Source organism: Acinetobacter tianfuensis (assembly GCF_003611465.1).
GTDB classification, from domain to species: domain Bacteria; phylum Pseudomonadota; class Gammaproteobacteria; order Pseudomonadales; family Moraxellaceae; genus Acinetobacter; species Acinetobacter tianfuensis.
In genome coordinates this window covers 1-57,671 of record NZ_RAXV01000004.1, presented here as the reverse complement: position 1 = coordinate 57,671, position 57,671 = coordinate 1, and the positions used below count along the sequence as shown (strand labels likewise).

52 protein-coding genes, 6 tRNA genes, 1 pseudogene and 1 riboswitch (1 of these 60 running past the window's edge) are annotated in these 57,671 nt (G+C 44.3%); of the genes and pseudogenes, 26 read left to right on the top strand and 33 right to left on the bottom strand.

Annotated elements, in window-relative coordinates:
- From feoB to D7V32_RS03290, 5 genes are all read left to right on the top strand, one after another.
- Window positions 1-41, top strand: the end of a protein-coding gene (feoB, locus tag D7V32_RS03310) for a ferrous iron transporter B (protein ID WP_120401494.1). The gene continues 1,816 nt to the left of window position 1, outside the view; the window shows 41 of its 1,857 coding nt (coding positions 1,817-1,857); its start codon lies beyond the left edge, outside the window; its stop codon occupies window positions 39-41.
- 19 nt (window positions 42-60) lie between these two features.
- A complete protein-coding gene (locus tag D7V32_RS03305; protein ID WP_120401493.1) occupies window positions 61-312 on the top strand; it encodes a DUF6587 family protein in 252 nt (83 codons plus the stop codon).
- Window positions 313-470: 158 nt separating this feature from the next.
- Entirely contained in the window at window positions 471-1,817 is a 1,347-nt protein-coding gene (gene murD, locus D7V32_RS03300) for a UDP-N-acetylmuramoyl-L-alanine--D-glutamate ligase (protein ID WP_120401492.1), read from the top strand.
- A gap of 21 nt (window positions 1,818-1,838) precedes the next feature.
- A complete protein-coding gene (ftsW, locus tag D7V32_RS03295) occupies window positions 1,839-3,035 on the top strand; it encodes a putative lipid II flippase FtsW (RefSeq protein ID WP_120401491.1) in 1,197 nt (398 codons plus the stop codon).
- 86 nt (window positions 3,036-3,121) lie between these two features.
- The gene (locus tag D7V32_RS03290) at window positions 3,122-4,456 is read left to right on the top strand and encodes an MATE family Na+-driven efflux transporter (protein ID WP_120401490.1); all 1,335 of its coding nucleotides are present in this window, start codon (window positions 3,122-3,124) and stop codon (window positions 4,454-4,456) included.
- 7 nt (window positions 4,457-4,463) lie between these two features.
- On the opposite strand, the gene gluQRS is transcribed toward D7V32_RS03290, so the two are convergent.
- From gluQRS to D7V32_RS03260, 6 genes are all read right to left on the bottom strand, one after another.
- Window positions 4,464-5,381 (bottom strand): tRNA glutamyl-Q(34) synthetase GluQRS, encoded by a 918-nt coding sequence (gene gluQRS, locus D7V32_RS03285; protein WP_120401489.1) that lies wholly within the window; start codon window positions 5,379-5,381, stop codon window positions 4,464-4,466.
- 4 nt (window positions 5,382-5,385) lie between these two features.
- Complete coding sequence (gene dksA, locus D7V32_RS03280; RefSeq protein ID WP_120401488.1) at window positions 5,386-5,913, bottom strand: RNA polymerase-binding protein DksA; 528 nt, start codon at window positions 5,911-5,913, stop codon at window positions 5,386-5,388.
- Window positions 5,914-6,119: 206 nt separating this feature from the next.
- Complete coding sequence (cpdA, locus tag D7V32_RS03275) at window positions 6,120-6,929, bottom strand: 3',5'-cyclic-AMP phosphodiesterase (RefSeq protein ID WP_120401487.1); 810 nt, start codon at window positions 6,927-6,929, stop codon at window positions 6,120-6,122.
- A 10-nt stretch (window positions 6,930-6,939) separates the two neighbouring features.
- Complete coding sequence (locus D7V32_RS03270) at window positions 6,940-7,560, bottom strand: NUDIX domain-containing protein (protein WP_120401539.1); 621 nt, start codon at window positions 7,558-7,560, stop codon at window positions 6,940-6,942.
- A 77-nt stretch (window positions 7,561-7,637) separates the two neighbouring features.
- Entirely contained in the window at window positions 7,638-9,533 is a 1,896-nt protein-coding gene (thiC, locus tag D7V32_RS03265; RefSeq protein WP_120401486.1) for a phosphomethylpyrimidine synthase ThiC, read from the bottom strand.
- A gap of 143 nt (window positions 9,534-9,676) precedes the next feature.
- Window positions 9,677-9,786: riboswitch (TPP riboswitch) on the bottom strand.
- 102 nt (window positions 9,787-9,888) lie between these two features.
- Window positions 9,889-10,917 (bottom strand): hypothetical protein, encoded by a 1,029-nt coding sequence (locus D7V32_RS03260; protein ID WP_228200165.1) that lies wholly within the window; start codon window positions 10,915-10,917, stop codon window positions 9,889-9,891.
- 279 nt (window positions 10,918-11,196) lie between these two features.
- Between D7V32_RS03260 and abuO the strand changes: the two genes are divergently transcribed.
- The 3 genes from abuO to D7V32_RS03245 all read left to right on the top strand — a co-directional run bounded on the left by abuO (window position 11,197) and on the right by D7V32_RS03245 (window position 14,473).
- Window positions 11,197-12,549 carry a multidrug efflux outer membrane protein AbuO gene (gene abuO / locus D7V32_RS03255; protein ID WP_120401485.1) on the top strand — a complete coding sequence of 451 codons (1,353 nt, stop codon included), beginning with the start codon at window positions 11,197-11,199 and terminating at the stop codon, window positions 12,547-12,549.
- A gap of 82 nt (window positions 12,550-12,631) precedes the next feature.
- Window positions 12,632-13,348 carry a phosphate signaling complex protein PhoU gene (gene phoU, locus D7V32_RS03250; RefSeq protein ID WP_120401484.1) on the top strand — a complete coding sequence of 239 codons (717 nt, stop codon included), beginning with the start codon at window positions 12,632-12,634 and terminating at the stop codon, window positions 13,346-13,348.
- 501 nt (window positions 13,349-13,849) lie between these two features.
- The gene (locus D7V32_RS03245; protein ID WP_120401483.1) at window positions 13,850-14,473 is read left to right on the top strand and encodes an alpha-ketoglutarate-dependent dioxygenase AlkB family protein; all 624 of its coding nucleotides are present in this window, start codon (window positions 13,850-13,852) and stop codon (window positions 14,471-14,473) included.
- Between the two features lie 165 nt (window positions 14,474-14,638).
- On the opposite strand, the gene D7V32_RS03240 is transcribed toward D7V32_RS03245, so the two are convergent.
- The 3 genes from D7V32_RS03240 to D7V32_RS03230 all read right to left on the bottom strand — a co-directional run bounded on the left by D7V32_RS03240 (window position 14,639) and on the right by D7V32_RS03230 (window position 16,516).
- Window positions 14,639-15,433, bottom strand: a complete 795-nt coding sequence (locus tag D7V32_RS03240; protein ID WP_120401482.1) for an IclR family transcriptional regulator — start codon at window positions 15,431-15,433, stop codon at window positions 14,639-14,641.
- A 92-nt stretch (window positions 15,434-15,525) separates the two neighbouring features.
- Window positions 15,526-15,969, bottom strand: a complete 444-nt coding sequence (gene ruvX / locus D7V32_RS03235; RefSeq protein WP_120401481.1) for a Holliday junction resolvase RuvX — start codon at window positions 15,967-15,969, stop codon at window positions 15,526-15,528.
- Window positions 15,962-16,516: a YqgE/AlgH family protein gene (locus tag D7V32_RS03230; protein ID WP_120401480.1), complete on the bottom strand. Its 555-nt coding sequence runs from the start codon at window positions 16,514-16,516 to the stop codon at window positions 15,962-15,964. Before D7V32_RS03230 ends, ruvX begins: the two co-directional genes overlap by 8 nt.
- A gap of 288 nt (window positions 16,517-16,804) precedes the next feature.
- Between D7V32_RS03230 and D7V32_RS03220 the strand changes: the two genes are divergently transcribed.
- Complete coding sequence (locus D7V32_RS03220) at window positions 16,805-17,530, top strand: hypothetical protein (RefSeq protein WP_120401478.1); 726 nt, start codon at window positions 16,805-16,807, stop codon at window positions 17,528-17,530.
- 74 nt (window positions 17,531-17,604) lie between these two features.
- On the opposite strand, the gene recN is transcribed toward D7V32_RS03220, so the two are convergent.
- Window positions 17,605-19,266 (bottom strand): DNA repair protein RecN, encoded by a 1,662-nt coding sequence (gene recN, locus D7V32_RS03215; RefSeq protein ID WP_120401477.1) that lies wholly within the window; start codon window positions 19,264-19,266, stop codon window positions 17,605-17,607.
- A 535-nt stretch (window positions 19,267-19,801) separates the two neighbouring features.
- Here recN and ppnP point away from each other — a divergent pair.
- From ppnP to D7V32_RS03200, 3 genes are all read left to right on the top strand, one after another.
- Entirely contained in the window at window positions 19,802-20,125 is a 324-nt protein-coding gene (ppnP, locus tag D7V32_RS03210; protein ID WP_120401476.1) for a pyrimidine/purine nucleoside phosphorylase, read from the top strand.
- A gap of 144 nt (window positions 20,126-20,269) precedes the next feature.
- Window positions 20,270-21,022: a 23S rRNA (guanosine(2251)-2'-O)-methyltransferase RlmB gene (gene rlmB, locus D7V32_RS03205; protein ID WP_120401475.1), complete on the top strand. Its 753-nt coding sequence runs from the start codon at window positions 20,270-20,272 to the stop codon at window positions 21,020-21,022.
- Between the two features lie 41 nt (window positions 21,023-21,063).
- Window positions 21,064-21,987 carry a DMT family transporter gene (locus D7V32_RS03200; protein ID WP_120401474.1) on the top strand — a complete coding sequence of 308 codons (924 nt, stop codon included), beginning with the start codon at window positions 21,064-21,066 and terminating at the stop codon, window positions 21,985-21,987.
- Here the strand turns inward: D7V32_RS03200 and coaE are convergent.
- The 4 genes from coaE to pilB are packed head-to-tail and all read right to left on the bottom strand — an operon-like array spanning window position 21,984 to window position 26,436.
- Entirely contained in the window at window positions 21,984-22,592 is a 609-nt protein-coding gene (gene coaE / locus D7V32_RS03195) for a dephospho-CoA kinase (protein ID WP_120401473.1), read from the bottom strand. The genes D7V32_RS03200 and coaE overlap by 4 nt on opposite strands.
- A gap of 9 nt (window positions 22,593-22,601) precedes the next feature.
- Window positions 22,602-23,465: a prepilin peptidase gene (locus D7V32_RS03190; protein ID WP_120401472.1), complete on the bottom strand. Its 864-nt coding sequence runs from the start codon at window positions 23,463-23,465 to the stop codon at window positions 22,602-22,604.
- On the bottom strand, window positions 23,465-24,691 hold the full coding sequence (locus D7V32_RS03185; protein WP_120401471.1) for a type II secretion system F family protein: 1,227 nt from the start codon (window positions 24,689-24,691) through the stop codon (window positions 23,465-23,467). The genes D7V32_RS03190 and D7V32_RS03185 overlap by 1 nt, the downstream gene beginning before the upstream one ends.
- A gap of 32 nt (window positions 24,692-24,723) precedes the next feature.
- Window positions 24,724-26,436 (bottom strand): type IV-A pilus assembly ATPase PilB, encoded by a 1,713-nt coding sequence (pilB, locus tag D7V32_RS03180; RefSeq protein ID WP_120401470.1) that lies wholly within the window; start codon window positions 26,434-26,436, stop codon window positions 24,724-24,726.
- Window positions 26,437-26,714: 278 nt separating this feature from the next.
- Here pilB and tpiA point away from each other — a divergent pair, with 278 nt between their 5' ends.
- The 10 genes from tpiA to D7V32_RS03130 all read left to right on the top strand — a co-directional run bounded on the left by tpiA (window position 26,715) and on the right by D7V32_RS03130 (window position 33,877).
- A complete protein-coding gene (gene tpiA, locus D7V32_RS03175; RefSeq protein ID WP_120401469.1) occupies window positions 26,715-27,506 on the top strand; it encodes a triose-phosphate isomerase in 792 nt (263 codons plus the stop codon).
- Window positions 27,507-27,519: 13 nt separating this feature from the next.
- A complete protein-coding gene (secG, locus tag D7V32_RS03170; protein ID WP_120401468.1) occupies window positions 27,520-27,849 on the top strand; it encodes a preprotein translocase subunit SecG in 330 nt (109 codons plus the stop codon).
- Window positions 27,850-27,902: 53 nt separating this feature from the next.
- Window positions 27,903-27,987 (top strand) — tRNA-Leu (locus D7V32_RS03165).
- A gap of 51 nt (window positions 27,988-28,038) precedes the next feature.
- Window positions 28,039-28,115, top strand: a tRNA-Met gene (locus D7V32_RS03160).
- A 71-nt stretch (window positions 28,116-28,186) separates the two neighbouring features.
- Window positions 28,187-28,263 (top strand) — tRNA-Met (locus D7V32_RS03155).
- Window positions 28,264-28,449: 186 nt separating this feature from the next.
- Window positions 28,450-28,526 (top strand) — tRNA-Met (locus D7V32_RS03150).
- Between the two features lie 198 nt (window positions 28,527-28,724).
- Window positions 28,725-29,246: a ribosome maturation factor RimP gene (gene rimP, locus D7V32_RS03145; protein ID WP_120401467.1), complete on the top strand. Its 522-nt coding sequence runs from the start codon at window positions 28,725-28,727 to the stop codon at window positions 29,244-29,246.
- A gap of 35 nt (window positions 29,247-29,281) precedes the next feature.
- Window positions 29,282-30,766 carry a transcription termination factor NusA gene (gene nusA / locus D7V32_RS03140; RefSeq protein ID WP_120401466.1) on the top strand — a complete coding sequence of 495 codons (1,485 nt, stop codon included), beginning with the start codon at window positions 29,282-29,284 and terminating at the stop codon, window positions 30,764-30,766.
- A 10-nt stretch (window positions 30,767-30,776) separates the two neighbouring features.
- Window positions 30,777-33,470 (top strand): translation initiation factor IF-2, encoded by a 2,694-nt coding sequence (gene infB, locus D7V32_RS03135; RefSeq protein WP_120401465.1) that lies wholly within the window; start codon window positions 30,777-30,779, stop codon window positions 33,468-33,470.
- The gene (locus tag D7V32_RS03130; RefSeq protein ID WP_120401464.1) at window positions 33,470-33,877 is read left to right on the top strand and encodes a ribosome-binding factor A; all 408 of its coding nucleotides are present in this window, start codon (window positions 33,470-33,472) and stop codon (window positions 33,875-33,877) included. The genes infB and D7V32_RS03130 overlap by 1 nt, the downstream gene beginning before the upstream one ends.
- An 84-nt stretch (window positions 33,878-33,961) precedes the next feature.
- Here D7V32_RS03130 and D7V32_RS03125 read toward each other — a convergent pair whose 3' ends face one another.
- From D7V32_RS03125 to D7V32_RS03070, 12 genes are all read right to left on the bottom strand, one after another.
- Complete coding sequence (locus tag D7V32_RS03125) at window positions 33,962-34,357, bottom strand: Na+/H+ antiporter subunit G (protein WP_120401463.1); 396 nt, start codon at window positions 34,355-34,357, stop codon at window positions 33,962-33,964.
- Window positions 34,358-34,369: 12 nt separating this feature from the next.
- Window positions 34,370-34,645, bottom strand: a complete 276-nt coding sequence (locus D7V32_RS03120) for a monovalent cation/H+ antiporter subunit F (protein ID WP_120401462.1) — start codon at window positions 34,643-34,645, stop codon at window positions 34,370-34,372.
- Window positions 34,642-35,163: a Na+/H+ antiporter subunit E gene (locus tag D7V32_RS03115; RefSeq protein ID WP_120401461.1), complete on the bottom strand. Its 522-nt coding sequence runs from the start codon at window positions 35,161-35,163 to the stop codon at window positions 34,642-34,644. The genes D7V32_RS03120 and D7V32_RS03115 overlap by 4 nt, the downstream gene beginning before the upstream one ends.
- A 2-nt stretch (window positions 35,164-35,165) precedes the next feature.
- Window positions 35,166-36,974, bottom strand: a complete 1,809-nt coding sequence (locus tag D7V32_RS03110) for a monovalent cation/H+ antiporter subunit D (protein ID WP_120401460.1) — start codon at window positions 36,972-36,974, stop codon at window positions 35,166-35,168.
- Window positions 36,974-37,339, bottom strand: coding sequence for a Na+/H+ antiporter subunit C (locus tag D7V32_RS03105; protein ID WP_120401459.1), 366 nt, complete (start codon window positions 37,337-37,339; stop codon window positions 36,974-36,976). The genes D7V32_RS03110 and D7V32_RS03105 overlap by 1 nt, the downstream gene beginning before the upstream one ends.
- A 4-nt stretch (window positions 37,340-37,343) precedes the next feature.
- Window positions 37,344-40,181 carry a monovalent cation/H+ antiporter subunit A gene (locus D7V32_RS03100; protein WP_120401458.1) on the bottom strand — a complete coding sequence of 946 codons (2,838 nt, stop codon included), beginning with the start codon at window positions 40,179-40,181 and terminating at the stop codon, window positions 37,344-37,346.
- A 344-nt stretch (window positions 40,182-40,525) separates the two neighbouring features.
- A complete protein-coding gene (locus D7V32_RS03095) occupies window positions 40,526-41,923 on the bottom strand; it encodes an ATP-binding protein (protein ID WP_120401457.1) in 1,398 nt (465 codons plus the stop codon).
- A 62-nt stretch (window positions 41,924-41,985) separates the two neighbouring features.
- Window positions 41,986-43,488, bottom strand: coding sequence for a UvrD-helicase domain-containing protein (locus tag D7V32_RS03090; protein WP_120401456.1), 1,503 nt, complete (start codon window positions 43,486-43,488; stop codon window positions 41,986-41,988).
- Window positions 43,489-43,502: 14 nt separating this feature from the next.
- On the bottom strand, window positions 43,503-44,285 hold the full coding sequence (gene hisIE / locus D7V32_RS03085; protein WP_120401455.1) for a bifunctional phosphoribosyl-AMP cyclohydrolase/phosphoribosyl-ATP diphosphatase HisIE: 783 nt from the start codon (window positions 44,283-44,285) through the stop codon (window positions 43,503-43,505).
- A 97-nt stretch (window positions 44,286-44,382) separates the two neighbouring features.
- On the bottom strand, window positions 44,383-45,690 hold the full coding sequence (locus D7V32_RS03080; protein ID WP_120401454.1) for an FAD-dependent oxidoreductase: 1,308 nt from the start codon (window positions 45,688-45,690) through the stop codon (window positions 44,383-44,385).
- A gap of 101 nt (window positions 45,691-45,791) precedes the next feature.
- The gene (locus D7V32_RS03075) at window positions 45,792-46,679 is read right to left on the bottom strand and encodes an SDR family NAD(P)-dependent oxidoreductase (protein ID WP_120401453.1); all 888 of its coding nucleotides are present in this window, start codon (window positions 46,677-46,679) and stop codon (window positions 45,792-45,794) included.
- Between the two features lie 302 nt (window positions 46,680-46,981).
- Window positions 46,982-48,259, bottom strand: coding sequence for an O-acetylhomoserine aminocarboxypropyltransferase/cysteine synthase family protein (locus D7V32_RS03070; RefSeq protein ID WP_120401452.1), 1,278 nt, complete (start codon window positions 48,257-48,259; stop codon window positions 46,982-46,984).
- 321 nt (window positions 48,260-48,580) lie between these two features.
- Between D7V32_RS03070 and ettA the strand changes: the two genes are divergently transcribed.
- Window positions 48,581-50,242, top strand: a complete 1,662-nt coding sequence (ettA, locus tag D7V32_RS03065) for an energy-dependent translational throttle protein EttA (RefSeq protein WP_120401451.1) — start codon at window positions 48,581-48,583, stop codon at window positions 50,240-50,242.
- A gap of 55 nt (window positions 50,243-50,297) precedes the next feature.
- Here ettA and D7V32_RS03060 read toward each other — a convergent pair whose 3' ends face one another.
- The gene (locus tag D7V32_RS03060; protein ID WP_120401450.1) at window positions 50,298-50,711 is read right to left on the bottom strand and encodes a tetratricopeptide repeat protein; all 414 of its coding nucleotides are present in this window, start codon (window positions 50,709-50,711) and stop codon (window positions 50,298-50,300) included.
- 299 nt (window positions 50,712-51,010) lie between these two features.
- Complete coding sequence (locus D7V32_RS03055) at window positions 51,011-51,712, bottom strand: YidX family protein (RefSeq protein WP_120401449.1); 702 nt, start codon at window positions 51,710-51,712, stop codon at window positions 51,011-51,013.
- 199 nt (window positions 51,713-51,911) lie between these two features.
- Here D7V32_RS03055 and D7V32_RS03050 point away from each other — a divergent pair, with 199 nt between their 5' ends.
- Window positions 51,912-52,850, top strand: a complete 939-nt coding sequence (locus tag D7V32_RS03050) for a cation diffusion facilitator family transporter (RefSeq protein ID WP_120401448.1) — start codon at window positions 51,912-51,914, stop codon at window positions 52,848-52,850.
- A 22-nt stretch (window positions 52,851-52,872) separates the two neighbouring features.
- On the opposite strand, the gene D7V32_RS03045 is transcribed toward D7V32_RS03050, so the two are convergent.
- The 5 genes from D7V32_RS03045 to D7V32_RS03025 form a co-directional block, all read right to left on the bottom strand.
- The gene (locus tag D7V32_RS03045; protein WP_120401447.1) at window positions 52,873-53,214 is read right to left on the bottom strand and encodes a hypothetical protein; all 342 of its coding nucleotides are present in this window, start codon (window positions 53,212-53,214) and stop codon (window positions 52,873-52,875) included.
- 166 nt (window positions 53,215-53,380) lie between these two features.
- Window positions 53,381-53,456 (bottom strand) — tRNA-Glu (locus D7V32_RS03040).
- A gap of 30 nt (window positions 53,457-53,486) precedes the next feature.
- Window positions 53,487-53,562, bottom strand: a tRNA-Ala gene (locus D7V32_RS03035).
- Between the two features lie 57 nt (window positions 53,563-53,619).
- On the bottom strand, window positions 53,620-55,128 hold the full coding sequence (gene gltX, locus D7V32_RS03030; RefSeq protein ID WP_120401446.1) for a glutamate--tRNA ligase: 1,509 nt from the start codon (window positions 55,126-55,128) through the stop codon (window positions 53,620-53,622).
- Between the two features lie 150 nt (window positions 55,129-55,278).
- Window positions 55,279-55,569 carry a hypothetical protein gene (locus D7V32_RS03025; RefSeq protein WP_120401445.1) on the bottom strand — a complete coding sequence of 97 codons (291 nt, stop codon included), beginning with the start codon at window positions 55,567-55,569 and terminating at the stop codon, window positions 55,279-55,281.
- 372 nt (window positions 55,570-55,941) lie between these two features.
- Between D7V32_RS03025 and D7V32_RS03020 the strand changes: the two are divergent.
- Both D7V32_RS03020 and D7V32_RS03015 read left to right on the top strand, forming a co-directional pair.
- Window positions 55,942-56,239, top strand: a pseudogene (locus D7V32_RS03020) (sulfate ABC transporter substrate-binding protein); the annotation flags it as partial.
- 386 nt (window positions 56,240-56,625) lie between these two features.
- On the top strand, window positions 56,626-57,645 hold the full coding sequence (locus D7V32_RS03015) for a sulfate ABC transporter substrate-binding protein (protein WP_120401537.1): 1,020 nt from the start codon (window positions 56,626-56,628) through the stop codon (window positions 57,643-57,645).
- Window positions 57,646-57,671 lie beyond the last annotated feature (26 nt).

Genomic DNA, 57,671 nt, shown 5'->3' with positions numbered 1-57,671 from the left:
CATTTTTGACCTATCAAATTGCTTCACATTATTTTGCTTAAGGTGAGTTAGGAGACTGAGATGATTGAAATTCTAATTGTAGCTGCATTGGTGCTGTGGAGCGCGGTTGTGGTGTTTAAGAAGGTGTTTCCAAAAACGTCAGGCTCAGTTTTCCTCACGCTTTCAAACAGCTGTGAAGCTAAAGGCTGGCATGCGCTGGCTAAGTGGCTTAAGCCGAAAGTGGCAGCTGGCTGCGGCGGCAGCTGCGGATGTCCGGCCTCGGATGAAAGCAAGCCAAAAGCGCCTGAAGTGCAGGCTGTAAAGTGGAAATAAGCAGGGTATTGCCAATTGCGTAAAAAAGCCGTCCATCAGGACGGCTTTTTTACGCACTGACACAAAAAAAGAGAGAGAACGCAAAAACACAAAAGCATTCAAAACAGCAAAGTGCTAACATTTCGTCAGATAAATAACAGACCAAGCATGGGGCGAAAATGTTAATACAGCGTGGCGGATTAAAGGTTGTTGCAGGACTCGGAATATCTGGTGTTTCGGCCGTAAATTTTTTACATTCAAAAGGCTACCGCGTTGCCGTTACAGACTCACGAGAGACCCCGCCTGGACATGATCAGATTCCTGCAGATGTGCAGACCAGCTTTGGCCAATTTGATGCAGAGCTTCTTTTGTCTGCAGAAGAAATTATTATCAGTCCGGGATTAGACCTGAAATTGCCGGAGATTCAGGCTGCGGTTGAAAAAGGCATTCCAGTGGTCAGTGAAATTCAAATTTTACGCCGCGCGACAGATAAGCCAATTGTTGCGATTACGGGTTCGAATGCAAAAAGTACAGTCACAACATTAATTGGCCTTATGGCTGCTGATGCTGGCAAAAAAGCCGCGGTAGGCGGTAATTTAGGCCGTCCGGCGCTGGATCTGACCAAAGATGATCCTGAGCTGTATATTTTAGAGCTGTCTAGTTTCCAGCTGGAAACCACGTCAAATCTTGCCGCAGAAGCGGCCGTGGTTTTAAACATGAGTGAAGATCATTTAGACCGCCATGGCGATATGTTTGGCTATCATGCTGCAAAACACCGTATTTTTCAGGGTGTGAAAAAAGTGGTATTTAACCGTGATGATTCGCTCACGCGTCCTTTAGTGCCAGATGCAACCCCAATGCAAAGCTTTGGCTTAAATGCGCCAGATATGAATCAATTTGGTATTTTGCGTGATAATGACGGCACAATTTGGCTGGCGCGCGGCCGTGAGCGGCTGCTTAAGAGCTCAGATATGTATATTCAAGGCACGCACAATGTGGCGAATGCTTTGGCTTGTCTGGCGCTGGGTGAAGCCATTGGCTTGCCGCTTGACAGCATGCTGAATACGCTGAAAACATTTAAAGGCCTTGAGCACCGCTGTGAATTTGTCAAAGAACTGCATGATGTGCGTTATTACAACGATTCAAAAGGCACAAATATTGGCGCAACATTGGCTGCCATTGATGGCCTTGGCGCTGCCATTGAAGCCAAAGGCGGCAAAGTTGCCATTATTCTAGGCGGTCAAGGCAAAGGTCAGGATTTCACTGCTTTGCGTGATGCTTTGTCTAAGTATGCAAAAGTTGCGGTTTTAATTGGTGAAGACCGTCCGATTATTGAAAAGGCTGTAGAAGGCACAGCGCCGCTGCTGCATGCAGAAACATTGCAGCAGGCTGTAGAGCTTTGCCAGCAGCAAACGGCAGCGAATGATGTGGTGCTGCTGTCACCTGCATGCGCAAGTTTTGATATGTTTAAAGGGTATAGCGAACGCGGTCATCAGTTTGTAGACTGCGTCAATGCACTGGCTTAAAAGAATGATAAGGAAAGTTGTATGGCTGGGTTAGCTCAGACGACCATCAGTAAAATAAATGCAGTCTATGAACGGTGGGCGCCTCGGCTGCCTGCCGAAGTGACAACGCGCAATGTGCTGATTTTCAGTGTATTGGCGCTGCTGTGTATTGGTTCAATTATGGTGGCATCGGCTTCAATGCCGTATGCGGCCCGTTTGCATGAAAATGCATTTCACTATGTCAGCCGTCATGGCATTTCTATTTTTGTGGCAAGTATTTGCGCACTTGCGGTGTATAAAGTGCCGCTGAATGTTTGGTTCAATAATACCTTTCCACTTTGGATACTGACGATTTTACTGCTGGCAGTGGTGCTGGTGGCGGGAACGGAGGTAAACGGCTCGACGCGCTGGATCAGGATTGCTGGCTTTACCTTGCAGGCTTCAGAGGTTGCGAAGGTCATGATGGCGATTTTTACAGCCGACTATGTTGTGCGCCGAGCTGAGGAAGTCAGAAATAGTGTTTCCGGCCTTGTCAGGCTTGGGGTTGTGATGATTATTACCGTGGGCTTGATTTTGGCAGAGCCGGATTTGGGCGCAACTGCGGTTATTGTTTTGATGATTCTCGGCGTGTTCTTTTTAGCAGGAGCGCCAGCCGTTCAGTTTATTGCTTTCTTGCTGTTTATTGTCGCTGGCTTGGTCATCGCGATTGTTTTTGAGCCATACCGTTTGCAGCGGGCATTATCTTTTACCAACCCATGGGCAGATCCGCTCGGTACAGGCTATCAGCTGTCGAATGCCTTAATGGCTTTTGGCCGCGGGGAGTGGTTTGGGGTTGGTTTAGGGCACAGTATCCAAAAAATGTCTTATCTGCCTGAGGCGCATACAGACTTCATGCTGGCTATTTTAGGTGAGGAGTTCGGTTTCTTCGGTATCAGCACGGTATTGCTGCTGTCATTTATTGTGGTGGTTTGCTGCATTAAAATCGGTCATCGCGCGCTGCGCCATCAGTATCTGCGTGCAGGCTATTTGGCTTACGGCATCAGTATTATTTTTCTGCTGCAAGTTCTGGTAAATGCAGGCATGAACATGGGTATGCTGCCGACCAAAGGCCTAACACTGCCATTTATCAGTTATGGCGGTTCATCATTAATTATGTGCGCAGTCATGATCAGTCTTGTGCTGAAAATCGAAAGCACAACCAATCAGGTTAATCCGAGTAAAGAGGAATCAAGCTTCTAAATTGTTTGCAACACCTTGATTTTATTAAACCTGTTGGCTATAAAGTGTCAGCAGGTTTTTTATGATTTCGATTGGCAATATAAAAAATGAAAAAAAACAGCTTTTTGCTTGTTCGGGCGCTGGCAGGTATTAATTATAAATTATTATTGTTCTTGGCTTTAGGCAGTCTCATTCCATTGCTGTATTCGACTTCCCGTATTTATTGGATTGGGCAAATTGATGATGATTCCGCCTTCAATATTGCTGCTCAGGTCACTTGGCTATCACTCTTGTATGAAGTGCTGAATGAAGCATTGCTATTGCCCTTAGCATTTATTTTAGGCCAGGTTATTCAAGATAAAGTGCTGTGGCGGCAAAGGATTGCAGTAACTTTAAGCCTTTTTTTGGCTGTTTATTTGGTTGTAACCGTACTATTTTTGATCTTTGTGCCGAATACAGTCAGCTTTATGCACCAGCGTACAGATTTGTATTTGCAGACGGTTCAGTATATGCGCTTAGAAGCTGCTGCAATTCTATTCTCTAGTCTATTCAGTTATTTTCAGCTCATTTTAATCTTGCAAAATCAGCGTAAATTTCTTTATCTGCTGTTAATGCTGCAAAGTGCGCTGATTCTGATTTTAGATAGTGTGCTGGTCAGTTCGTTCAGTTTTTCTTTACAGCTTGGTCTGACTGGGGTTGCTTTATGTAATATTGCAGTGAGTTTGGTTCTGGCTGGTATTTCCTGCGCTGCCCTTTATGCTCAAGGGGTGCGTTTTCATCATATTCAGTTTAGACAGCATGTATGGCTCAATAAGTATTATCAGAAAGCCGCCATTTCCTGTATTGAGTCTGGTATTCGTAATACGGTATTTGCGCTGATTATTCTGAAAATGATCAATATGGCTGAAAGTTCTGGTGATTTCTGGCTGATGAATCAATTTATCTGGGGGTGGCTATTGCTGCCGGTTTTTGCCATCGCGCAGCTCGTCAAGCAGGATGCGGCTATTCATCAGGGGCTGAGCAGGGCAAAAATAAGCGCTTATTTAATCTTAATGACAGGTATTATTTTTGCTTGGTTATGCAGCATGCCGTGGTGGAATGGATTTATTTATCATGTTATGGGAGTCGAGCATGCGCAGAAAATCACGCAATTGGCGATGGGGATGATCGGCTGTTATATGCTGTTTGCATGGAATAGTGTGCTGGATCAGTATTTTTACGGGATAGGCCGTATCGATTTGATTTTGTATCAGACCATAATCATCAATACTTTGTTTTACGGCTCCGCCTATATTTTATATTCCATGCAGTTCTTTACCGTGACTTTAGCCAATATATTACTGATTTTTGGCCTTAGTTTGGTGCTGGACAGTATTTTGACGTTTATGCAGTATATCAGGCTGCAGTATCTGCAGGCTGATATGAGGTTAAATATGCAGTGAATGTCTGTTATACAAATATGGCGTTCAGCTCAGTGCCCTTAGGAATTTTTTGGATATCCCATTGTGCGACAGCTTGAGCAAGCATTTGATGTGGCTGATCTAAGTCTACAGGAGGCTGTCCAAGCGCTGTAATCGCTTGTAAAAGCAATTCGGGAGCATGTTGGGTATCGATGGCATGTGCAAGATTTTGCTTGGATAACTTTTGCCCTTGATCATTCATTGCAAGAGGCAGGTGCATATATTCCAATTTTGGATAGCCTAGACATTGCCCAAGCCAAATTTGACGTTCGGTATTATCCAATAAGTCTGCACCGCGTACGACATGGGTCATCCCTTGCAGATAATCATCAACCACCACAGCCAGTTGATAATTAATAATGCCATCACGACGTTTGAGAACAAAATCGCCTAAGTCATGTTGAAGGTTAGAACAATGCTGGCCTTGTAAGCGATCATTAAAACAAATATTTTGCGCTGAAACTTTGATGCGGATGGCTTGATTTTGGAAATCTAAATGCTTTTCTCGGCATGTTCCTGCATAGATGTGGTTTGAACCCAACATCTTGCGCGTACATTCACAGGCATAGACCAGATTATTTTGTTTGAGTTGTTCGAGGACAGATTCGTAGAGATCTAGGCGTTGTCGTTGATAAATGATTTCAACATCAGATTCGAATTCAAAAGCATCTAAACATTTTAAAATATGTTCTTCGCTGTTTGGGTAGATACGGGGGATGTCGGTATCTTCAATACGAACAATCCATTGCCCCTGATGCGCTTTGGCATCGCAGTAACTGGCAACAGCGGTAATTAAAGAACCGAAATGCAAAGGGCCAGTTGGCGATGGCGCAAACCGGCCCGCGTAATGCTCTGCAACTTTCCCTCCCTTTTTTAAAGGGGGGGCTAGGGAGGAATTACTCAACACAGAATTAACCGTTATTTTGCTTCTCTTTGATCTCTGCAAGTGTTTTACAGTCGATACATAAAGTTGCAGTTGGACGCGCTTCGAGGCGGCGTAAACCGATTTCGATACCGCAAGTTTCACAGAAACCGTAGTCATCATTTTTGATCGCTTCGATTGACTGTTCAATTTTACGGATCAATTTACGCTCACGGTCACGTGTACGAAGCTCAATCGCAAACTCTTCTTCTTGCGTTGCGCGGTCGTTTACGTCAGGAAGCGCAGTATTTTCATCCTGCATGGTATTTAGCGTGCGGTCTACTTCAGACATCAGCTCAGCTTTCCATGCTAAAAGAATTTGGCGGAAGTGCACAAGCTGGCCTTCAGACATGTATTCTTCATTTTTCTTCAGCTGATAAGGCTCAATACCAAACAAGCTTGCAGCAAAGCCGCCATCAGCAGCCTTAGGCTTAGTTTTACGCACGCGTTTTACAGCCTTTTCTTCTGCAATATCAGTTTGTTCGTCTAAAACTTGATTTTGGTTATCATTCGCCATATAGGGCAATCCTCATCATATACGTATATTTTATACGCAAAAAATATGGTGATATGCATGTTATATCCACCCTTCAAGGAGTTTCCCCCTCGGGGGCCGTCATCATATAGACTTTTTTTCCCTTTTAACAGCCCTGGTGTTTGGATTATTTATATCACTATTCCATTTGACGTCATAAAGTAAAGGAAAAAAAACAAATTGCAAAGTTAATAACCTGAAATTTCTGCATTAATTTGCGGTTGGGTCATTTTCACCCGAAATACTTCGGTTTCAAATGCGCCATCATTGTACAAATGCAGTACCCGATAGCCTGGCAGTTCCTGATCAAGTGCAAAAGTAGGGCTATGCGGTTTAAATTGAACACTGGTTGAAGGTGTTGACAAAAATCGTACATTTTCCCAAGTATTGCTCGAGTCTTGATGTACATGACCGCATAGCACAATACGCACATTGGCATGTTTTGCGATAACGTCCATCAAATGCTCCGCATTTTTCAATTTATGCTGATCTATCCAATGTGACTGCATGGCAAAAGGATGATGGTGGCAGGCAATAATGATATGCTGCTCAGGATGGGCGCTCAGCAGCTCATCCAGCTGCTGCAGCTGCGCTTCTGCGACCCAGCCATCAACTTTGCCTTTTACCGCGCTGTTTAACAGCACCATAGTCCACGCGCCAAAGTGAATGGCGTGAGCGCGGTTTGCCTGCTCATGAAAAGGAAAAATTTCGGCGCGGTCATGGTTGCCGGGAATTTGATAGTGCGGCGTGTTGAGTGTCTGCATAAATTGCAGATAGCGGTCATAGGTTTTTTGCACTGGAACTTGAGCCAAATCACCCGTATGAACAATAGCATCTAGTTTGGGGAACTGTGTTTGGACATGATGAATGACATCATGAAAACTTTGTTCAGGATTCATAGATACAAATTTGAGATCCTGATGATCCATCAGGTGTGTATCTGATATCTGTACGATCGTCCAATCTGATCTTTTATTGCTCTGAGTGATGAAAGGCATGTCCTTCCCCTTAGACATTCTTCATATTATCAATGTGCATCTGCAGCCATTGCAAGGCCATAATGACAGGCGCATTCTTTAGCCGACCGCTGGTCATTAGAGCGGGCAGATCTGAATAATTTAAAATATGCAGCTGAATATTTTCACCTTCTTCTGGCATGCCGAAGATACCGCCCTGATCTGGCAATACAGTTGCCGCGCTGTATAAGTGAAATAGTTCTGAACATGCGCCAGCAGACGGATAAAAACTGAATAGATGCTGTAATTGATCTATTTGACAGCCAGACTCCTCTAGACTTTCTCTGCGGATACAGCTCTCTGGTGATTCATCTCCATCCAGCACACCTGCAATAATTTCCAGCTGCCAAGCCGATTCAGTATCCTCTATTGCGCCGATACGGAACTGCTCAATCAAAGCAAATTTTTGCTGTGAATGGCTATAAAGCAGGACGCCGGCCGCTTCTTTACGGCGGATCAATTCGCGCTGCAGCGTATTGCTGTAGCTATCTTGATTGAATAGGCGGTAACGCAGGCTGACTTTTTCAACTTGAATAAAGCCTTTAAATACAGTTTCACGGCCTTCAATGGCAAAATCTTGGTTGTTATAAGAGGCTTGTTTAATAATATTCATAGGCATTATTAGGATGAAAAACAGCTGTTTTTCATCCTAACTGAGAATTGCCCGAAGACAAATTGTTTTTTTCAGAATTAAACTTTGCGGTACAACTTTTGACCATGTTCCTGATAAACGGCTTTCATGCTATTGAGGCCTTTTTCAATGTTTTCATCCATTTCCGTTTTAAATTGGCCGCTCTTTCGCGCTTCTGCATAATCCCGCACATTTTGAGTGATTTTCATCGAACAGAATTTTGGACCGCACATCGAACAGAAATGCGCTGATTTATGCGCTTCCTTCGGCATAGTTTCGTCATGCATCGAACGCGCAGTGTCAGGGTCTAAACTCAAATTGAACTGATCTTCCCAGCGGAACTCAAAACGTGCCTTAGAGAGCGCATTGTCACGCACCTGTGCACCCGGATGACCTTTGGCAAGATCAGCTGCATGCGCCGCAATTTTATAAGTGATAATGCCGTCTTTGACATCTTTCTTATTCGGTAAGCCCAAATGCTCTTTTGGTGTCACATAACACAACATCGCCGTGCCATACCAGCCAATCATGGCTGCACCAATCGCCGAAGTAATATGGTCATAACCCGGTGCAATATCCGTCGTGAGTGGACCTAGGGTATAGAACGGAGCTTCCTGACAAACTTCAAGCTGCAAGTCCATATTTTCCTTTACCATGTGCATCGGCACATGCCCTGGACCTTCAATCATCACTTGTACGTCATGTTGCCATGCACGATGTGTCAGTTCGCCCAAAGTACGCAGTTCTGAGAATTGTGCTTCGTCATTGGCATCCTGAATACATCCCGGACGTAAACCATCGCCTAAGCTGAATGACACGTCATAGGCTTTCATGATTTCGCAGATTTCATCGAAATGGGTATAGAGGAAGTTTTCTTCATGATGCGCCAAACACCACTGCGCCATGATCGAACCACCACGTGACACGATACCTGTCAGGCGGTTTGCTGTCATCGGTACATAACGTAATAACACGCCTGCATGAATGGTAAAGTAATCCACACCTTGCTCAGCTTGTTCAATCAGCGTGTCTTTAAAAATTTCCCAAGTTAAATCTTCTGCAACACCATCGACTTTTTCAAGTGCTTGATAAATCGGTACTGTTCCAATCGGTACAGGGGAGTTGCGAATAATCCATTCACGGGTTTCATGGATATTTTTACCTGTAGACAAGTCCATGATGGTGTCTGCACCCCAACGGGTTGCCCATGTCATTTTAGAGACTTCTTCATCAATCGAAGAGCCAAGCGCAGAGTTGCCGATGTTGGCATTAATTTTCACCAAGAAGTTACGGCCAATAATCATCGGTTCACATTCAGGGTGGTTAATATTGGCAGGAATGATGGCACGACCTTCAGCCACTTCTTTACGCACGAACTCAGGGGTGATTTCCATGAGGTTACGTGCGCCAAAGTTTTGTCCTGCATGTTGACGCATGTCTACGCCTTCACGTTGACGCTGATTTTCACGAATCGCAATGTATTCCATTTCAGGGGTGATGATGCCTTGTTTGGCATAATGCATTTGCGATACGTTTTGACCTGTTTTGGCACGGCGTGGTTTTTGGATATGTGCAAAGCGAATATCAGCAGTACGGATATCTTTTAAGCGTTCTTGCCCAAACTTTGAAGTCAGTGTATCTAAACGTTCGGTATCGGCACGTTCCTCAATCCAAGTTTCACGGACATTGGGTAAACCTTTATTCAGGTCAATTTCTACAGCAGGGTCGGTATACACACCTGAAGTGTCATAGACCATGATCGGTGGGTTTTTTTCACCGCCTAAACCTGTTGGGGTATCCGTCAGTTCAATTTCACGCATCGGTACTTGAATGTCAGGACGTGAGCCTTGGATATAGACTTTTTTAGATGCAGGTAAAATTCGGGTCAGATCTTTGGCTTCTTGCTCATGTTGTGCAAGTTGATCGACAGGGGATAGATTCGTTAATTGGTTCATTGCAATGATCCTTATGAATGACATCAACGAATCAAGCACGACCAAAAACGGTGGCGATTTAGTCTATTTTTTGACAGTTATTCACAATTGTATTGTCGTAAATAAAAGGTATTTCTACGGAAATAGATAAAAATAGGGCTTCGGTTTTTAGATGGCTTGATTCCTACGCAGGTTTTAACCTGATCAGGTTCAACGGTACTCATCTTCATTAGATGATCTCAGCGAGGGCATACTCGCGCTCCGTCAAGCGATGGATGGATATTAGCCGAGTTCAAGTGTATTGCAAAGGGCTAAAAGCAAGGATTTACAGGCTGGCGAATAGAGATAAATTTAAAATGCTGTTTGTGCTGAACGGTTAAATACAAATTGCATCGCTGAAACAGTCTTTGTTATTTGTAATTTTGGGAATGCCAAGATATGCAGTTAAAATTTGTTCTGGGCTCTGATTTTGCTGCGCGCCCAATGTTTTGCTGCGTTCAGCATTTGTCATGAGATAGAAGTTTAAAAATTTTTGCGCTTGTTTGGATAAAGCAGAATTGTCGGATTGAGCCAGTTTCGCGATTTCCTCCCAAGAGCTGACAGAAACGGAATATTTATCTGTATAGCTGTCGGATACAGGTGAGGCTTTAGAGCCGATAAACAGCAGGCGCTGGTAGTGTGCAGATAAATTTTTTGCATCCTGCAAATAGCTGCTGCGCGGATAACGCTGAATATAATCCTCCCAAAATAAAGCGCGGCGCGCAATTTCAAAAGGTTCGATAGTCAGAGCGCCATCAAGCAAGACACCTTCAGTATTTTGATGAGCCAGATTTTCGATAAAAACACTTTCAGCCTCAGGCATATAGGGAGCGAAAATACGGCCTAAATATTCAGGGCTGCGTCTATAGTCCAATTTCTCAGCGCCGGTATCGACCAGCTCCACATAGGCTTGCCCTTTGTGCTTGAGTAAATATTGATCACGCAGTGCCAGCTGCGCAAAGTGGCTTTGGTGAATTGTCGGGTGCTGCGCCATATCAAAGGCATATTTTTCAAAGGCCAGCTGCTGTGCAGGAGTACGCTCTACATGCAGAAAATTTTTATACATGAGTGTAGAGAGCCTCAGCATCTCTTTTTGCTGTTCTAAATTTAACAGCGGCAGGCATACTTTTAGGTCTTGGTTAATTTGTTCCAAGGCAAAAGTTGTACGCTGATCATTGATCTGCATCATGCCGCTTTTTAGCTTGTCGCACATTTGGCTAAGGTCTAAGGCTTCATTCTGTGATTGATTGGCTGTAATCTGCTCTTTTACCGGCTGCGGTTCAGCCTGCTGTCCACAGCCAGCAAGTGTCAATAAACATAGGAATGAAGCGCTCAGCTGAAGCGCATTGGAAGAAAGCTTAAACACATTCACCTGTATATAAAACCGAAAGTAAAGCTTGCCCGATAGAATGTTTATATTCTATAACGATAATCTGCTTCATAATGTGTAGTATTGTGCATTGCTTTGTTACGGTGATGTCCGAAGGAGTAATCTCTTCAAAACAATAATGCGTTAAATGATTAAAACTGTGTAAAAAATTAATAAAAATCATACGGAAATTAGCATAATTCTCTTTAGTATTTGCTTAAATTTGAAGTGAAATGCCGAAGAAGCGGTATTGGGTTGCAGGGATTTACCAATAAAATGAAGATAAAATACGTATTCTGCACTTGCGCTTTGCTCTTCAGTCCATGGGTTTTGGCTTTGGATTTAGTCGAAGCTTATGAGCGGGCTAAACAGTCAGATCCAGCATGGAAAGCGCATCAGCTGCAGTATGAGGCAGATCAGCTGAATTTGGGCATCGCCTCAGGCAATCTTTTGCCAACAGTGACCATTACGGGCAATGTTACGCGTAAAAATCAAGGCGCAAATGATGCTGGATCGAGCGCTGGCTTCGGCATGCCTGAAAGCGTGACCAGCAAGCAAATTGCATTGACTGCGCGTCAGCCGCTGTTCCGCTGGGATGCTTGGGAAGGTTTAAAGCAAGTCAAAACTTCTATCCATTTGAGTGAGCTGAATCTGCGTCAGCAGCGTCAAGATCATATTTTAAAAGTCGCTGAAGCATATTTTAATGTCCTGCGCCAGCAGGCGCTGACCGTTGCCAACTTGCAAGAAGAGAAAGCGCTGTCTGAACAGCTGAAAATGATGGATGCAAAATTAAAAGAAGGCTTAGTGGCGAAAAGTGATGTCAGTGAGGCAAATGCACAATACCAAAATGCCCGAGCCAACCGAATGGCAACAAATGTGCAGCTGGTGCTGGCGCAGGAACAGCTGCAGCAGCTGATTGGGCCGTATCAGGAAAGTTTAGCTGTGCTGCGTGATGATTTTGAATTTCAAAAACCTGTGCCGAGCAGCATGCAGGCATGGGAAGATTTGGCTCTGGGGCAGAACTTAGGGATTTTAATTGCGCGTATGCAGCAGCGTTATGCAGAGGATAAAAAACGCGTAGAAAAGGCGGCGCTTTATCCTCAAATTGAGGCTGTTGGAAGCTATGGCTATAACAAGCAAAGTCCAAACTCAATTATGTCTCAGGATGGCCAGTTTGATCAGGTCGGTGTGGAAATGAGCTGGAATATTTATACTGGCGGCCGGACGCAAAAATCGATTAAACAGGCCAGTGTAAATGTCAAAAAAAGTGATGCTGAATTAGATGCCGCAATTCGTAAAGCCAGTACCGATGTGAAGCAGGCTTATATGCAAGTCGAAACAGACCAGTCTAAATTGCAAGCGCGCAAAGCCGCTATGGACTCCTCTGCTACGGTGTCTAAGGCTTCTCAGGCGCAGTATAGTGAAGGGCTTAAAAGCATGGTGGATGTGCTTTTGGCGCAGCGCAATGCATTTTCAGCAAAGCAGGATTATTTGAATGCCAAATATGATTATTTGGTGCATGTGCTGCGGCTGAAGGCTGCGGTTGGTAAATTGACCGAAACTGATTTGGACGAAATGAATGTTTGGCTGGCGCAGCCCGCGGTTGATCTGCGGATAAATAAACCTTAAGCAGTCATCAAACTTTCACAATCGCTGTGCTTTAATATGGCGTATTCATTTATCTTTCATTTGCAGCTGTGGAGTACGTCTCTTGCCAAATAATCCTGTGCTAAGTCACCATATTTCTTCGCAATTCAATGAAGATATGCAGGATGTAAACACTAAATTTATGACCATGGGCGGTCTGGTTGAACAGCAGGTTGCAAATGCCATTCATGCGCTGTTGGATACAGATGCCACTATGGCTATTGATGTGCAGTTTCAGGACAATATCGTCAACCGTTTAGAAACAGAAATTGATGAAGCGCTGACTTTGATTCTAGCTCGCCGTCATCCTGCAGCCATCGATTTACGGATGGTGATTGCGATGTCTAAAGCCAATACTGACTTAGAGCGTATTGGTGATGAAGCGGCGAAAATTGGGCGGATTGCACAGAGTTTATGTGAAGAAGGCGGCTCACCTCGCGGTTACATGGAAACACGTCATATTGGCAATCAGGTACGGGTGATGATTCATGATGCCTTAGATGCATTTGCCCGTTTAGATGTTGATCAGGCCTTGAAAGTACTGCTGGCCGATGCAGATATTGACCGTGAGTATCAGTCAGCAACGCGTACGCTAATGACGTATATGATTGAAGATCCGCGTCATATTACCCGAGTGATTAATGTCATGTGGGTGCTGCGTTCACTGGAGCGTATCGGTGATCATGCCCGCAATATTTCTGAGCAGGTGATTTATATGGTCAAAGGTCTAGATGTACGCCATACCAGCGTAGAAGAAATCGAACAAAAAGTTCAGCGCTAAGCAAGACAATCAAAAAGCCTGCCGTATGCGGGCTTTTTTTATTTTTGTCGTGATTGAGCTGGCGCTTTCATTGCATGTCTCGTCATTTTCCTCAAAAGTACACATAATTTTTTTAATATTTAGACTTTTGCCGTGGTATCAAAAGATTCTGTATGCAGGCTGTCCTGACAGTAAATTTTATGGTGCGCACCATGTCCTGCAGTGCAGCCTTCTTTCATGAAATAAGTGTAATCTGCGCCAATCATTTGTGACAGTTGAGATGATCATCATTCTACGGCTTTGTTCAATCTTATCTAGGCTGTATTTAATTTGTTCAGCCGCAATTGCGTCTAAGCTGGTTATCGCTTTATCTACAAAGAAAGATGCTGTCTCTTGCATATTGTCAGGTCAGTGTATTATCTAAGCTGTTAAAGCCGAATCAGCATGAACACTCAAGTCGCTGCAAGCAGCAGCGGATAAGGCTCAAAGGGGCTGAATGCAAAGACCGTGGAGGAAATAGCCATGACATTGGAATTGTTTGCACCCGAGTGCCAAGATAATCTTCTGTTTTGTGATGGAGAGGTTCAGGATTATGGCTTAATTTTAAATGAAGCGCAGAGCTGTCAATATATGCGCTATTTTTTAGCGCAGTTGGCATGGCAGCCAGATGAAGTCTTTTTGCATGGCAAGCATTATGTGACAGATCGCAAAGTTGTTTGGTATGGCGATGAAAATTATCAGTACCGCTATTCAGGAAGTTTGAAACAGGCAGCAGCATGGAATGCAGGATTATTCCGTTTAAAACAGCATATAGAAAAACTGACAGGGCATCCGTTTAATTCATGTCTGGCGAATTTATATGAACATGGTCAGCAGGCTGTAGGCTGGCACAGTGATGATGAGGCGGCGCTGATCTCGCCAAATACCGGCGAAGCGGTTATTGCTTCTTTAAGTTTCGGGGCTGCGCGAAAAATGCGTTTTCAGCATAAAACTCAGCAGCATAAGGTGGACGTGATGCTGCATAGCGGGCAATTGATTGTCATGCGCGGCCAAACGCAAAAATACTGGAAACATTGCATTGCAAAATCAGCTAAAATTATAGAGCCGCGAATTAATTTGACCTTCCGCTATTTCTTTCCAGTTTGAAACGATAAATATGGAATAAGAAAAAAGCCCATGGAAACATGAGCTTTTTACTTCTGAGAAATGCCTTCTATCGTTATGCCAACATGTCATGGAACATTATGGCTGAGAAGAACAATAATCATATTATGAGAATTTATTTTTGAATACAAGCCATTGTTTGTGATTTTACTCTTCATTTTCCAAACTGTTTAGAGGCTGTTCTTCAGAAAGCGTCATAAACTGTTTTTCAATTAAATGGGCACTTTCCTGCAGAATTTCGATTAATTTTGGCAAATTTACAAATTCAAAGCGGTTTTTAGAGGCCAGCAGCGTGAGTGCCAGAGGCGGCTCTTTGCTGGAAAATTTGATTGGTACCGATAAGCCTGCAATGTTCGGATCTAATTCACCATTTGAAAAATAATAACCTTGCTTTTTGATTTTTTTCATCTTGTCTAAAAATTCTTGCTGATCGGCAGCAAAGTTAAGATGTGCTAATTGGTCTGAAAAGCGGTCGAAATAGTCCAGCATGGATTGTTTTGGCAAATGCGAAATCATGATTTTTGCCGATGAGCCGACAAATACAGGGCGGGGGCAGCCGCGTCCATAAGACAGCAGCAAGGTATTTTTAAAGACCTCATCATGCAGATCAATGCATGAATCTCTGTTAAGGTGTGTCAGCAGGCAGGAAAACTCGGTACGTTTCACAATTTCCTGCATAAAGGGAATGCTGATTTGAACCAGTGGATCTGTTTTACGTGAAATATAATCTAAAACGGCAATCTTTGAGCCCAATGTATAGTCACCCGAAGTACCGCTGAGGCGCTGCAGCAGCTCTGCAGAAACCAGCTCTTTCAGGTAGCGGTAGCTGGTGGGTTTTGATAAGCCCAATTCTTCACTGATAATGTCTACGTTAATAATTGGACGTGAGACAGAAAATAAGTCAAGGACAGTCAGAATTTTACCAAAACTGGAAAGTGCCATAGGGACCTGCTGGGTTCAATAAAGGTTCAAAAGATAGATATAGGGTTACTTTATAACAAAATGCTGGAGATTCTGCAGGCTTTAAATATGCATTAAGGCTGTATGCCTTCAGGATTCCGATACCAGCTTTCAATAAATAAGGCTGCGGCAATACTGTCTGCTGATAATTTTTTTCCGCGGCCTTGCGCTTGATAATGTTCCAATTCATCCCGCGCTTCACGGGTCGTGAGGCGTTCATCGACCATCTGTGTTTCAATGTTGGTCTGATGGCGTAAACGGCGGGCAAATTTTCGTGCGCGGGCTGAAAGTTCAGACTCGCTGTCATCCATATTCAGAGGCAAGCCGACTAAAAATAGCGTGGGCTGATGCTGTTTCACAATTTTCAGCAAATTTTCCCAGACAGGGATACCGTCTTTCATCGGAAATAAGGCCAGCGGGTTTGCGCTTTCAATCATGGATTGGCCGACTGCCATCCCCATTTTTTGTGTACCGAAATCAAAAGCCATAATTGTCTGTGGCTGGTTTAAATCAGGCATGTCCAATCTCAGAAGAGAGCCAATTACGGTCGACGCCCATTTTTTTATAGGCTGCATCCCAGCGGTCGCTGTAAGGCAAGTTAAAAATTAAATCCATATCTGAGTCGCAAACCAGCCAGTCACCGCGTGAAAGTTCCTGCTCTAACTGATTTTTCCCCCAGCTGGCATAGCCTAACGCAATTTGGTAACGGCCTACACCTTGATTGTGCGCAATTGCATCTAAAATGTCTTTTGATGTGGTAATACAGACATTTTCACCGACGGCGATGGATGAATGCCATGTCGGCTGGCCAGTATGCAGCACAAATCCTGCTTCAGGGCGTAATGGGCCGCCTTGAAGGACTTCATGCGGATTGACATAGTCTGCATCAATTTCAAGGTCGTTGAGTAATTCTTTAATTTGTAAGCCAGAAGGCCGGTTGATAATGATGCCTTGAGCGCCATCTTCATCGTGGCGCGCCAAATAAATCACCGTATTTGCAAAAAAATCATCTTGCATATTGGGCGGGGCAATTAAGCATTGGTGCGTCAGAAATTGTTTGGTCACCGAATGGCGTCCCCCTATCTTAATCAGATGAGTATTAATAATTATGTATTTATCAACATACTAAACAAAATTAGATTCAACAATGAATTTTTATGCAAAAAGATATATTTGAATTCTGACTATATTTTGTTGGCAGCAGATTTGAATATACAGTTTATTTTTAATATTGATATTTATGGGATACATGAAGCTGTTGGGATTTGAACAGAATGTGCTTATTTCTAAAGATAAAGTTTTGCTAAAATTACTTTATGGTTGGAACAATTTGCACAATTATCAAGGATAAAAATGAAGAATACCTATAAATTGATTGTGATGATCCTGATTAGCACGGCTTCTCATTTAAGTTTTGCGAATGTACAGCAGTTTCAGCAACAAGAAATTCAAGTGCTGAAAAAATTCAAACAGCAGAATTTTTATGAGGTAAATAGTGATATTGAAAGTGCTATTGTCGAGATTATTTCGAATGATAAAAACAGCTTTAACTATGATTTTCCTGCTTTAGTCAAACAAGGCTATGTGCATGTGCAGTATTCACCAGATAGGAAATTAAAGTTTTATAGTTTTGATGTCTCTGGTGGCGGTACGATGGGCGAGTGGGATAGTTATGTGCAATATTACACAGGTCAAACTCAACATTTTGATGAATTTAGTTCAGGGTGGATTAACCAAATTCAGCCTGTTCGAATCCAGAATAAAACAGTGTATTTAGTGCGTAGCTATTACAAAGGAGATAGTTGCACTGGGATGCATCAGGTACGTGCAGTTGAAGTTGGTCCGAAGCAATTACTCAAATCTTATATATTTCAAAACAAACAAAAGAAGCTGGATAAAATTTCGGTCGATTATGATTGCCATTACGATATAGACCGCAGTGCTAGCCAAAATTACTTAAAAGTTGGGCCTAAACGTGTTGATGTCATGCTTTTAAATGAACAGTATTATCCGCAAAATAAATACTTGCGCTATACCTTAGGTTTAAAAGGTTTTATATATCAAGGAGTAGTGAAGTAGCTTTGGGTAATCAACATTAATAAGACGTGATAAAAAAGCCTTTGAGTGACTCAAAGGCTTTAATGTTTTAGAACTCAGGCGTGCTGAAATTTTAAATTCCGCAACTGGCGCGCATGCTGCAATGTTGTTTCGCTGATTTCCACACCGCCAGTCATACGGGCAAGCTCTTGAATGCGGCCATCTTCTTCCAATTTGAAAATGGTACTGCTGGCTGGGTCGGTTTGACGCTTTTGCACCAGCAAGTGCTGATCAGACTGCGCTGCTACCTGTGCCTGATGGGTAATACATAAAATTTGCACATGCTGTGCTAAATCTGCCAGCAGACGGCCCACGATTTCCGCAGTTCCGCCGCTGATGCCGACGTCAATTTCGTCGAAAACCAGCGTTTCAGCATCTGTTTTTTCAGCATTCATCACTTGCATCACCAGTGCAATACGTGACAGCTCACCGCCTGAAGCAACGCGGGCTAAAGGCTGGGCTGGAATGCCTTTATTGGCTGTAAATAAAAGCTGAATGAAGCTGAGGCCTTCGCTTGAGGCTTGATCCAGCGGTTCAAATTTAAACTCAAAATGCGCTTCAGGCAGTGCCAGCTGTTTTACTTGCTCGGTCAGTTGTTTCGCCAGTGGTTCAGCTGCCGCCCGCCTGATCTGATCGAGATGCTCCGCCTTCGCTAAAAAGTCTTGATATGAAAGTTCAACCTGTTCAGCTAAGGTTTCTGGATCTTCCAATTCATGCAGTTTTTGCAGTTCCAGCTGCCAGGCATCATATTCCATTTTCAGCTGTTCAGGCTGGGTGCGGTATTTTCGCGCTAGGCGGTGGAAACTTTCAAGCTGTGTATTCAGCTCTTCCATACGTTCAGGGTCAAAGCTTTGGCGGTCAATAAACTGTCTGAGATTTGATGTGGCATCATCCAATTCACTTTGAGCATTCAGCATGGAATTGTAAATTTCAGACAGCTGCTCACTGCGCCCTGAATGAGACTCTATACGCCGTAAAATCGAGGCAATTTCCTGATTAATATTTTGTTCAGCATCATCCAGCGCAGCCAAGCTGTAGCTGCAGTCCTGCATGATATGTTCATGATGGCTGAGGCGGTCAAATTCCTGCTCGATTTCTTTATAGTCCAGCTGTACGGGTTCTTCTAATTCTTCCAGCTGCAGCTGCAGGGTTTCGATGCGCTGCTTTCGGGTTGCTTGCGCATCCAGTGCAGCTTGGTGCTGACGGATATGTTTTTGCCATAAGCTATAAGCATCCCGCACGGCTTGAGCAGGCTGGTAAAAATTGCTGTAACGGTCAATCCAATGTTTAGGATAAGGCGGTTCGAGAAGCTGCTGCTGACTATGCTGGCTGTAAAGCTGTACCAGCAGGCGGCCAATTTCTTTTAATTCGGACAGGCTGCTTGGACGGCCATTAATCCATGCTTTGCTGCGTCCTGTAGCAAAAATGACACGGCGCAGATGAATTTCACCAGACTCATCATCCAGCTCATGCTCTTTGAGCCAAATGGCTTCAGGTGAATTATCTTCATAGCTGAATGTCGCTGTCACATCGGCTTTATTTGATCCATAACGTACATAGTTCGTGTCTGTACGCTCGCCTAAACTGGCAGAGAGGGCATCAAGCAGCAAAGATTTGCCTGCGCCGGTTTCACCTGTCAGCACATTGAAGCCGTGTGCGATATCAATGGCTAAATGGTCAGCTAATGCAAAATTGATCAGTGTTAAATGTGTCAGCATAAACGCATCCAAGCTGCGAAAAGTTTGAGTTTAAGATAGACAAGTTTTGTTTTTCTCACAAGACGGCTTTTATTATAAGATGCCGAAAAACAGTGTAATTCTAACTGAATTTTGGCTGAAAAATATAGCAGGCTGCAGCTGACTTTCTTGAGTTTAAAGGTATTGCGATCATTGGACAGCGCATGTGATTGCTTATTTCATCAGCCTGTCATGCGTGCAAATTAAATTGGCAGCTTAATGCTGAAGTAAATGCATTTTGGCAAAAAGCGGATTGGAGTGAATTAAATATTATTTTTTTCAAGCGCTAACAGTGCATAATTTGAAAATCACAGCATCATAAAAATTGATTGGAGATTTGATTTCAGTTGTTTTAGACTCGGCAAAATATGCGGGAGTATTTGAGCTGAAGAATCTCAGGTACTGAGGGAGAGGCAGAGCTGTTTTAGCTGTGCATTCATAGATTGATTAGTTGCGTGTGCATAATTAAACTACATCAGTCTAAATATTATAAATAGCTTTATCTGGAGAAATACGCATGTCAGCTCAGTTTGATCATGTATCAGTTATCAAAAAATCTAATGTTTACTTCGGCGGCCTGTGTATCAGCCATACTGTGCAATTTGAAGACGGCACTAAAAAAACACTGGGTATTTTGCTTCCAACAGAAAAAGCGCTGACTTTTGAAACGCACGTTCCAGAGCGTATGGAAATTGTATCTGGCGAATGCCGTGTGCAAATTGGCGACAGCGAAGAAAGCGAATTATTCCGTGCAGGCCAGTCATTCTATGTACCGGGAAACAGCCGTTTTAAAATCGAAACTGATGATGTGCTTGATTATGTTTGCCATTTTGAAGGCTAATTGAAACAGCGGTGTGAATTGAAGCGAGGCCAAGAAATTTTGCCTTGAATCAGTTAAACTAGCGATTCAGCAAAAATCCTGCAAAGCCGGCTTTGCGGGATTTTTCTTTTTTGAATTTGATTGATAGCAGTTAAGAGGCCGTTCATGGCAAAACCAGAATATTATTATGGCGTTCACGCTGTGGAGTCATTACTTGAGCTTGAGCCAGAACGCGTTCTAACATTATTTGCGTTAAAAGGCCGTGATGACCAGCGTTTGCAGCATGTTTTTGAGTTGGCGGAACCCTTTGGCATCAGTATTCAAAAAGCCAGCCGTGATACATTGGAAAAATTGGCGGGTCAGCCGTTTCACCAAGGTGTAGTTGCTGCTGTGCGTCCGCATCCGACTTTAAATGAAAAAGATCTAGATCAATTATTAGAATCTAAGCATCAGCCTTTACTGCTGGCATTGGACCATATTACAGATCCGCATAATTTAGGCGCATGTGTCCGTACGGCGGCAGCCATGGGTGTTGAGGCAGTTATTGTGCCGCGTGACCGGGCTGCAACAATGACACCGACTGCACGTAAAGTAGCTGCTGGCGGTGCAGAAAAAGTGAAGTTTATACAAGTCACCAATTTAGCGCGTACGCTTGGACATATTAAAGAAACACATAATGTTCGTGTTGTCGGCACCATGTTGGATGAAAAAGCTTTACCTATTCAGCAATTTGATTTCACAGGTACGCCAGTGTGTATTGTTATGGGCGCAGAAGATACAGGTTTACGCCCGATTACGCAGTCACAGTGCGATCAGACGGTATTTATTCCAATGTCTGGCAATTTGCAAAGCTTAAATGTCAGTGTGGCAACAGGAATGGCGCTGTATGAGGCTTGCCGTCAGCGCATCACGGTTTAATCCAGACCATTTTTAATTTTATCCTAAGATAGTAAGGGCTTATGTCACCCCAAAAACAAGGTTATCTGTATGTTCTGATCACGATGTGTATTTGGGGCGGATTTACCTTAACTGCCCGCCTCAGCGCCAATTGGGGAATCAGTGCATGGGATATCACAGCACTGCGTTTTTTGCTGGCGTTTTGCATCTTAATGCCAATCTTAATGTATAAAAAAGATACCGCATTTTTATGGAAAAAAGAGCCCCTTATTTTGGCGCTCATTGGCGGTGTAGGGTATTGCTTAACGGCATATTCAGCTTTTCATTATGCGCCAGCTTCGCATGCGGCGATTTTTCTCAACGGCTGTATTCCGCTGTGTACTGCTGTTGCAGCATTTCTGCTGTTTAAGCAGGCTTTTGACCGGCATACATGGCTCAGTTTAGCGATTATGCTGACAGCCTTAACTGGCATGTGTGTGCTGATGTATCGGCAAACGGGTGTAGGCTTTGGATTGGGTGATCTGCTGTTTATGGTCAGCGCCATGTGGTGGGGCGTATTTACAGTGCTGCTGCGTCAATGGAAGCTCTCTGCTTGGCATGCGATGTCTGGCGTAGCTGTATGGTCGGCCATGATTTTTGTGCCAGTCTATGTATTATTTTTCCCTAAAAGTTTAGATGTCCCTGAGCCTGCGCATTTAATTGCCCAAGTACTGTTCCATGGTGTTTTTGTGGTGATTATTGCAACACTGACTTATGTTGAAGCCATTAAGCGTTTAGGCGCTTTTAAGACTGGCAGTATTGTGACTTTGGCGCCGTTTATTGCTGCGATTTTAGCGGTTCCTTTGCTGAATGAGCCTTTAAGTGCGGCAATTGTCTGCGGTTTAGTCGGGATGGCTATAGGCGCTTTACAGCCTTGGCGCTGGTTTGGCCGTCAGGATGCTTTAACTGAGCGCTTGGCTGAGCAAGAAAAAAAGCAGTCCAATTAGGACTGCTTTTTTTCTGCCTGCTGCAGATACTGTTTATGCAGCGGCAGAAGCTGTAAATATAAATGATCTAAATGCCCATCATTGAGCACGATATCATCGGCAAACTGCTGTTTTTGATCCCGCGGCATTTGCGCCTGAATGATATTCAGAATCTGCTCAGTGCTCTGGCCGTCTCGAGCCGAAGCGCGCTGAATTTGCAGTTCAATACTGGCGTCAATCAAGAGAGTGCGCTGCGTAAGTTCATGCTGATTGGTTTCAAAAAGCAGCGGAGAAACTAAAATAGCATAAGGGCTTTGGGCTTCAGCCAACTGTTGAATAATGGCAGCGCGTATTGCAGGATGAGTAATCTGTTCGAGTGTTTTTCTGGCTTCAGGTACTTTAAAGATATGTTCTCTCAGCGCACGGCGGTTTAATTCGCCATTTTCGAGCAGTACCCAATCACCAAAAGCCTGTCGAATTGCATTTAAAACAGGCTGATTTGGCATGACAATTTCACGGGCTGCAACATCTGCATCAACAACGCAAATATTTTGAGCTTCAAACCACGCGCTGGCAGCAGATTTACCGCTGCCGATCCCGCCTGTAAGACCCAAAATAAATTTCATGCGGTTTCCTTATGGCTGGCCTAAATAAATTTTCATGATTTGCTCGCCCCACAAAAACGCGATCCAGCCTGCAATGGCAATATAGGGGCCAAAAGCAAAGGGCTGATTTTCTTTACGAATTTTCAATAAAATAATGCCGATAATGGCGCCGACCATAGAAGACAGCAGCACAATCAGCGGAAGCATCATGGGTCCCATCCATGCACCGAGCGCTGCTAACAGCTTAAAGTCACCATAGCCCATGCCTTCTTTGCCGGTAATTAGTTTAAATAAGCAATAAACGACCCATAGGCAAAGAAAACCAATGATATATCCCCAGATAGCAACGCTTGCTGAAACATAGACAGCATAGCTGTTAATGCCTAAGCCAAGTGCTGCAAGGGGCAGGGTATAGCGGTCTGGCAGCAGCTGCGTATCAAAGTCAATAAAGGTCAATGCAATCAGCACATAGGTAAAGACTAGACCAAACAGCATCTGTACAGTTGGGCCGAATACAGAAACTACGGTTAATGCACAGCCAGCTGTAAGCAACTCTATAAACGGGTAGCGGATGCTGATTGGGTTATGACAGCTGCCGCATTTGCCGCGAAGAACAAGCCAGCTGATGACGGGGATATTTTGGTACCAGCGGATAGGGGTTTGGCATTTAGGGCAAGTTGATGCCGGCTGATTTAGTGTGATTTTACTTTCGTCAATAATGGGCTGGTCAGGGTGCAAAAATAGCTGACAATCTGTACGCCATTCCTGCTCCATCATTTTAGGCGTGCGGTAAATGACGACATTTAAAAAGCTGCCGATACATAAGCTGAAAACCCCAACTGCGCAGTAGAGCGCAACTGGGGATGATATGAAGTATTCAATTAAGTCTTGCATTAAACAACAGAACCCATTTGGAAGATCGGCAGATACATAGCAATAACTAAGCCTCCGACAAGAATACCTAAAACAGCCATAATGAGCGGTTCCATCATCGCTGTTAACCCATCGACGGCATTATCGACTTCATTTTCATAGTGTGTTGCGACTTTATCCAGCATGGAATCCAGCGCACCGGATTCTTCACCAATGGCGACCATTTGCACCGCCATAGACGGGAACTTATTGGTAACCCGCATGGCAAATTGCAGCTGCTGGCCTGTCGCAACATCTTCACGGATTTTTAAAACGGCTTCTTCGTAGACACAATTGTTGGTTGCGCCTGCTGTAGATTCAAGAGCATCAATTAATGGTACACCGGCAGCAAAGGTTGTCGCGAGTGTGCGGCTGTAACGGGCAATAATGGCTTTATATACGAGATCACCAAAAATTGGCGCTTTCAGCGCAGCTTTATCTAATAGATCACGGAATTTTTTACTGCGTTTTTTTGCTTCAAGGAAGCCTGCAACGATTGCAGCGATCACAATAATCAGAATGAACCAGTATTGCTGTGTCCATTGAGACATATTGACAACCATTTTGGTAAAGGCGGGAAGATCTGCGCCAAATGAAGTAAAGAGTTCTTCGAAAACTGGCACAACTTTAACCATCAGGATAATCGTCACAATGACAGCTACAACGACGACAGTTGCAGGATATTTCATGGCTTTCTTGATTTTTTGTTTGAGCAGCTCACTTTTTTCTTTATAAATGGCCACACGGTCCAGCATGGTCTCTAGCGCACCAGACTGTTCGCCAGATTCAACCAATGAGCAAAATAAGTTATCAAAATATTGAGGATATTTACGCAGCGCGCCAGCAAAGGTATTGCCGCCCTCGACTTCCCCTTTAATACCTAAAACGACTTCACGCATAGATGGATTTTCCAAGCCTTCGGCTACGATTTCAAAGCCTTGGACCAGCGGTACGCCGGCTTTCATCATGGTTGCCAGCTGACGGGTGAAGATGGTGATGTCCAGAGTTGTGACTTTCTTCTTCATGTAGCCTTCAAGAATATTTTTACGCTTTTCACGAATATTCTTGATAGTGATGCCTTGCTTGCGAAGAGTCACTTTGGCCAGCGCCATATTGCGCGCCGGTATTTCCCCTTTAATTTTAACCCCTTTACGGTCAACACCTTCATAACTGAAGGTGGGCATCATCTGCGCTTTTTTGACAGCCATGAATTTATCCTTATTTTATAAAATACTTAAAACTACTCGCTGGTTACACGATTGACTTCTTGAAGCGAAGTCACCCCCTGCATAACCTTTACTAAGCCAGAACGGCGTAAATTATTAAATCCTGCTTTATCTGAAGCCTCTGCAATTTGCAGCGCATTGCCGTCTTCCATGATAATGCGGGAAATTTCAGCTGTCACTTTCATGACCTCATAAATACCGACACGGCCTTTATAGCCTTCACGGCATTCAGCGCAGCCAACTGGCTGATAGAGCTGGAATTCCGGGTTGGCTAAATCGTCTTCTGTAAAACCAAGTTCTAGCAGACTTTGCTTGGGTATTTCAATTGGCGCTTTACACTGAGAACATAAGCGGCGCGCCAGACGCTGCGCAATGACGAGGTTAACAGAAGTTGCAATATTAAATGAAGGGACCCCCATATTCCGCAGGCGCGTTAAGGTTTCAGGGGCACTGTTGGTATGCAGTGTAGACATCACCATGTGGCCTGTTTGTGCTGCTTTAATGGCAATTTCTGCTGTTTCAAGATCTCGAATCTCACCGACCATTACAATGTCTGGATCCTGACGCAGAAATGATTTTAGGGCAGCTGCGAAGGTTAGGCCAACTTTATTGTTGACGTTGACCTGATTAATCCCTTCTAAGTTAATTTCAACCGGATCTTCGGCAGTTGAAATATTCGTGTCTTCTTTATTTAAAATATTTAAACCTGTATACAGCGATACGGTTTTACCGGAACCTGTTGGCCCTGTAATCAGCAGCATGCCTTGCGGTTTATCCAAGGCTTGCATAAACAGCTCTTTTTGCTCTGGTTCATAGCCTAAAGCATCAATCCCAAGCATAGCGCTTGATGGATCTAAAATACGCAGTACCAGTTTTTCACCAAATAGGGTTGGCAATGAGTTGACACGAAAATCAATGGATTTATTTTTCGATAATTTGAGTTTAATACGGCCGTCTTGCGGTACGCGTTTTTCTGAAATGTCCATTTGCGACATGACTTTTAAGCGTGAAGCGAGGCGGTTTGCCAGCTGTAGCGGCGGATTGGTAATGGTTCTGAGCACGCCGTCAACACGATACCGAACACGGTAACTTTTTTCATAAGGTTCAAAGTGCAAGTCAGATGCACCCATACGGATCGCATCGACCAGCAGCTTGTTGATATATTTTACGATAGGGGCTTCTTCCCCTTTTTCCTCTTCATCTGAATTGGTGCTGGCGTCTGGTGCAGCTCCATCTTCTATATCAAGCTCGAAATCATCATCAAAGTCAAAAGTGCTTTCTTCGGCGAACTGTTTTTCAATCAGCTTCTCAAGTGCTGTATATTCGACAATAATTGCTTCCGTTGACATTTTGCTGCTGAAACGGATGGCATCAATGGCCTCAATATTTGTCGGGTTGCTGGTTGCAACATACAAAATATTGTTATGTTTAAAGATTGGTAAAACGCGGTAGCGGGTGATGAGCTTTTCATCAATGCCTTCACGAATGATTTGCCCTGCATCATAGGCATTGATATCAAAAATAGGTTCGCCAAACTCAGTTGAAATCGTTTCAGCAATTTTTAAGCCTGTAAGCTGAGTTTCCTGTACAAGATGAGCAACGATGTCTTGATTTGATTTTTTTGCCTGCAGTATGGCCTGCTGCATATTTTCAGCAGAAATGTGCCCCTCATCCACCAAACGGCGGATAAAACCTGTAAATCGCGGCGAACCCTGTAATGCTGTCATGCTTGCTATAGCCTATACGTCAATTTGTTTATAATTGGTTTTATTAAAATTATACTTTTGTTGCACAAAAATACCATATCTTAAAATGATGTCACTACCTTAATATCTTTAAAAACTATGAACTGATCCTTAAATATGCCTGAAAAAAATAAAATAATTTGATATAGAACATCTGAAAAATAATTTGCTGAAAAAAATGGCGCATGAAAACAGTCATTAATTTTTGCATTTACGTGTAGAATATGCCCGTTTTCATTAAAATTTTTTATGGGTTATATATGTCGGCTTCGACGATTACGCCTTGGGTAGTTGGCAATTGGAAAATGAATCCAATGCAGGCAGATGCTGGGCAGCTGGTTCAAAACTTAAAAAAATTACTGCAAGATCAAATTATTGCTGAGTCTGCATGTCATATCGGTGTAGCGCCAGTGAGTATAGCATTATTAAACGTGCAGGCAGCATTTAAAGATGCTGGCCGTCAAATTTTGACAGTTGCGCAAGATCTTTCGCGCATTGCCGGTACAGGGGCTTATACAGGTGAAGTCAGCGCAGAATTATTAAAAGACAGTCAAATTAATTTTGTACTGGTAGGTCACTCAGAGCGCCGTGAAATTTTTGCTGAAACAGCAGATATTATTCAAGCGAAAGTGAAACATGCATTAACTGCAGGTCTGACGGTTATTTATTGCGTAGGCGAGAGCTTAGAGCAGCGTGAAAATGGACAGGCAGAGCAGGTTGTATTGCAGCAAATCTGTGACATTGCATCTGTTGTTGAGGCAGAGCAGTGGGTCAATATTGTCATTGCATATGAGCCGATCTGGGCGATTGGCACAGGTAAGACGGCTTCTCCAGAAGATGCGCAGGCAATGCATGCTGCAATTCGCCTAGGTGTCAGTCAAATCACGCCAGCAGGGCAGACCATGGCGCTGCTGTATGGCGGTAGTGTTAAGCCTGAAAATGCAGTAGAGTTAGCGGCCTGTCCAGATATTAATGGCGCACTGGTAGGCGGCGCTTCATTAAATGCTGAGTCTTTCTATAAAATTGCTCAGGCATTTGCAAATACAAAATAATTAGGAGTACAGCATGCAGACTTTTGTGCTGGTGGTACATATTATCTTAGCTGTTATGATGATCGTTTTGATTTTAGTGCAGCACGGCAAGGGTGCTGATGCTGGCGCTTCATTTGGCGGCGGCGGCGCTGCGACTGTTTTTGGCGCATCAGGCTCAGGCAACTTTTTAACGCGTTTAACGGCTGTTTTGACAGCTTTATTCTTTGTAACCAGCTTGACTTTAGCCGTTTTTGCAAAGAAACAAACCACAAATGCGTACAGTTTAAATGCAATTTCTTCGGCGCCAACAGTGCCTGCGAAAGTGAACGAAACTTCACCAATTGTGCCTAAAAGTGGCGAATAAACAGAATTAGTCCTTTCTTTTTTGAAGTGATGCGTCTAGAATGCGTCACAGCTGCGGTGGTGGTGGAATTGGTAGACACGCTACCTTGAGGTGGTAGTGCCTTCGGGCGTGGGGGTTCAAGTCCCCCCTTCCGCACCAACTTGTAATCCAGAACATAAGTTGGTGCTAAGCGGCGAAACAATCTGTTGATGCGGGATGGAGCAGTCTGGTAGCTCGTCGGGCTCATAACCCGAAGGTCGTTGGTTCAAATCCAGCTCCCGCTACCAATCAATTCTATTTATAAGATGCAAACTTTAAATAGACAGCTTTTAAGGCTGAATCGTTATTTGCACGCTGATGCGGGATGGAGCAGTCTGGTAGCTCGTCGGGCTCATAACCCGAAGGTCGTTGGTTCAAATCCAGCTCCCGCTACCAATTTTTCAGTGTAATATAGATTATTGTTTGGCTTTGCCTGAGTGAGGTCCAGTTTTATATATTTAATAAAATGTTTGAAGAATCATTTTGTTAAATCTAAGTTCTAGTGCAATAGAACCAGACATACTATTCAGATGTTTTCGATTGAAAATTTAGAATAAATTGTATATAATTTTTGCACGTTGTTGCGGGATGGAGCAGTCTGGTAGCTCGTCGGGCTCATAACCCGAAGGTCGTTGGTTCAAATCCAGCTCCCGCTACCAAGTTTCTAAAAAGGCTCACAAAAGGTGGGCCTTTTTGCACAGTGGACTTTGGTTTTCTGTGCAATACTAGGGGCGTTTACGCCCTTTTTTATTGGCTATCGTGCAGTGTCGACATCAATCGGTCATGAAATGACGCTTCACTATAGATTGTTTGTTGGCCAAGATCGGCCTTGTATCGTAAAAATTTGACGAGAGTAAATGAAGCTATCAAATAAAACTCAGGCACTCCAGGATTTAATCGCTCCAGCAGTGCAGGCATGTGGTGTAAATCTTTGGGGTATTGAATTCATGCCTCAGGGCAAGCGTTCTTTAGTGCGCATCTATATCGACAAGCCATTAGATGAAAACGCAGCACCTGTGATCAATGAAGATGGTGAAATTGAACAAGGCCGCGGCATTGGCGTACAGGACTGTGTGCGTGTAACACAGCAGGTTGGCGCGATGATGGACGTGCATGATCCAATTTCAGGCGAATATGCGCTGGAAGTGTCATCTCCAGGCTGGGACCGTCCATTCTTCCAGCTTGAACAAATGTCGGAATATGTCGGTCAGCAAGTGGCTTTACGCTTAATCAGCGCTGTAGAAAACCGCCGAAAGTTTCAGGCTAAACTGGTGGCTGTAGATCTAGAAAACGAATTCATTCAAGTGGAAGTTGATCAGCAAGTGCTTGAGATCGACAGCCATAATATTGATAAAGCAAATTTGATCTACCAAGATTAATTCTATAAATAAGAATCTGAACGAATAGGTGACTTATGGCACGCGAAATTCTTACCGTAGTAGAAACGGTTAGTAACGAAAAAGGTGTACCTCGTGAAGCGATCTTTGAAGCGCTGGAACAGGCACTCGTTGCTGCGACAAAAAAGAAATTCTACGAAGGCACACATTCGGAAGAAGCGCGTTTACGTGTGGAAATCGACCGTAAAACTGGCGATTACGCAACTTTCCGTCAATGGGAAGTGGTGGCAGATGAAGATCATGAAATGCCGGCATGTCAAGATGCGATTTCTGATGTAGACCCTGCGAAATGGTCAATCGGCGATATCCGTGAGCTTGAAGTTGAATCCATTGATTTCGGCCGTATTGCTGCGCAAATTGCGAAACAGGTAATTGTTCAAAAGATCCGTGAAGCGGAGCGTGCGCTGGTTGCTGATGCTTATGAATCTAAAGTTGGCGAGCTGATTTACGGTGAAGTGAAGAAGCAGACTAAAGACGGTTTTATTATCGATTTAGGTGATAATGCAGAAGCTTATCTTGCGCGTGAAGAAATGATCGCGAAAGAAATTTTGCGCCCAAAACAGCGTGTAAATGCAATTCTGTTTAATGTAAACCGTGAAGGCCGCGGCGCTCAGCTTCAGCTTTCCCGTGCAAAACCAGAAATGCTGATGGCATTGATGAAGAAAGAAATTCCTGAAATTTCTGAAGAAATCATTGAAATCAAAGCTGCAGCGCGCCAGCCGGGCGTTCGTGCTAAAATTGCTGTGAAAACAAACGATCACCGTATTGACCCAGTTGGTGCGTGTATCGGTATGCGCGGTACGCGTATCCAAGCAGTTCAGCAAGAATTGAACGGTGAGCGTATTGATGTGGTTGTATGGTCTGATGATCCGGCACAGTACATTGCCAGCGCTTTAGAGCCTGCTGATGTTTCTGGTATCGTGATTGATGAAGAAGAGCGTACTGCTGACATTATTTTTGCGACAAGTGATCAGTTGGCTCGCGCGATTGGCTCTCAAGGCCAAAACGTGCGTTTAGCGTCTGAATTGACGGGCTATAAGCTGAATATGATGCTTGAAGAGGAATATCACGCTCGTCAGCAAAATGAAGCGCAGCAATATCTTGACTTATTTGTAAGCCGTTTAGATATCGCTGAAGACTTCGCTATGGCGCTTGTGGACATGGGTTTCACATCGGTGGAAGAAATTGCATATGTTCCTGCAGAAACTTTCGACGAAATTGAGCTTGATGCTGAAACTGTTGAAATGCTGCAAAGCCGTGCCAAAGAAGTTGCATTGGCCGATGCTTTGAAACAGCAGGAAAATATTCAAGAGCCAAGTCCAGAGCTTGCAGCAATGGAAGGCATGACAAAAGAGATCGCGTATGCGCTTGCTGCCCGCGGTGTAATTACTGTAGATGATCTTGCAGACCAAGCAACTGACGATATCTCTGATATTGAAGGTTTAGGTGCTGAATTAGCGGGTCAACTCATTATGAAAGCGCGCGAATCATGGTTTAACTAGGAGGTAATATATGACGGACAAGTCGATGAAAGAGTTGGCGCTCAGCGTGGGAACACCAGTTGAGAAGCTGCTGGAACAGGTTCGTGATGCAGGTTTACCGCAAGCTAAACCTGACGATATTATTACCACCGAACAACAGAATGTTCTCGTTAACCATTTGAAAAAAGTTCATGGTCAAGACGATGGACAAGCAGGAAAAATCACGTTGAAACGTAAAACTACCAGTACTGCAAAAGTGGCAAGTACATCAGGTAAGGCTAAAACGATTAATGTAGAAATTCGCAAGAAGCATTCTTTCGTTAAGCCTGATCCAGAACAAATTAAAGCAGAAGCTTTAGCGAAAGCTCAAGCTGACCAAAAAGCGCGTGAAGAAGTTGCGCAGCCTGCTGCGGCGCCAGCAGCTGAACAGCCGGTGTCTAAAGCGAAACAAGCTTTAGAAGCAATGCGCGCAGCAGCGAAGCAAGAAACTGCGAAGCAGGAAGTGCCAAAAGCAGCGGTTGTTGTGAAACGCAAGTCAAACAACAAGCCTATTTCTAATGCTAAGCCGCTTGAGACTTTGGCTCAGAAGAAAGCGCGTGAAGAGCAGGCTGCTCAGCTAAAAGCAGTTGAAGAAGCTGCGCGCCGCAAATCTGCTGAGGAAGCGCAGCAGCGTACACTTGAGCAGATGCGTCAAATGGCGTCTAAATATTCTGCTGAAGACACTGCTGCAACGATCCGTGTTGTTGATGACTCTCCGCTTGCTGCCGGCCTTGTTGGTCAAGCATACGAAGATTCGTTCAATAAAGAAGACCGTGAAATCAAACGCGGTACAAACACGAATAATACGCGTTCTTCTAAGAAAGGCGGCCGCCGCGGTGAAGAGCAATCTTTCCGTGATAACTCGCATAAACGTGGTCTTAAAACAAGTCAATCGAACAAACATGGCTTCGAGAAACCTGTTAAAAAACAAGTTTATGATGTAGAAATTGGCGAAACTATTGTTGTGGCTGATTTAGCTGCAAAAATGGCGATTAAAGTACGTGAAGTTATTAAATCACTGATGAAAATGGGTGAGTTAGTTACTCAAAACCAAGCGATTGAGCAAGAAGTTGCTGCACTTGTAGTTGAAGAAATGGGTCACAACCCAGTACTTGTTTCTGATACTCAAGCTGAAGATAACCTGCTTGAAGCGGCTGAAGAAGCTCGCGGTGCGCAATCTACACGTGCGCCGGTTGTTACGATCATGGGTCACGTTGACCACGGTAAAACATCGCTTCTTGACCGTATCCGCCGCGCTAAAGTGGCTCAAGGCGAAGCAGGCGGCATCACACAGCATATTGGCGCCTACCACGTTACAACGGATAAAGGCATCATCACTTTCCTAGATACTCCGGGACACGCAGCATTTACTGCTATGCGTTCACGCGGTGCGAAAGCGACTGATATCGTGGTTCTGGTTGTTGCAGCGGATGATGGTGTAATGCCGCAAACGGCTGAAGCAATTGACCATGCTCGTGCAGCGGGTACGCCAATCATTGTTGCAATCAACAAGATGGATAAAGAATCTGCTGATCCAGACCGCGTATTGAACGAATTGACAGCTAAAGAAATCGTACCTGAGCAGTGGGGCGGTGATGTGCCTGTTGCAATGGTTTCTGCGCACTCTGGCCAAGGTATTGATGAGCTTCTTGACCTTATTTCAATTCAAGCTGAAATGCTTGAGCTGAAAGCATCTGAAGAAGGCGCAGCGCAAGGTGTTGTAATCGAAGCGCGTGTAGACAACAGCCGCGGTGCTGTAACATCGATTCTTGTTCAAAACGGTACATTGAAAATCGGTGATCTTGTTCTTGCTGGTTCTTCTTATGGCCGTGTACGTGCAATGACAGATGAAAATGGTCAGCGTATTAAATCTGCAGGCCCTTCAATTCCAGTGGAAATTTTAGGTCTTCCAGAAGCGCCAATGGCAGGTGACGAAGTTCTTGTTGTCAGCGATGAGAAAAAAGCGCGTGAAGTTGCTGATGCGCGTATGGACCGTGAACGTCAAAAGCGTCTTGAGCGTCAATCTGCGATGCGTCTTGAAAACATCATGGCGTCTATGGGCAAGAAAGATGTGCCTATCGTGAACGTTGTGCTTAAGACTGACGTACGCGGTACATTGGAAGCGCTTCATGTTGCGCTTGCTGAACTTGCAACTGATGAAGTTAAAGTGCGTATTATCGGTTCGGGTGTCGGTGCAATCACTGAGTCTGACGTGACACTTGCTGAATCTTCTGAAGCTGTACTTCTAGGCTTTAACGTGCGTGCTGACAATTCTGCTCGTCAAAAAGCGGATGCAGACAGCATCGATATCCGTTACTACTCTGTCATTTATCAATTGATTGATGACGTGAAAGCAGCGATGAGCGGCAAGCTTGCGCCTGAACACCGTGAAACAATTCTTGGTGTTGCTGAAGTGCGTGAAGTGTTCCACTCAAGCAAGTTCGGTGCGGCTGCAGGCTGTATGGTTCTTGAAGGCATGCTGCACCGCAACAAGCCAATCCGTGTATTGCGTGATGACGTTGTTGTATTCCAAGGTGAGCTTGAGTCTCTTCGCCGCTATAAAGATGTGGTTGAAGAAGTTCGTGCCGGTATGGAATGCGGTCTTGCAGTTAAAGGCTATAAAGACATCAAAGCGAAAGATAAGATCGAAGTTTATGATGTTCAATTGGTTAAACGGAGTCTGTAATGGCTGGCAGTCAACGTCTTAAGCGTATGGCGGATACAGTGCAGCGTGAGCTGTCTGAACTGATCCGTCAGGAGCTGAAAGATCCTCGCTTAGGTGGTCTGGTGACCATCTCTGCGGTGAAAGTGAGCGCTGATTTAGGCTATGCTGAAGTGTATGTGACCGTTATGGGCCGCGAGCTTGGCGATGAGCAAAGTGAAGCTGCAAATAAAGAAACTTTGGATGTTTTAAATAAAGCATCTGGTTTCTTGCGTCATGAACTGAGCCGCCGCATCAAAACGCGTATTACGCCGCGCTTACGTTTTCACTATGACAAAACCAATGCTTATGGCAACTATATGTTTGGTCTAATTGCAGAAGCAGTGAAGGATTTACCTGCTGCTGAAGCAGATAAAAAAGACGAAGACTAAGCTGTCATGCTCAATAAAAAGCCACCCTAGGGTGGCTTTTTTGTTTTTACATCAATTTTTTATTGGCTGCTGAGAGTTTAGCACTCAGTGAATATCATCACGGCTGCTTTTTTTGTGAAAAGTCCGGCGGCGGGTACGCTGCCAAGGCAAAGGGCGGTTCAGCGCTTCAGGCACATCTCCGCTCATAGAGCGTAAGCGCAGGTGCAGTGCCGCTTGCGCCATAAGATTGGCAGATACAGGCGCGGTAATAAAGGCAAATAACGTCAGCAAAAGCTCTGCAAAACCGAAGCGGCCATGAAATGCTGAATAAATCATAGCAGCAATCAGAAAGCTGCCGAGACCTAGCGTACTGGACTTGGTTGGCGCATGCAGACGCATAAATAAGTCGGGCAAGCGCACCATGCCAATTCCGCCGACCAGCATAAAAAATGCGCCGCAGATTAAAAAGAACGAGACGGTAATTTCCATCAATAATTGCATGCTGCTTGCTCCTTAATCGATGACATGGCCAGTTGTGAAATAACGGGCCAAAGCGGCAGTAGATACAAAGCCAAGCATGGCAACCAGTAACGCGCCTTCAAACATTGAAGTGCTGACCCAGTAAATGCCTAAAATGACGATCAGGCAGGTTGCATTTAAAAATAAAGTATCTAGCGCCAGCAAGCGGTCAACGATAGAAGGCCCGATGACGAGGCGGATCAGGCAAAGCATCATAGATACTGTGACTGCGCCCAAGCAAATGAGCAGTGCATAAGGCAAAATAGTCATGACTGATCTCCTGCTTGAACACCAAAGATTTGCATCAGCGGCTGCTCATAGCGTGTTTTAATGGATTTAATTTCTGCTTCGGGATCATCTGAACTCAAAGCATGAACTAAAATATCGCCGCGCTCTTGGTCAATGCCTGCCGAGACTGTGCCTGGCGTTGTGGTAATGATCATTGCGAGCAAAGTATTTACTTCTTCATGTTTTGACTCCAGCGGAACACGGAACCATTTCGGATGAAGCTTGTCAGTAGGGCCTAATACTAATTTAGCGACATTAATGTTGCTGACAATAATATCCCAAAGCACGACCCACGTTAATTTGATGGCCGGCAGCCAATTGATATTTGGCGTGCGGGCAATGAAGGGCGCGATAATATAAGGAATCGCAATAGCGAGGATCAGCGCCATAAGCAATGAACCTGGTTCAAGGCTATGCGCGAGCATCAGCCAGCTGATACCGACTAATATAGAAACGAAAGGATGCGGGAAGCAGCGGTCTAATAATGACATTTTTTTCATAATTACTGCGCCTCCATCGGTTTCAGCTGGGTATCATCTGGGTGTGCAAGCTCAGCATTCTGATTTAAAATCTGACGCTGCTTATATTCAGAAATATGGCCGCCTTTCAGGGTATTTTCCGAAATCACATATGGAATTAAATGTGCATTTGGATCTGCTGTTTCGCCTCCATATTTGGTCTCAGGCAGATTTTCAGGGGTAAATGGCTGTACGCTGATGATTTCGCCTGCTTTGTCCTTTTTCAATAAAAGGCTTTCATACAGCGGATTATTTTGAATCTGTGCAGCAGTGCTTAATGTGTATTGGTAAATAGGCGCAGCTAAGGCCATATAGCCAATCAGAGCGGCTAAAAGCAGATAAATGGCTTTGTCATTGCGTTTCGGTGCAACCGAAGGCAGCAGCTGATAAGCTTTGTAAGCTTCAGTCTCAGGATTATCTTCTGGTTTAGTTGCACGCCAAAATAGAATAAAGCCGACGCGGGTCATCGCAATAATACTCAGCAGGCTGACCAGCAGGACGGTTAATATGATAATCAGCTGATAAGGTGAGTTTGCCGTTGCCTGCAAAATAAATATTTTGCCCAAAAATCCGCTGAACGGCGGCAGGCCAGCCATCATCAAAGCGATAATGAAATATGCCACGGCCACAGCATTATGCTGTTTCATGCGCGGGCCAACTTTAAAATGATCTTTTAGCATGCCGCGCTGAGAGGTAATCCAGCCGCATAGAATATAAAATGCTGCAGCAATGAGTGTACTATGCACTAAATAGTACAGGCCCGCAGCCCATGCTTCTGTGCTGAATAAGGAAATGGCAACGAGGATCGTGCCGATTGAAGACAGAATCATAAAGCCGACAAAACGGCGCAAACGCTCTGAACCAATCGCGCCAATCACGCCATACACAGAGGTAATTAGACCTATTGGCAACAAGATGCTTTGCAGAATAGTTTTACTGAGGCTGTCATCAAAGACAGTGCCATTGACACGCAAAATGGCATAAATGCCGACTTTGGTCATAATGGTAAACAGCGCGGCAACGGGTGTGGACGCTACGGCATAGGTTTTTGGCAGCCAGAAACCGACTGGAAGCATCGCTGCTTTGATGCCGAAAACAACAAACAGCAATAGCCCGCCAGCGACAGCCAGACGATGCTGATCATTTTCCAGTAACGGTATTAAACGGGCGACATCAGCCATATTCAGGCTGCCGACGCTGCCATAGATCATGCCCAAACCAATCAGGAAGAGGGCAGAAGCGAGCAGGTTGATGGTGACATAGTGAATGCCGAGCTGGAAGCGCGCTTTACCTTGCCCATGCAGCAGCAGTACATAAGATGCCATCAGCAAAATTTCAAAAAAGACGAAAAGGTTAAATAAGTCGCCTGTTAAGAATGCGCCGCATAGGCCCATGAGCAGGAAATGGCACATCGCATGGAAATAACGGCCGCGCTCATCCCACTCTTTGCTTGCGAACCAAATAATAGGAAGAGCTAAGCTATAGGTTAATACCAGCATGAATGCTGAAAGCTGGTCTAAAACAAGGACAATACCGAAAGGCGCAGCCCATTCACTGAGATTGTATACAATGACTTGTCCTGTATTTGCCAGCGATAGGTAATACAGTGCGGTCGCAAAACCTAAAATGACAGAGGCTAAGCTGACTCCGCGGCGCCACGGCTGCCGCTGGTCATGCGCTAAGGAGCCTGAACCGGGGTTGCCCAGCAGCACCAGCATAAAACTGGTAAATGCAGGGATGAGAATACTGAAAATAGGCGCATGCTGCGTGAAAAATTGCATCAGATCAGACATTATGGCTCATCCTCACGCGGGTCAATTTGCTGTATTTCTTCTTTGGAGTCAACGTGGTCAGTTCCTGTTTCATAACGGCTGCGCAGAGCCAGCTGCACAATAAAAGCAGTGGTCGCAAAACCAATCACAATGGCTGTCAGAACGAGTGCCTGAGGCAGCGGATCTGTGGTTTTTACAGCTTCTGTCAGTACGGCTGGCGCATTCAGCTGAATACGTCCCATAGCGAATAAAAAGAGGTTAACTGCATAGCCGATCATGGCCAGTCCAAGTACGACAGGAAATGTACGCGCCCGCAGAATAAGATAGATGCCTGTTGCGGTGAGTAAGCCAATCGCAGATGCCAATAGGAATTCTAAACTGATCATATGCTTATCCTCTTGGTACTGGGCCAGACATGCTTGAGTGACGGGAGTCGCCCAAGACCGAAATCATCAGCATCGCTGCGCCGACTACAGTAATGTAGACCCCGACATCAAAAAGCGCTGCTGTGGCTAAGTGCATTTCGCCAATAATTGGCGGTGATACATAAAAATGCGCACTGGTCAGGAAAGGCCGTCCAAAGAACCATGCGCCTATACCTGTAAGTCCTGCAATGGTTAAGCCTGAACCGATCCATACTTCATATAGGCGGCCTGATTTGGCGCGCAGCAATTTTTCTGTGTAGTCTTGACCTAAAGCAATGTATTGAATAACTAAGGCTAGCGTTGTAATCAAGCCTGCAATAAATCCGCCGCCCGGCAAGTTGTGGCCGCGCAGGAAGATATAAAGGCTGATCACCAGCGCTAAGGGCAAGATCCACGATGCAGTAATACGGAACATCAGCGGAGACGGGTTAAAGCGGAAAGTTAAGCCTTGAGTCATGGTTGTGCCGTGCGCACGCATGCCATCCATGAGGCAGAGTGTTCCAATGGCTGCAATACCGAGTACGGTAATTTCACCGAAGGTATCAAAGCCGCGGAAGTCGACAAGAATAACATTCACGACATTGGTGCCGCCGCCAAGCGGAATAGATTGCTGATTAAAGAACCATGAAATTGAATTATGGTCACGGGTAAGGATCAGCCAGCTGATCCAGGCAATGCCTGCGCCGCCTGCAATTGCGATCAGAGCATCACGCCAGCGGCGTGAAACACTGGATTCATATGGAGTAAGCTGAGGCAGTAAAGATAAGCTCATCAGCAGCAATACTGTCGTGACAACATCTACCGTAATTTGCGTTAATGCTAAATCCGGTGCTGAGAAGCAGACAAAGACCATGGTTACAACTAAGCCGACAGCGCCGCTGATCAGAACGGCTTTAATGCGTTCATGATGGAACCAGAGCATCATCCAGCAGGCAGTGAACAGCAGCAGCCAAAGCACAATAGCAATAGCAGGCGCATGCGTCAGTTCACGTGTACCTGTCATAATGCCTTGAGAGAATAGCGGCAAGCAGACCATGCTGATGCTGAACAGCACAATCCATATCAGATAACTTTGCAATGAGCCGTTTTCAGTTACACGTTTAAACTTGCGTGAACTGAGCAGCAGGTGTTTTAAAAACAGTTCAAAAAGGATTTTGCCTTGCAGTTTGCCTAGCGCAGGGTCTAGGTCAATCTCTCGGATACGGCCGCCTTTGGCTAAGGCAAAGTAGAAAATAATACCGCCGAACAGTGCAGCAGCACTCATCAGCAGCGGCAGATTAAATCCATGCCAAATAGCTAAATGCGCGCCTTCAAAAGCAAAATTTTGTGTACTGGCGCGGGCAGTGCTGTTGACAATTTTTTCAATCAAGAGGGAAGGGAGTATCCCTACTAAAATACACAGTACTGCCAGCAGTGCCGCAGGCGCACGCATGCCGAAAGCAGGTTCATGAGCATTCTTATTTGGTACATTTTTACCGATAGGGCCATCAAAAAATACACCGTGCACAAGGCGGATAGAGTACGCGACTGCAAAAATGCCGGCACAGGTTGCAACAATGGCAGAGCCAATCATCACAGGGCCGCTGAGATTGGCCAGCAGTTCAGTAAAGAACATTTCCTTCGATAAGAAACCGTTGGTCAGCGGTACGCCAGCCATAGAGGCTGCAGTAATCATGGTTAATGTTGCGGTAAACGGCAGCAGCTGCCATAGTCCGCTGAGCTTGCGCAGGTCACGCGTGCCAGATTCATGGTCAATAATGCCCGCAATCATAAACAGGGCAGCTTTAAAGGTTGCATGGTTAATGATGTGGAAAATTGCAGCGGCGACAGCCAGCGGTGAGCCGATACCCAGCAAGCAGACAATTAAGCCCAAGTGGCTGATCGTAGAATAAGCCAGCAGCCCTTTTAGATCCTCTTTGAAAATGGCGAAGAATGCAGCCATACAGAGCGTAAAGAGGCCAATAAAGGTCACAATATTGTGATACAGCGCTGCGCCAGCAAAAATTGGCAATAAACGCGCAAGCAAGAAAATGCCTGCCTTGACCATGGTTGCTGAGTGAAGATAGGCTGATACAGGCGTTGGCGCAGCCATGGCATTCGGCAGCCAGAAATGAAACGGAAACTGCGCGCTTTTGGTAAATGCGCCCATCAGAATCAGCAGCAGCACTGGGACGAACAGAGCATGTTCTTGAATCATGCTGCTCATGCCGATAATTTGGTCTATTTCATAAGTGCCGGTAATTTGGTGCAGCAGAACAAAGCCGCCGAGCATGCACAGTCCGCCCATGCCGGTAATGGTGAGCGCCATACGCGAGCCGCGCTGCGCAGCTTCATAATTATTCCAGTAGCCGACCAATAAGAATGAGGAAATACTGGTCAGCTCCCAAAATACGAGCATTAAAATTAAGTTATTTGACAATGAAATGCCGAGCATGGCTGCCATAAACAGCATGAGCAGAACATATAGCTTGCTTAGGGAGTTTTTCGGGCTGAGATAATAATAGGCATAAATAAAAATTAATGTGCCTATGCCTGAAATTAGCAAAGAAAACAGCAGGCCTAAGGCATCTAATCTGAAGCTGAAATCCAGTCCCAGCTGCGGCAGCCATGACCAGCTCTGATAAATAACGCCGCCATTGAATACGGCATTGGCTTGGCTCAGCAGCAGAATTAAACAGCTTAAACTGATGCCAATCGCCCCAAAGGCTGTTACCCCGCGAGAGAATTTCTTCAGCCACGAGACAAGGGTTGTGCCTAAAACTAAGGGTAACAATATAATAATCGGCAGCACACTCGTATCCATTGTCGTGATTAGGTCTAAACCTAGAGTGAATCTAAATCTTTCAAGGACTGAAGGATTGCAAAGAACAATCCAAAAACTGAATCTTGAAAGCCTTTATGTGATTAAAAAATCGAAAAGCTGTATTGCGCAGCAGATATGCGATAGCAAATTCCGATTTCAATATGGAATTCGCAAATAAAACCGATCATATTACAGGCAATGCCCAACTTCAATCTTTTTCGTGCATCAAGCAAATATTATACGCCTCATGAAACTATCCAAGGGGACATCAAATAAGCATTCGGCCTTTTTGTGAGCAGAAGTGAAAATAAAGGCGCCGAATTTAAATAACAATCAAGAGGCACTTAGGGTGAAGGCTGATGATCGGGAGCGGTGTCGTTGCCTTGCAGCATTTGGATCAGCTCCAGACGCTGATGTTCATCCAGCTGTTCCTGAATTTGCAGATATACAGCCTGCACCTTTGTATTTTCTGCAGTAATGTCCTGAAGTTTTGGCAGAGGGCTTTCTTCAGTTGATCCCGTGTCAGTCTCTAAATGAAGCGCTGCATAAATCTTTTCATATTCCTGCTGCCAGCGTTCGGGTTCAATGCTGTGCAGCTGCTGATGCTCTAACTGCAGGCATTGGAAGCGTGAAGCCTGTTCCAGCAATTCGGGACGGCTGCCGGTTGCTAAAATTTGCAGGCGAGGAAAAGCTTGATGAAAACGGCTGAGTATGGCTTGAGACATGTTTTGGTCAAGCTGATGGTCTATCGCATCAATCATCAAAATCCCGTCTCCTTCTTGGCAGGGATAGAGGCTAGAGGGATTGAGCAGACACATTCTGCGCACGATGTCGCCAACGAGAGCGAGAAGATTGCGCATGCTGTTAGACAGCTGCTGGAACATCATGATTTGACCTTGGCAATTCACCATCATTTGCAGTTTAGGCTGATATTGCAGCCATATATTGCTGATCTCTGGAATGACAGTCTGTACAGCTTGGCGCAGTGCACCAAGTGCGGGAGCATATAATTCGGTATGCGCTTGGATGATTTTCTGTTCTAAATAGTGTGATGTATCGTTGAGTGTATTTTTTTGCTGATTCTTTTCGAGGATGTGCTGTATCAGCTGTGCACTTTGGGCATTTTCAATGTCGCTGATTTCTCGGAACCATTCAAAAAAACGGGTGAATGTTGTAAATGGAATTGCTGAAATTTCGTAAGCATAAGGCGCTTGGAAGATTGCAGGATTATTTTTATTCAGCAGGTTAATTTCATTTACAAAACGTTCAGCTGGATAATACGCAATTAAAGGTAAACCCAGCAGCGGATCATTGCGCAGCGCGCGCTGATATAACAGCACCATATCTTCCAGCTGCTGCGTTTCAACTTTGCTGATGCCGACACCTTGGCTGTTCAGGGTTTTATACAGCTGCCATGAACATTTTTGCAGATCAGTGTCTTTTAAGTCGGCAGTTTCTGCAAATGAGCCGATTTCTTCTGGAAATTCAATTTGAACATCAATTTTAGATTGCAGACGGTTAAGTAAAATATCTTGGTCGAGCATGACAACACCTGCTGTGCGCAGATCTTTATAGCGGGCTGCAAACCATGTCAGCGCTTGGTAGCTAAAGCGCAAGATCGAGGTTTTGCCTGAGCATTGTTCGCCTAAAATGAGTGTAATAGGCAAATCATGATAGTTAAACTCGGCATGCAGGTCGGTAAAGTGCAGTGTGTGCTTAAGCTGAATTGATTTTATTTTCATACGGCACCTGTGGAATGGGCTGCCGTCATCGCGTATGTGTCTTTACCTGTGCCGCGCAGCATTTAGCTGACGGCTTTGCGCAATGATTTCGGCATTTCTTTTTTTAATTGCTGTACCAGATCATAGATATGGTGGATATTTAAGCTTACTTTAGCACGGGTGCATGCCACGTAAAGCAATCTTAACTCTTCATCACTAATTTTATATTCTTTGTCATTCAGGCGGAACTGGTAATCATCTTCAATGTGCACACGGTTCCATTCTAAGCCCTTGGCCTTATGTGCGGTTGAAATAATGTAATCGGCCTGATCAATAGGCGTAATTTTTGCCAGTGCGCGTTTCAGCGGATCTGTTCCATGTTCATCAACCAGTTTCACCAGCGGCTTGATGTCGCTGCCGTCATTGGTTTCACAATATTCATGCACATCATGCCAAGAGTTGAACCATGCTAATTCAGGCACATCCGTGACACGTTTGCCTTGCTTCAGCATGGCAGCGGCATCGACAAAACGGTTAAGTTTGGCATGGTCTGCCTGCAGGCTGACTTTTTCGCCATGTACCAGTCCAGCCAGCAGCAGCTCCATGGCGCGGGCATTGGTACGGCATAATATTGCATCGCGCTGTTTGATATGCGGTTTGTTGACCACTTTAGAGTTCAGCAGCGGGTTGCCCAGCAAGGGGACAGTCTCATTCAGCGCACCTAAAATGGCATTGGCATTTAAGGCAATTTCTTCGCCAAAACGAAAAGATGTTGTTAAGCGGGATTCAGGCAGCGGCAGCTGCTGCATGGCATTTACTGCGCCGCGCCATGCGTAAATCTGCTGATGGGCATCGCCGACATAAATGACTTGGGTATTGCGCTGTTTCAGCAAAATACCCAGCATCAGCGGGTCAGCATCTTGAGCTTCATCAAACAGCACATAGTCAGCAGGAATATTCGGTTCAGACAGCGCCCAAAGTTTTAAGTAAATATCATGACCAATACCCGCCTGATGATGCGGGTCGATGGATTCCAGCCAGCGCTTTTCAACAGCAGGGTAAAGGTGTTTTTGCAGTGCCTCAATATCATCTGGGTGCAGCCAGCTTGGCGCTTGAATATGGCGCGGTGCAGGATATTGTGAACTGGTCGAGCAGAAGTAGCTGACTGCATTAGCCACTAAGCTGGCAAGGCGGGACGGCATCATGACATATTGTTCATAACGACCGCCCATCATGCGGCGCAGCGTGACAGGTGTCAGCCGGTATTCTTTGGCTAAAAAGCTTGGGCTTAGGCGCGGCAGCCGCAGTTTGTCGGTCACTCCACGTGGAACACTGCGAAATGCCAGCGAGTGGAACGTGCGGCAGTCAACATTACCATGGAATTTGCTTTGCGCTTCGGTGGCAATGGCCTTGTTAAAGGCCAAATACATGCCTCGGCGCTGCGGCATGGCTTCACTGATCATTTGCAGGGTAGTGGTTTTACCTGTGCCCGCATAAGCAATGACTTTAAAGGATTTGCCAAGACGTGCGTTATCTATGGCAGTCGCCTGCTCATAGGTCGCGCTCGGTTTCTTCTGTTCAGTCATTGCGAGGTGTCAGTTTAGTGAGTACGGTTAGCTTTTTCGACTAAGCCTGACAAGCCTTGACGGCGCGCCAGCTCATTCAGCACCAATTGCGGCTCTAGGTCGAAATAACCCAGCATCACGATGGTATGGAACCAAAGATCAGCTACTTCGTAAATTAAATCGTTTTTGTTATCTTCATTGGCTTCAGCTTTAAAGTCTTTGGCAGCAATAATGGTTTCAATGCTTTCTTCGCCAATTTTCTCTAAAATTTTGTTGAGGCCTTTGTGGTATAGCTTTGCCACATAAGATGAGTCTGGATCTGCGGCTTTACGCTCAGCCATCATTTTGCCTAAGTAATCCAGTACTTCAATTTGCTCAGACTGAGCATTTGAGGCATTCATGGCAATGGTATGCGGGTTAGCAGATTTTTCGCCGTAAATTGCAGAAGGATCTTTCAGCTGCGCATCAACAATTTCCCAGCCATTTGGGGTTAGTTTGCGGTAGAAGCAAGACTCACGGCCTGTATGGCAAGCGATACCGCCATGCTGTTCAATTTGCAGCACAATCACGTCTGCATCGCAGTCTAGGCGAATTTCATGCACGGTTTGAAAATGACCAGATTCTTCGCCTTTGTGCCAAAGCTTGCTGCGTGAGCGTGAGAAATAAACGGCTTGGTTTTTTTCTGCAGTCAGCGCCAGCGCTTCGCAGTTCATCCACGCCACCATCAAAACACGGCCAGTTTGATGATGCTGTGCAATAGCAGGCACTAAGCCTTGTTCGTTAAATTTTACTTCATCGAGCCATTGCACGTTGTTCATGAGGATTTCACCAATTTAAAAATCAAAAAAATAAATGCCGCAGCACTTGAGCAGCATCATAGTGTAAGCCATCAGACTAATGATGGGGAGTTAATTCTTAATCAAATTTTAAGTTACGCAGTTCTGCCGCAGAATCATCTGCTGGCTTACGGGCAATATCGGCATAATTCATTTGTCCAAATGCGCCAGTTTTTAGGCCTGAAATTGTGATGGCCATTTCTCTGCGGAAAAAAGACAGCTGATACATGGCGCGAAACGAATAATCACGCAGCGGCGCTGTCCAGCGGTGATGGGATTGATAAAATGGCGTCAGCAAGCGGCTGAAAAATTGATAAAAACGCACTGAAGATAAACGTAGCTGATGATAATGCTGCCATAGATTTTGCTGCGAAAAAGTATCCTGATTTTGTGTTTGATACAAAGCCTGACTGATGGCCCATGCGTCGAGCAATGCCATATTGGCGCCTTGTCCAAGCTGCGGGCTCATGGCATGGGCGGCATCACCTAATATTCCAATTCGCCCTGCACCGAATTTACTGAGTACAACATCACGATAATTAGCAGACAGCCATTGCTGAGGACCATCAGGATGTGGAATCACATGTTCTAGCCATTCGGCAGCATTTGGCCAGCGTTTTGACACGTCTAAGAGCCATTGCTGCTGTGCTGCCTTTGTTTTTAAAAATCCATCTAACTCTGCTGTAGGCAAACTCCAGAAAATACTCGAAAGGCGCTGTTCTGGTTGAGCGGGTACTGCTCCTGTAGGCATCACGCCCATCATGATATTGGAGCGGTCATAAAACTGATGCAGGATTTGCGGATTCAGCACATCACATTCGGGTACGATAATCCATTTCGCGCCCCACGGATAAGCTTGGTTAAATTTTTCCCACGCTTTTGGACGTAAATGACTGCGTGCGCCATTGGCGATCAGCACAAGATCAAATTGACTTTGAAATGCTTGATCTGCGGATTGTCCAATCACGTTTATACCGTCACTGGATTCTTGAAGTTCTTGAACTTCATGCGCCATGCACCACTCAACATGTTGAGGATATTCACGGACTTTGGATGCTAGGAGATGGCAAAGTGCTGCACGGTGAATGCCTAGGCCGTAAAAATGTTCATCTGCTTGCCGATAATGACTGTTGATGAGCAAGCTACCGCCTGCTAATCGTCCCTCAAGCCCCGTAACCGCAGCACCAAGCTTTAGGGCTGGTTCTAATATGTCTAAATGCTCAAAAACAGCAAGGCCTGCGGGCTGTAATAATAATCCAGCGCCAACTGGCTCCAGCTTTGAAACTTTCTCAAAGATGCAAATTTGATGTCCTTGAGCTGCCAGCAGGGCGGCTGCCGCTAATCCAGCTGTACCTGCGCCAATAATAGCAATTTTTTGAATTTTCATTGTTATACATTTGATTTTATCCATGTCCAATTTAGCAAAGATGCTGGAGAAAACCCAATAAAAAAAGCCCTGAACAGGGCTCTTTTATGGGCTGGACTATCTTACCAGTGCTCACCGGGGAAGAGGCGGGCATAGGCCTTTTGCACCCAGTTCAGTTTTTCTTGTTTGCCTACAGAGGCAGACGAGCTTGGGAACAGGTTATAGCCAATCGACATCAGTTTATTGTTGATGTCTGGCGCAATGGAGTAGGTAATAGATGCCAAACGGCCCAAATGGGTTGCAACTTTTTTCGGACGTTTCACAATCGCATAAGCCACAAGGTCTGCAGCTTGTTCTGGTGAAAGGGTTGGCACGTATTTATAAATTTTAGTTGGGGCGATCATTGGTGTACGCACCAAAGGCATATAAATAGAGCTGATCGCGATTTTGTGCGAATGTACTTCTGCAGACAGGCAGCGGCTAAAAGCATCCAGTGCAGCTTTTGACGCAACATAAGCAGAGAAACGGGTGGCATTTGCCAATACGCCGATTGAACTGATATTAATGATATGTCCTTCACGGCGGATCATCATTTGCGGCAGCAAATTCATAATTAAACGGATTGCGCCGAAATAATTCAGCTGCATGGTGCGTTCAAAATCATGAAAACGGTCTGTCGACTCATATACAGCGCGGCGGATTGATCGGCCAGCATTGTTAATCAAAATATCAATGTGATCGACAGAGGCAAAAATCTGTTTTGATACGTCATCAATAGACTGCATATCATTTAAATCGCAAGGGAATACCGAAGCTTTACCGCCTTTGGCTTCAATCTCAGCTTTTACTTCATCTAGCGTTTCTTTGGTCCGGGATACCAATAAGACATGCGCGCCTGCATCGGCTAAGCGGTGTGCTGTCGTCAGGCCAATCCCGCTGGATGCGCCAGTAATTAAAATGATTTTGCCATCCACTTTCTCACGAAAGTGTTTTTCTAATCTTTGTTTCACGTTTAGTTCCCTGATTGAATAAATGTGATTCAGCGTGTTTGTTTTTATGGGGTATTGAGTTTACTGCGCATGGTGAAGAAGAGCGCAGGGCTAAGCGTGTATGATAGCGGATTATGTATGAAAAGCTACAAATTAACTTGTTGAATTTAAAAATAAAATTAGAGTATTTGCTCTAATTTCGATTGTTCTGATATTTGATTTTTACCAACTATCAAAAATAAATCAAGAGAATATTGAAAGATTTAAAAGAGAAAAACCTCCATAGCGCGCTATGGAGGTTTTTTTGAGCAAAATAAAATAATTTAGACTTGCGCAAGCGCTTGTTCTAAGTCTGCAATCAGGTCATCTGCATGTTCAATACCAATGGATAAACGTACCATATCAATACTGACGCCGGCAGCTTTTAATTCTTCTTCATTCAGTTGGCGGTGTGTCGTGGTTGCAGGGTGGCAAGCCAAGCTTTTCGCATCGCCAATATTTACTAAACGGGTGAACAGCTGCAGTGCATCAATAAAGCGGGTGCCGCCAGCCAGTCCATCTTGCACACCAAAAGATAAAATTGCGGATGGCTTGCCTTTTACATATTTTTGCGCCAAAGCATGCTGAGGGTGATCTTTTAAACCTGCGTAGTTCACCCATTTTACTTTAGGGTGTGTTTTCAGATATTCAGCAACTTTCAGCGCATTTTCTGTATGGCGCTCCATCCGCAGGCTAAGTGTTTCTAGACCTTGCAAGATGAGGAACACATTTTGCGGGCTGATCGCGGCGCCAGTATTGCGCAGAGGCACAACACGGGCGCGGGCGATATAAGCGGCTGCGCCTAGGGCTTCGACATAATTCACACCGTGATAGCTTGGGTCCGGTGTATTTAAAGCAGGGAAGCGTTCTGCATGTTCCCCCCAAGGGAATTTGCCGCTGTCAACAATCATGCCGCCAATGGAGTTGCCGTGACCGCCAATATATTTGGTCAATGAATGTACAACGATATCTGCGCCGAATTCAAACGATTTTTGCAGCACAGGTGTGGCTACAGTGTTGTCAACAATAACGGGAACGCCATATTCATGAGCAATTTTTGAGATAGCTTCGAGGTCAATAATATTGCCTAAAGGGTTGCCGATGGATTCAACAAAAACCAGTTTGGTTTTGGCATCAATTAAATTGCGCAGCGCTTCAGGGTTTTGATAATCAAAAAAGCGCACTTCAATGCCTTGTTTCGGCAGAGTGTGTGCAAATAGATTGTAGGTGCCGCCATAGAGTGTGGAAACTGAGGCAATATTGTCGCCGGCTTCGGCAATCGTTTGCACGGCATAGGTGATGGCTGCCATGCCTGAAGCCAATGCCAATGCGCCAATACCGCCTTCAAGTGCCGCAACGCGCTGCTCCAGCACAGCAGTGGTCGGGTTCATGATACGGGTATAAATGTTCCCCTGAACTTTTAAATCAAATAAATCAGCACCATGCTGCGTATTGTCAAACGCATAAGAGGTCGTTTGATAGATAGGCACTGCAACAGCTTTGGTGGTTGCCTCGGGTGTATATCCCGCATGAATTGCTAAGGTTTCGTCTTTATAGGTCATCTTTCCATCATCGTTCTGATTAATTATTTAGCTACTTTAACATCTTTCTATATATATAAAAGTGCTTATTTATTGAAGCGAATATCGTTTTTTATGCATAAGAGTGAGGTTTTAAGTACAAGGATTTGCAGATATGTGTATAAAAACAGTGTTTAAAAAACAAACATGATTTTAGTTGTAACAATCTATGGAAGTTGTTCTGCTTTCCTTATGTTTTCGGCGCTTTTATCGTATAATACTCCGATTATTTTTTCGCTCATTTTGAGCAACTTGGGGTAAATCCGTTCACCCCGGTATTGGTTTTCTATTGAGGAGTCCTAAGTGGCCCAATATATTTACACGATGAACCGTGTGTCGAAAATGGTTCCGCCTAAGCGCGAAATCTTAAAAGACATCTCTTTATCATTCTTTCCAGGTGCAAAAATTGGTGTACTTGGTCTAAACGGTGCAGGTAAATCTACCTTGCTTCGTATTATGGCGGGCGTGGACAAAGATTTCTCAGGTGAAGCGCGTGCGCAGCCGGGTATTAAAATTGGCTACCTTGAGCAAGAGCCGCCTCTAGACGAAACTAAAGACGTTCGCGGCAACGTGGAAGATGGCTTGCGTGAGCCTCTTGATGCTTTAGCGCGTCTCGATGAAGTTTTCGCTGAATATGCTGCTGAAGATGCTGACTTTGATGCGCTTGCAAAAGAGCAAGAAAAGCTAGAAGCAATTATCCATGCTTGGGATGCACACAATATTGCAAACCAAATGGATCAAGCTGCAGCTGCATTGAACCTTCCAGCTTGGGATGCTGACGTTAAGCTTCTTTCAGGCGGTGAGCGCCGCCGTGTTGCACTTTGCCGTCTATTGCTTTCTAAGCCGGATATGCTGCTTCTAGACGAACCAACGAACCATTTAGACGCTTCATCTGTAGCTTGGTTAGAACGTTTCCTTAAAGATTTCGCGGGCACAATCGTTGCGATTACGCATGACCGTTATTTCCTTGATAATGTTGCTGAGTGGATTCTTGAACTTGACCGCGGCATGGGTATTCCATACCAAGGCAACTACTCTTCTTGGTTAGAGCAGAAAAATGCCCGTTTAGAACAAGAGAATAAGCAAGAAGAATCTTTTGCTAAAGCATTGAAGAAAGAACTTGAATGGGTTCGTTCAAATGCGAAAGGCCAGCAAAAGAAAAACAAAGCGCGTATGGAGCGTTTTGAAGAGCTTAACTCGCGTGAATTCCAACAGCGTAACGAAACGTCTGAAATCTACATTCCGCCTGGTCCGCGTCTAGGTAATAAGGTTGTAGAAGTTGAAGGCATCAGTAAATCGTTTGGTGACCGTACACTGTATAAAGATTTAAGCTTCGTTGTTCCGCCATGTGCGATCGTTGGTATCGTGGGTGAGAACGGTGCAGGTAAAACAACTTTATTCCGTATGATGACAGGCGAGCAGCAGCCAGATACGGGTACAGTCGTACTGGGTGAGTCGGTTAAAGTTGCTTACGTTGGTCAGATCCGTGACACGCTGGATGACAACAAAACGGTTTGGGAAGAAGTTTCTGGCGGTTTAGACATCTTGCGTATTGGTGAATACGAAATCGCATCTCGTGCGTATATCGGCCGCTTTAACTTTAAAGGCCAAGATCAGCAAAAACGTGTAGGTCAATTGTCAGGCGGTGAGCGTAACCGTTTACAGCTTGCGAAAATCCTGCAAATGGGTGCAAACGTAATCTTACTCGATGAACCATCGAACGACTTGGACATTGAAACTTTACGTGCGCTTGAGGATGCAATTCTTGTATTCCCAGGTACTGTAATGGTGATCTCGCATGACCGCTGGTTCCTTGACCGTATTGCAACGCACATCTTGTCATTTGAAGGCGAAACACCTGAATTCTTCACTGGTAACTATGCTGAGTTTGAAGAATACCGCCGTAAACGCGATGGTGATGACCTTGTGACTAAGCGTCAAAAATATCGCAAAATTGGCGTTTAATTGCCCATTTTGATGAAATAAAAAACCAGCCTGAGGGCTGGTTTTTTATTTTGATTTAAGAGAGAGCAATATCATCGTGAAGGTGACTGAGTGTGTAATTTGCTTGGGTGTGACCTTGGGCTGCAGCTTTTTTTAACCATTGTTCAGCAAGGGTGAAATTTCTTTCTAGCCCTAATTCACCATTAAGATAACCAAGACCTAATTTATATTGTGCTTCTTTATGACCTCTGAGCGCAGCGCTTAAAAAATTCCACATTGCATTGCGGAAATCGGTGAAAGAAGGGTCTGCGGGTGTGTTTGAGGTCTGAGATATAAATTCTTGATGGTGCTTAACCCCTAAGCCTTCGAAATACTGACCCTGAATATAATCTTGATTAGCTTCCTGAATATGTGGTTGATAAATTTTATCGGGTGAAACAGGAGGGTGTAACAAAGCAGAACTGATCTTTTTTATAGCTTGTTTGATCATAGCGAACTCCTTTCGTATGTTACAAAGTAGAATTCTGGTAACCTACTCTTGAATATAAATAAGTACTGAGTAATAACACGTTACTTTTTGTTTGTGTTCGCGATATTACTATTTGAAAATTAACATGATCTTAAACATAAGTAAAATATTTTATGATTTAAAAAATATGATTAAAAACAAATATTTATCTTTGTATTTGGCTGTTTATTGGAAAATTGAACTGATTAGACATGATCCAGTTTTTTTAATAAGTATTGAGTGCCATTTATCATTGATTTGTAAAGTTTCATTATATTGGCTTAATGCCATGCATCAGGATCACCTGCTGAAGCAATGGCTGCAATGATGACAACAGGAACGTAAATCACAGCTGCTGTGAGCGCTAAAGGTATGATTGCAATAGTCTTTGTTGTATTGCCAATTTTTTGGACATAGCTTGGTTGGGCTGTATTTGAACTGCTAATGACCGTAATAGGGTAAGGCTGTTTCATTGGATAAGGAATGCTGTTTTGATTTTTAACTGGCGTATGAATGCTTCCTTTCATCTCGATGTTCGCAATAGGGTAGGTGCATGATTGCAAGCCGTGACTTTGGTGTGCGGTATTGCATTGCTGTTGCGTGTGTGTGAATCCAAGATTTTTTAAATCATTGATTTGCCGCTTTGAAAGCTTGCTGACGGGTGTGTTATAGAGAATTCGCAACTCAGTTTTGAAATGGCTTTGGTCAAGCATGTGAAATTTGATTGGCGTACTATTAATTAATACCCGCTGCTCGGGTTGAGTATTTTGCAAGATATTAAAAATTTGACTGCCGCCTTGGAGCGCCAGATAAGAGTATTGCTCACCTATAAATAAAATTTTAGGTTGAGAATCATCGGTCTTAGCAACAGCAATAATTTGATCATTTTGATGAGTGGATGTGAGTTTTTTAGGAACAGTATTGCAGGCAGTGAGAACAAATACGAGTAAAAAGGTCAGGCTAAATTGAGTGTAGTGATGCATTTTAATTATCTGAGTTTCTCATTTTAAGGCGTGAATGATAACGAAACTGAGCAAAAAGTCATAGCGAATATGTGCTTGAGGGAATCATAAAATAGAACACAATTTAGGTTACGAAAAATTTAAAAAATTCTATCCATTGGAATGGTATTACATTCCTTTTAATTGCTAGGCTCAGCATAATCCTGCTTGAGGAGTTGTTATGGCAGACAATCATGGGCATGACCACAGTCATGCTGTTGTGACGGAAGCTAATGCGAAAAAATTAAGTTTTGCTTTGGCGCTCACCAGTACGTTTTTGATTATCGAAGTCATTGCGGGATTCATGACGCAAAGTTTGGCGCTGTTATCAGATGCGGCGCATATGTTTACCGATGCCGCGGCACTTGCTATTGCGTTGGTTGCGATAAAAATAGGGAAACTCCCCGCAGACAATAAACGCACATTTGGCTATCAGCGTTTTGAGATTCTGGCGGCTTTGTTTAATGCCATGATGCTCTTTGCTGTGGCGATTTATATTCTTTATGAGGCTTATCAGCGCTTTTCTACGCCGCCCGAAATTCAAAGTATGGGAATGATGATTGTTGCGGTCATTGGTTTGATCATCAACTTGATTTCGATGCGTATTTTGTTTTCAAGCTCCCAAGACAGCTTGAATGTAAAGGGTGCATATCTTGAGGTTCTGAGTGATGCATTGGGTTCAGTGGGTGTTATTATTGGCGCGGTATTGATTTATTTTACGGGCTGGATGTGGGTTGATACGCTTATTGCTGTGCTGATTGGTTTTTGGGTGCTGCCAAGGACATTGGTATTGCTTAAGCAAAGCATTAATATTCTGCTGGAAGGTGTGCCTGAAGAAATTGATATTGAGTCGCTGCGCAATGATTTGCTGGCATTAAAAGGTGTGGAAGGTATACATCAGCTCAAAGTATGGGCAGTCACTTCAAAGAATATTCATTTGACTGTGCATGTATATGCGCCTCAAGCGGACCGTAATGCGTTATACACTGCTGCTTGGGAAATGTTAAGTCATGAGCACGGCATTACTGAAATGACGCTGCAGATAGAAGACGATGAATGCGCTGCGCAATCACATGGACATAAGCATTCGGATGAAGAGGAGCATGCACACCAGCATTAAGCTGGCATGCATTGAGCGGGACTTAAAGTTCCCACTCGTGGCTGCATTCGCGGCATTTCCATTTTTTCTGGTTCTGCATAAAGCCTTGCATGGAAATTTTGAAATCAGGCAAGTCGCGGTAGAACAGGAACCCGGCGATGACGCTGAGGATAAATACAACGACAGTAGCAGATTGCAAAGTACTGCCAGCGCCATTGCCAAAAATCCACATTATGATGCTGATTAAAACTAAAATCAGTAAAATAAAAATTAGCGGAATAAGAAAAACTAAACTTTTAGGCACATTTGGGCGCGGTGCTGCTGCGCCTGCTTGTGCAATGGGCATAATTTTAGGGCTTTGGCATTTAGGGCAGCGGTATTGCATTGCAACTCCATATTTTTAATCTATGTGTTATTTTAGACTGAATCATGCAGAAAGCAAAAACAGCAGGATGTAAATGTTGAAAATTTTTAGGCAATAAAAAAGCCCAAGTCGTTATGCTTGAGCTTTTTTATAAGATTGCTAAACTTAAGCTTAGCGTTCTTAAATATGGCGTCCCTACGGGGATTCGAACCCCGGTTACCGCCGTGAAAGGGCGATGTCCTAGGCCTCTAGACGATAGGGACAAGTGAGGCAACACAAGTAAAACGGTTGTATGGTGGAGTCAAGGAGGATCGAACTCCTGACCTCTACAATGCCATTGTAGCGCTCTACCAACTGAGCTATGACCCCAGTCTGTGTGAGCGCTATATTATGGATATAACGCCCGCACGTCAACTAAAAAATGAATTAAGCTTCATCAACTGCATCATTTTTCGGCAATTTTAAGCTTTCATTGCGTTTTTCCCAGACTTTTACTTCTTTTTTGCTTGGACCGCCAACAATTTCAAGCGCATTACGCAGACGGGCGAAGGTTAGATCAGGGCCAATAGTTACCATAGTCTGCATGACTGGGGTTGATGCTGTTGAACCAGCAATTGCAATAAAGAATGCAGGCATGAAGTCACGAAGTTTAACTTCCATTTGTGCAGCCAAGTCCATCAGTGTTTGGCTGACAGTGTCGTTATTCCATGTGAACAGGCTTTCAAGGCGCCAAATAGCAAACTGCAGGCTTTGACGAACTTGTTCTTCAGTCAGCTTCTTGCTTGCAAACTGTTCTTTTGAAAGCGCAGGGAAGTGGTTGAAGTAATGAGCAGACCAATTCACTGCTTCTGACAGCAAATTGATACGCGGCTGAATTGCAGCTGCAATTTCTTCCAGTTTTGCACGATCCGCTTTCCAAGCAAGCAATGTATCAAGCAAGTCGCTTGGTGACAGCGCTTTGATCCATTGGCCATTAAGCCAATTCAGTTTTTCGACATCAAAAATCGGGCCGCCTAAAGATACGCGGTTAATGTCGAAGTTTTCGATCATCTCAGCCAAAGTGAATTTTTCGCTTTCGTCCGGCATAGACCAGCCCATGCGGCCTAAGTAGTTCAGCAAAGCTTCCGGCAGTACGCCAATATCTTTGTAGTAGTTAATTGATGTTGGATTTTTACGTTTTGATAATTTTGACTTATCTGGGTTGCGCAGCAGCGGCATGTGGCAAAGCACAGGCATGTCCCAGCCAAAGTATTGGTAAAGCAGCTGATGTTTAGGCGCAGATGGAATCCATTCTTCACCGCGGATGACGTGTGTGATTTCCATGAGATGGTCATCAACCACGTTTGCGAGGTGGTAAGTTGGCAAGCCGTCCGTTTTAAGCAAAATTTGCATGTCCACTTGCGCCCATGGAATTTCCACATCACCGCGAAGCATGTCGTTAAATACGCAAATACCTTCAGTTGGTACTTTCATGCGGATGACATGCGCTTCACCAGCAGCTAAGCGGCGCTGTACTTCTTCTTCAGAAAGTAAAAGCCCGCGGCCGTCATAACGAGGAGATTCACCGCGCGCTTGCTGTTCAGCACGCATTTGATCTAACTCTTCTGCAGTTGCGAAGCAGTAAAAAGCATGGCCTTTTTCAACCAGCTCAAGTGCGTACTGTTTATAAATGTCCATACGTTCAGATTGGCGGTATGGTGCATGCGGGCCGCCGACATCAGGACCTTCAGCCCAGTTCAAGCCCAACCAGCGCAATGAGTCCAGAATCATTTTTTCAGATTCAGGGGTAGAGCGAAGCTGATCAGTATCTTCAATACGAAGAATAAACTCACCGCCATGCTGTTTGGCAAAACATAAGTTGAACAGTGCAATGTAGGCAGTACCAACGTGAGGGAAGCCTGTAGGAGAAGGTGCAATACGAGTACGGACAGTCATAATCAATTATAAATCTGAATGCAATGGGGGCTATTATAACGAAAAAGCCTGATCACTTAATGCTTAATTCAACATTCAGTGATCAGGCGCAGCGGCAGCTTGGGGGAAAGCAGCCGTCAACACTCATCTGGCTAGGATTTATTTAAATAATTATGATGCGTTTGTTGCAAACAGCGCTTGTACAAAACGGCTGAAGCTTTGATTTTGTGAAGCAAAAAAGCTTTGCGCAGGCGCTGTTTTAAAAGATGTCACGGCTTTTAAGCTTTCATCTGAACGCTTTTTATCATCCATTTTTTGCTGTGTAAGGGCTTTTTCAATTAATGATGTTTTTTCAGCAGGCATAGTGACTTTGCTATTCGCTGTTTTACTGATGGCAGCAGTATGGCCTGTTTGCGCGATACTGAAAAAAATGCCGAAACTTAAAGCTGTAAATAATTTCATGGTTCAAACGTCCCCTCATTTGAAATGAATGGTTGCTAATTTTTGGTGTTTTTTAATACTAATACTACGATTTAATCATTTAATGCATTTAAAAAGTAGAACTGCGTCACATTTTTTACAAAAAAATAATAAATCTAAGATATCAGTTACGTGAATACATCGACAAATGTTTAATTGTTACTTTGTAGCAAATAACTATGTAGAGAGGATGGAGAGCCAGACGCTGAATTATAGCATTTACATGTATGCTATTAGAAGTTTTTAAGATGTATATAGGTGTAATTTAATATAAATCAATTATATAGGTTGTATATTATGTAAAATTGTTTGGGTTTATATAGTTCATTTCAATAACCAAATGAGCGGTACAAAATGAAAAAAATAATTGCACTGAGTGTTTTGGCATATTTAAGCGGGGCGTCTGCGCAGCTGTATGCCAGTAAGGGCTTTTTTAAATATTTTGTATGACCCTACACATGAGTTTTATCAGGAATTTGGCGCTTTTTGGAAACGGCGCACAGACCAAGAAATCAATTTTAAACAGTCGTATGGCGGTTCAAGAAAACAGGCGCGTGCGGTGGCGGCAGGACTGTAAGCCGATGTTGTGACTTTGGCTTTGGTGAATGATATTGATGAAATTGTGCATACGGGACAGATTGATAAACATTGGTAAAAGGTTATCTCAAAAATATGCAGCGCAATGTCCTAAGGTTCAGACTTTTACTATTGATAACGTTTTTGGAGGCTGGGCCAAAGCGCAAAAAGCTCATTTTGTAAATGGCGCTATTTTTGATCAAATTTATAGTGATCAAAAATAAACATCAATTTTTTTGAAAAGCAAGATATGCGGCTTTGTTATCCATTTTTTTTCATAAATAATGCATAAAATACTATATATTGCGAAAAAGTAGATTGTTTTCTTTTTTTTATGAGTAAAAACAAAGTGCTAGAAGAGAGGTGGCTGACTGTGAGGCGCTGTGAAAAATAAATGTGAATTGCAGTTCATGGTTTTATTTCATATAGTCAGCAGCATTGAATATGATTTGTTTCAGTCCTATGAAAACCCAATTAAAATCGCTATTTAGCGCAGTATTGCTGACCGCTGGTTTGTCTTTGTCTGCGGCAGCGGCACAAGCTGCGGACCGTCAGTTTTTAAATGTATCTTATGATGCAACGCGTGAATTTTATGATGAATTCAACAAATCATTTGGCGCGTACTGGGAATCGCGTACTGGGAAAACGGTTGATTTTAAACAGTCGCATGGCGGTTCTGGCAAGCAAGCCCGTTCTGTCGTTGACGGTTTGAAAGGTGATGTCGTGACTTTGGCTTTAGCGAATGATATTGAGGAAATTGTAAAATCTGGTCAAATTCAGCCGGGCTGGCAAAAAGAATTTCCGCATAATTCAGCGCCATATACTTCAACGATTGTTTTCATGGTGCGTAAAGGCAACCCTAAAGGTATTAAGGACTGGTCTGATTTGACTAAGCCGGGTGTACAAATTATTACGCCAAACCCGAAAACAGGCGGTTTGCCGCGTTGGGTTTATTTATCTGCTTGGGGCTATGCGCTGAAACAGCCGGGCGGCAACGATGCTAAGGCGAAAGATTTTGTCGGCAAAATGTACGGCAATGTGAAAGTGATGGATTCGGCGGCGCGCGCGTCTATGACAACATTTGCAGAGCGCGGTATTGGTGATGTGCTGCTGACTTGGGAAAACGAGGCATTAGTTACTCAAAAAGCTTTGGGTAAAGGCAAGTTTGATATTGTTTATCCTTCAATATCAATTTTGACTGAACCTTCAGTTGCAATTGTTGACCGCACGGTAGAGAAAAATGGTAATAAGTGGTTGGCTCAAGGCTATATCAACTATTTATATTCACCGTTAGGTCAAGAAATGGCTGCAAAATATTTCTACCGTCCGCGTGATGCAAAAGTATTGGCGAAATATAAATCTCAGTTCCCGCCATTAAAAACGTTCACTATTGATGAGGTATTTGGCGGCTGGGCTAAAGCTCAGCAGGCTCACTTTGTGAATGGTGCGGTATTTGACCAAATTTATAACAGCAAGCGTTAATTGACTTCCTCCCCGACCTAAAGGAC

Coding starts and splice junctions, on each gene's coding strand:
- coaE (WP_120401473.1), bottom strand. CDS start 22,592: ATGAAATTTATTTTGGGTCTTACAGGCGGGATCGGCAGCGGTAAATCT.
- D7V32_RS03120 (WP_120401462.1), bottom strand. CDS start 34,645: ATGACTATTTTGCCTTATGCACTGCTCATTTGCTTGGGCGCAGTCACA.
- tpiA (WP_120401469.1), top strand. CDS start 26,715: ATGTCGGCTTCGACGATTACGCCTTGGGTAGTTGGCAATTGGAAAATG.
- secG (WP_120401468.1), top strand. CDS start 27,520: ATGCAGACTTTTGTGCTGGTGGTACATATTATCTTAGCTGTTATGATG.
- D7V32_RS03055 (WP_120401449.1), bottom strand. CDS start 51,712: ATGCATCACTACACTCAATTTAGCCTGACCTTTTTACTCGTATTTGTT.
- ftsW (WP_120401491.1), top strand. CDS start 1,839: ATGGCTGGGTTAGCTCAGACGACCATCAGTAAAATAAATGCAGTCTAT.
- D7V32_RS03270 (WP_120401539.1), bottom strand. CDS start 7,560: ATGAATATTATTAAACAAGCCTCTTATAACAACCAAGATTTTGCCATT.
- D7V32_RS03050 (WP_120401448.1), top strand. CDS start 51,912: ATGGCAGACAATCATGGGCATGACCACAGTCATGCTGTTGTGACGGAA.
- D7V32_RS03115 (WP_120401461.1), bottom strand. CDS start 35,163: ATGAAAAAAATGTCATTATTAGACCGCTGCTTCCCGCATCCTTTCGTT.
- D7V32_RS03095 (WP_120401457.1), bottom strand. CDS start 41,923: ATGAAAATAAAATCAATTCAGCTTAAGCACACACTGCACTTTACCGAC.
- D7V32_RS03305 (WP_120401493.1), top strand. CDS start 61: ATGATTGAAATTCTAATTGTAGCTGCATTGGTGCTGTGGAGCGCGGTT.
- thiC (WP_120401486.1), bottom strand. CDS start 9,533: ATGAACCAATTAACGAATCTATCCCCTGTCGATCAACTTGCACAACAT.
- D7V32_RS03080 (WP_120401454.1), bottom strand. CDS start 45,690: ATGAAAATTCAAAAAATTGCTATTATTGGCGCAGGTACAGCTGGATTA.
- recN (WP_120401477.1), bottom strand. CDS start 19,266: ATGCTGACACATTTAACACTGATCAATTTTGCATTAGCTGACCATTTA.
- cpdA (WP_120401487.1), bottom strand. CDS start 6,929: ATGCCTTTCATCACTCAGAGCAATAAAAGATCAGATTGGACGATCGTA.
- nusA (WP_120401466.1), top strand. CDS start 29,282: ATGGCACGCGAAATTCTTACCGTAGTAGAAACGGTTAGTAACGAAAAA.
- D7V32_RS03070 (WP_120401452.1), bottom strand. CDS start 48,259: ATGACCTATAAAGACGAAACCTTAGCAATTCATGCGGGATATACACCC.
- ruvX (WP_120401481.1), bottom strand. CDS start 15,969: ATGCCTGATTTAAACCAGCCACAGACAATTATGGCTTTTGATTTCGGT.
- pilB (WP_120401470.1), bottom strand. CDS start 26,436: ATGACAGCATTACAGGGTTCGCCGCGATTTACAGGTTTTATCCGCCGT.
- D7V32_RS03220 (WP_120401478.1), top strand. CDS start 16,805: ATGAAGAATACCTATAAATTGATTGTGATGATCCTGATTAGCACGGCT.
- D7V32_RS03190 (WP_120401472.1), bottom strand. CDS start 23,465: ATGCAAGACTTAATTGAATACTTCATATCATCCCCAGTTGCGCTCTAC.
- D7V32_RS03090 (WP_120401456.1), bottom strand. CDS start 43,488: ATGACTGAACAGAAGAAACCGAGCGCGACCTATGAGCAGGCGACTGCC.
- gltX (WP_120401446.1), bottom strand. CDS start 55,128: ATGACTGTCCGTACTCGTATTGCACCTTCTCCTACAGGCTTCCCTCAC.
- D7V32_RS03060 (WP_120401450.1), bottom strand. CDS start 50,711: ATGATCAAACAAGCTATAAAAAAGATCAGTTCTGCTTTGTTACACCCT.
- D7V32_RS03015 (WP_120401537.1), top strand. CDS start 56,626: ATGAAAACCCAATTAAAATCGCTATTTAGCGCAGTATTGCTGACCGCT.
- D7V32_RS03130 (WP_120401464.1), top strand. CDS start 33,470: ATGGCTGGCAGTCAACGTCTTAAGCGTATGGCGGATACAGTGCAGCGT.
- rimP (WP_120401467.1), top strand. CDS start 28,725: ATGAAGCTATCAAATAAAACTCAGGCACTCCAGGATTTAATCGCTCCA.
- D7V32_RS03245 (WP_120401483.1), top strand. CDS start 13,850: ATGACATTGGAATTGTTTGCACCCGAGTGCCAAGATAATCTTCTGTTT.
- D7V32_RS03290 (WP_120401490.1), top strand. CDS start 3,122: ATGAAAAAAAACAGCTTTTTGCTTGTTCGGGCGCTGGCAGGTATTAAT.
- infB (WP_120401465.1), top strand. CDS start 30,777: ATGACGGACAAGTCGATGAAAGAGTTGGCGCTCAGCGTGGGAACACCA.
- ppnP (WP_120401476.1), top strand. CDS start 19,802: ATGTCAGCTCAGTTTGATCATGTATCAGTTATCAAAAAATCTAATGTT.
- D7V32_RS03240 (WP_120401482.1), bottom strand. CDS start 15,433: ATGGCACTTTCCAGTTTTGGTAAAATTCTGACTGTCCTTGACTTATTT.
- D7V32_RS03025 (WP_120401445.1), bottom strand. CDS start 55,569: ATGAAATTATTTACAGCTTTAAGTTTCGGCATTTTTTTCAGTATCGCG.
- D7V32_RS03200 (WP_120401474.1), top strand. CDS start 21,064: ATGTCACCCCAAAAACAAGGTTATCTGTATGTTCTGATCACGATGTGT.
- hisIE (WP_120401455.1), bottom strand. CDS start 44,285: ATGAACAACGTGCAATGGCTCGATGAAGTAAAATTTAACGAACAAGGC.
- murD (WP_120401492.1), top strand. CDS start 471: ATGTTAATACAGCGTGGCGGATTAAAGGTTGTTGCAGGACTCGGAATA.
- D7V32_RS03185 (WP_120401471.1), bottom strand. CDS start 24,691: ATGGCTGTCAAAAAAGCGCAGATGATGCCCACCTTCAGTTATGAAGGT.
- dksA (WP_120401488.1), bottom strand. CDS start 5,913: ATGGCGAATGATAACCAAAATCAAGTTTTAGACGAACAAACTGATATT.
- D7V32_RS03100 (WP_120401458.1), bottom strand. CDS start 40,181: ATGGATACGAGTGTGCTGCCGATTATTATATTGTTACCCTTAGTTTTA.
- D7V32_RS03125 (WP_120401463.1), bottom strand. CDS start 34,357: ATGCAATTATTGATGGAAATTACCGTCTCGTTCTTTTTAATCTGCGGC.
- abuO (WP_120401485.1), top strand. CDS start 11,197: ATGAAGATAAAATACGTATTCTGCACTTGCGCTTTGCTCTTCAGTCCA.
- D7V32_RS03045 (WP_120401447.1), bottom strand. CDS start 53,214: ATGCAATACCGCTGCCCTAAATGCCAAAGCCCTAAAATTATGCCCATT.
- D7V32_RS03110 (WP_120401460.1), bottom strand. CDS start 36,974: ATGTCTGATCTGATGCAATTTTTCACGCAGCATGCGCCTATTTTCAGT.
- D7V32_RS03105 (WP_120401459.1), bottom strand. CDS start 37,339: ATGATCAGTTTAGAATTCCTATTGGCATCTGCGATTGGCTTACTCACC.
- rlmB (WP_120401475.1), top strand. CDS start 20,270: ATGGCAAAACCAGAATATTATTATGGCGTTCACGCTGTGGAGTCATTA.